General features: G+C 71.8%; 56 protein-coding genes and 1 riboswitch (1 of these 57 only partly in view). Of the genes, 20 read left to right on the plus strand and 36 right to left on the minus strand.

Annotated features, from left to right (window positions below; translation table 11 throughout):
- Positions 1 to 134: 134 nt before the first annotated feature.
- Positions 135 to 1,139, plus strand: a complete 1,005-nt coding sequence (locus AMK11_RS08460; RefSeq protein WP_073724789.1) for a sigma-70 family RNA polymerase sigma factor — start codon at positions 135 to 137, stop codon at positions 1,137 to 1,139.
- Here AMK11_RS08460 and AMK11_RS08465 read toward each other — a convergent pair.
- Complete coding sequence (locus tag AMK11_RS08465) at positions 1,032 to 1,418, minus strand: STAS domain-containing protein (RefSeq protein ID WP_073724790.1); 387 nt, start codon at positions 1,416 to 1,418, stop codon at positions 1,032 to 1,034. The genes AMK11_RS08460 and AMK11_RS08465 overlap by 108 nt on opposite strands.
- A 126-nt stretch (positions 1,419 to 1,544) precedes the next feature.
- On the opposite strand from AMK11_RS08465, the gene AMK11_RS08470 reads away from it, so the two are divergent.
- Positions 1,545 to 2,465, plus strand: a complete 921-nt coding sequence (locus AMK11_RS08470; RefSeq protein WP_073724791.1) for an AEC family transporter — start codon at positions 1,545 to 1,547, stop codon at positions 2,463 to 2,465.
- A 190-nt stretch (positions 2,466 to 2,655) separates the two neighbouring features.
- Here AMK11_RS08470 and AMK11_RS08475 read toward each other — a convergent pair whose 3' ends face one another.
- The 13 genes from AMK11_RS08475 to AMK11_RS08535 form a co-directional block, all read right to left on the minus strand.
- On the minus strand, positions 2,656 to 3,057 hold the full coding sequence (locus AMK11_RS08475; RefSeq protein WP_338012641.1) for a Uma2 family endonuclease: 402 nt from the start codon (positions 3,055 to 3,057) through the stop codon (positions 2,656 to 2,658).
- 74 nt (positions 3,058 to 3,131) lie between these two features.
- The gene (locus AMK11_RS08480) at positions 3,132 to 4,415 is read right to left on the minus strand and encodes a thymidine phosphorylase (protein ID WP_073724792.1); all 1,284 of its coding nucleotides are present in this window, start codon (positions 4,413 to 4,415) and stop codon (positions 3,132 to 3,134) included.
- A 14-nt stretch (positions 4,416 to 4,429) separates the two neighbouring features.
- Positions 4,430 to 4,822, minus strand: coding sequence for a cytidine deaminase (locus AMK11_RS08485; protein WP_073724793.1), 393 nt, complete (start codon positions 4,820 to 4,822; stop codon positions 4,430 to 4,432).
- A complete protein-coding gene (locus tag AMK11_RS08490; RefSeq protein ID WP_073724794.1) occupies positions 4,819 to 6,084 on the minus strand; it encodes an ABC transporter permease in 1,266 nt (421 codons plus the stop codon). The genes AMK11_RS08485 and AMK11_RS08490 overlap by 4 nt, the downstream gene beginning before the upstream one ends.
- Positions 6,081 to 7,205 carry an ABC transporter permease gene (locus AMK11_RS08495; RefSeq protein WP_073724795.1) on the minus strand — a complete coding sequence of 375 codons (1,125 nt, stop codon included), beginning with the start codon at positions 7,203 to 7,205 and terminating at the stop codon, positions 6,081 to 6,083. Before AMK11_RS08495 ends, AMK11_RS08490 begins: the two co-directional genes overlap by 4 nt.
- On the minus strand, positions 7,205 to 8,764 hold the full coding sequence (locus AMK11_RS08500) for an ABC transporter ATP-binding protein (RefSeq protein ID WP_073724796.1): 1,560 nt from the start codon (positions 8,762 to 8,764) through the stop codon (positions 7,205 to 7,207). Before AMK11_RS08500 ends, AMK11_RS08495 begins: the two co-directional genes overlap by 1 nt.
- Before the next feature lie 225 nt (positions 8,765 to 8,989).
- Positions 8,990 to 10,039: a BMP family lipoprotein gene (locus AMK11_RS08505; protein WP_073724797.1), complete on the minus strand. Its 1,050-nt coding sequence runs from the start codon at positions 10,037 to 10,039 to the stop codon at positions 8,990 to 8,992.
- A gap of 274 nt (positions 10,040 to 10,313) precedes the next feature.
- On the minus strand, positions 10,314 to 11,366 hold the full coding sequence (locus AMK11_RS08510) for a BMP family lipoprotein (protein WP_073724798.1): 1,053 nt from the start codon (positions 11,364 to 11,366) through the stop codon (positions 10,314 to 10,316).
- Positions 11,367 to 11,604: 238 nt separating this feature from the next.
- Entirely contained in the window at positions 11,605 to 12,849 is a 1,245-nt protein-coding gene (locus AMK11_RS08515) for a M20 family metallopeptidase (RefSeq protein ID WP_073724799.1), read from the minus strand.
- A 262-nt stretch (positions 12,850 to 13,111) separates the two neighbouring features.
- Positions 13,112 to 14,179: a hypothetical protein gene (locus AMK11_RS08520; RefSeq protein ID WP_073724800.1), complete on the minus strand. Its 1,068-nt coding sequence runs from the start codon at positions 14,177 to 14,179 to the stop codon at positions 13,112 to 13,114.
- Positions 14,180 to 14,222: 43 nt separating this feature from the next.
- On the minus strand, positions 14,223 to 15,161 hold the full coding sequence (locus tag AMK11_RS08525; RefSeq protein ID WP_073724801.1) for an N-acetylneuraminate synthase family protein: 939 nt from the start codon (positions 15,159 to 15,161) through the stop codon (positions 14,223 to 14,225).
- A gap of 13 nt (positions 15,162 to 15,174) precedes the next feature.
- Positions 15,175 to 16,449 carry an N-acylneuraminate cytidylyltransferase gene (locus AMK11_RS08530; RefSeq protein WP_073724802.1) on the minus strand — a complete coding sequence of 425 codons (1,275 nt, stop codon included), beginning with the start codon at positions 16,447 to 16,449 and terminating at the stop codon, positions 15,175 to 15,177.
- 32 nt (positions 16,450 to 16,481) lie between these two features.
- Positions 16,482 to 17,822 (minus strand): DUF6716 putative glycosyltransferase, encoded by a 1,341-nt coding sequence (locus AMK11_RS08535; RefSeq protein WP_073724803.1) that lies wholly within the window; start codon positions 17,820 to 17,822, stop codon positions 16,482 to 16,484.
- Positions 17,823 to 18,020: 198 nt separating this feature from the next.
- Between AMK11_RS08535 and AMK11_RS08540 the strand changes: the two genes are divergently transcribed.
- From AMK11_RS08540 to AMK11_RS08555, 4 genes are all read left to right on the plus strand, one after another.
- The gene (locus AMK11_RS08540) at positions 18,021 to 19,001 is read left to right on the plus strand and encodes a glycosyltransferase family 2 protein (protein WP_073724804.1); all 981 of its coding nucleotides are present in this window, start codon (positions 18,021 to 18,023) and stop codon (positions 18,999 to 19,001) included.
- A complete protein-coding gene (locus AMK11_RS08545) occupies positions 18,998 to 20,332 on the plus strand; it encodes a polysialyltransferase family glycosyltransferase (RefSeq protein ID WP_073724805.1) in 1,335 nt (444 codons plus the stop codon). The genes AMK11_RS08540 and AMK11_RS08545 overlap by 4 nt, the downstream gene beginning before the upstream one ends.
- Before the next feature lie 208 nt (positions 20,333 to 20,540).
- Complete coding sequence (locus AMK11_RS08550; RefSeq protein WP_073724806.1) at positions 20,541 to 21,491, plus strand: class I SAM-dependent methyltransferase; 951 nt, start codon at positions 20,541 to 20,543, stop codon at positions 21,489 to 21,491.
- Between the two features lie 44 nt (positions 21,492 to 21,535).
- Complete coding sequence (locus AMK11_RS08555) at positions 21,536 to 22,687, plus strand: acyltransferase family protein (protein WP_073724807.1); 1,152 nt, start codon at positions 21,536 to 21,538, stop codon at positions 22,685 to 22,687.
- Between the two features lie 70 nt (positions 22,688 to 22,757).
- On the opposite strand, the gene AMK11_RS08560 is transcribed toward AMK11_RS08555, so the two are convergent.
- Positions 22,758 to 23,987, minus strand: a complete 1,230-nt coding sequence (locus AMK11_RS08560; RefSeq protein ID WP_073724808.1) for a trypsin-like serine protease — start codon at positions 23,985 to 23,987, stop codon at positions 22,758 to 22,760.
- A 219-nt stretch (positions 23,988 to 24,206) separates the two neighbouring features.
- On the opposite strand from AMK11_RS08560, the gene AMK11_RS08565 reads away from it, so the two are divergent.
- Positions 24,207 to 25,187: a class I SAM-dependent methyltransferase gene (locus AMK11_RS08565; protein WP_073724809.1), complete on the plus strand. Its 981-nt coding sequence runs from the start codon at positions 24,207 to 24,209 to the stop codon at positions 25,185 to 25,187.
- 159 nt (positions 25,188 to 25,346) lie between these two features.
- On the opposite strand, the gene AMK11_RS08575 is transcribed toward AMK11_RS08565, so the two are convergent.
- Positions 25,347 to 26,927, minus strand: a complete 1,581-nt coding sequence (locus AMK11_RS08575; protein WP_073724811.1) for an acyl-CoA mutase large subunit family protein — start codon at positions 26,925 to 26,927, stop codon at positions 25,347 to 25,349.
- Positions 26,928 to 27,179: 252 nt separating this feature from the next.
- Here AMK11_RS08575 and AMK11_RS08580 point away from each other — a divergent pair, with 252 nt between their 5' ends.
- Entirely contained in the window at positions 27,180 to 28,079 is a 900-nt protein-coding gene (locus AMK11_RS08580; RefSeq protein WP_073725689.1) for a L,D-transpeptidase family protein, read from the plus strand.
- Between the two features lie 184 nt (positions 28,080 to 28,263).
- On the opposite strand, the gene AMK11_RS08585 is transcribed toward AMK11_RS08580, so the two are convergent.
- The 8 genes from AMK11_RS08585 to AMK11_RS08620 all read right to left on the minus strand — a co-directional run bounded on the left by AMK11_RS08585 (position 28,264) and on the right by AMK11_RS08620 (position 35,567).
- Positions 28,264 to 29,442 carry a hypothetical protein gene (locus AMK11_RS08585; RefSeq protein WP_073724813.1) on the minus strand — a complete coding sequence of 393 codons (1,179 nt, stop codon included), beginning with the start codon at positions 29,440 to 29,442 and terminating at the stop codon, positions 28,264 to 28,266.
- The gene (locus AMK11_RS08590; RefSeq protein ID WP_073724815.1) at positions 29,442 to 30,104 is read right to left on the minus strand and encodes an RNA polymerase sigma factor; all 663 of its coding nucleotides are present in this window, start codon (positions 30,102 to 30,104) and stop codon (positions 29,442 to 29,444) included. The genes AMK11_RS08585 and AMK11_RS08590 overlap by 1 nt, the downstream gene beginning before the upstream one ends.
- A gap of 330 nt (positions 30,105 to 30,434) precedes the next feature.
- Positions 30,435 to 31,346 (minus strand): hypothetical protein, encoded by a 912-nt coding sequence (locus AMK11_RS08595; protein ID WP_079187315.1) that lies wholly within the window; start codon positions 31,344 to 31,346, stop codon positions 30,435 to 30,437.
- On the minus strand, positions 31,343 to 31,960 hold the full coding sequence (locus AMK11_RS08600; protein WP_073724817.1) for an RNA polymerase sigma factor: 618 nt from the start codon (positions 31,958 to 31,960) through the stop codon (positions 31,343 to 31,345). The genes AMK11_RS08595 and AMK11_RS08600 overlap by 4 nt, the downstream gene beginning before the upstream one ends.
- Before the next feature lie 97 nt (positions 31,961 to 32,057).
- Positions 32,058 to 32,465 (minus strand): hypothetical protein, encoded by a 408-nt coding sequence (locus AMK11_RS08605; protein WP_198941319.1) that lies wholly within the window; start codon positions 32,463 to 32,465, stop codon positions 32,058 to 32,060.
- Between the two features lie 195 nt (positions 32,466 to 32,660).
- Positions 32,661 to 33,224, minus strand: a complete 564-nt coding sequence (locus AMK11_RS08610) for a hypothetical protein (protein ID WP_073724821.1) — start codon at positions 33,222 to 33,224, stop codon at positions 32,661 to 32,663.
- Between the two features lie 87 nt (positions 33,225 to 33,311).
- Positions 33,312 to 33,860, minus strand: coding sequence for a hypothetical protein (locus tag AMK11_RS08615; protein ID WP_073724823.1), 549 nt, complete (start codon positions 33,858 to 33,860; stop codon positions 33,312 to 33,314).
- Positions 33,861 to 33,956: 96 nt separating this feature from the next.
- Entirely contained in the window at positions 33,957 to 35,567 is a 1,611-nt protein-coding gene (locus AMK11_RS08620; protein WP_383585221.1) for a beta-N-acetylhexosaminidase, read from the minus strand.
- A gap of 218 nt (positions 35,568 to 35,785) precedes the next feature.
- Between AMK11_RS08620 and AMK11_RS08625 the strand changes: the two genes are divergently transcribed.
- From AMK11_RS08625 to AMK11_RS08645, 5 genes are all read left to right on the plus strand, one after another.
- Positions 35,786 to 36,373 (plus strand): 2-oxo-4-hydroxy-4-carboxy-5-ureidoimidazoline decarboxylase, encoded by a 588-nt coding sequence (locus AMK11_RS08625; RefSeq protein ID WP_073725692.1) that lies wholly within the window; start codon positions 35,786 to 35,788, stop codon positions 36,371 to 36,373.
- 180 nt (positions 36,374 to 36,553) lie between these two features.
- On the plus strand, positions 36,554 to 36,934 hold the full coding sequence (gene sdhC, locus AMK11_RS08630; RefSeq protein ID WP_073724827.1) for a succinate dehydrogenase, cytochrome b556 subunit: 381 nt from the start codon (positions 36,554 to 36,556) through the stop codon (positions 36,932 to 36,934).
- A 5-nt stretch (positions 36,935 to 36,939) separates the two neighbouring features.
- Entirely contained in the window at positions 36,940 to 37,428 is a 489-nt protein-coding gene (locus AMK11_RS08635) for a succinate dehydrogenase hydrophobic membrane anchor subunit (RefSeq protein ID WP_073724829.1), read from the plus strand.
- 19 nt (positions 37,429 to 37,447) lie between these two features.
- Positions 37,448 to 39,202: a succinate dehydrogenase flavoprotein subunit gene (sdhA, locus tag AMK11_RS08640; protein ID WP_073724831.1), complete on the plus strand. Its 1,755-nt coding sequence runs from the start codon at positions 37,448 to 37,450 to the stop codon at positions 39,200 to 39,202.
- Complete coding sequence (locus tag AMK11_RS08645; RefSeq protein WP_073724833.1) at positions 39,202 to 39,975, plus strand: succinate dehydrogenase iron-sulfur subunit; 774 nt, start codon at positions 39,202 to 39,204, stop codon at positions 39,973 to 39,975. Before sdhA ends, AMK11_RS08645 begins: the two co-directional genes overlap by 1 nt.
- 82 nt (positions 39,976 to 40,057) lie before the next feature.
- Here the strand turns inward: AMK11_RS08645 and AMK11_RS08650 are convergent, their stop codons facing one another.
- From AMK11_RS08650 to AMK11_RS08660, 3 genes are all read right to left on the minus strand, one after another.
- Positions 40,058 to 40,324, minus strand: coding sequence for a TM2 domain-containing protein (locus tag AMK11_RS08650; RefSeq protein WP_031018284.1), 267 nt, complete (start codon positions 40,322 to 40,324; stop codon positions 40,058 to 40,060).
- Positions 40,325 to 40,560: 236 nt separating this feature from the next.
- The gene (locus AMK11_RS08655) at positions 40,561 to 40,980 is read right to left on the minus strand and encodes a DUF2752 domain-containing protein (RefSeq protein ID WP_073724835.1); all 420 of its coding nucleotides are present in this window, start codon (positions 40,978 to 40,980) and stop codon (positions 40,561 to 40,563) included.
- Entirely contained in the window at positions 40,973 to 41,419 is a 447-nt protein-coding gene (locus tag AMK11_RS08660; RefSeq protein ID WP_073724837.1) for a TM2 domain-containing protein, read from the minus strand. Before AMK11_RS08660 ends, AMK11_RS08655 begins: the two co-directional genes overlap by 8 nt.
- A 167-nt stretch (positions 41,420 to 41,586) precedes the next feature.
- Between AMK11_RS08660 and AMK11_RS08665 the strand changes: the two genes are divergently transcribed.
- The 4 genes from AMK11_RS08665 (at position 41,587) to AMK11_RS08680 (ending at position 43,755) form a co-directional block, all read left to right on the plus strand.
- A complete protein-coding gene (locus AMK11_RS08665; RefSeq protein WP_073724839.1) occupies positions 41,587 to 41,997 on the plus strand; it encodes a VOC family protein in 411 nt (136 codons plus the stop codon).
- 94 nt (positions 41,998 to 42,091) lie between these two features.
- The gene (locus tag AMK11_RS08670; protein WP_073725694.1) at positions 42,092 to 42,499 is read left to right on the plus strand and encodes a hypothetical protein; all 408 of its coding nucleotides are present in this window, start codon (positions 42,092 to 42,094) and stop codon (positions 42,497 to 42,499) included.
- 4 nt (positions 42,500 to 42,503) lie between these two features.
- Entirely contained in the window at positions 42,504 to 42,989 is a 486-nt protein-coding gene (locus tag AMK11_RS08675; protein WP_073724841.1) for a thiol-disulfide oxidoreductase DCC family protein, read from the plus strand.
- 10 nt (positions 42,990 to 42,999) lie between these two features.
- Complete coding sequence (locus tag AMK11_RS08680) at positions 43,000 to 43,755, plus strand: TetR/AcrR family transcriptional regulator (RefSeq protein WP_073724843.1); 756 nt, start codon at positions 43,000 to 43,002, stop codon at positions 43,753 to 43,755.
- Here AMK11_RS08680 and AMK11_RS08685 read toward each other — a convergent pair.
- On the minus strand, positions 43,746 to 45,083 hold the full coding sequence (locus AMK11_RS08685) for a metallophosphoesterase (RefSeq protein ID WP_073724845.1): 1,338 nt from the start codon (positions 45,081 to 45,083) through the stop codon (positions 43,746 to 43,748). The genes AMK11_RS08680 and AMK11_RS08685 overlap by 10 nt on opposite strands.
- Before the next feature lie 36 nt (positions 45,084 to 45,119).
- Positions 45,120 to 45,359 carry an SCO4848 family membrane protein gene (locus AMK11_RS38390; RefSeq protein ID WP_029394383.1) on the minus strand — a complete coding sequence of 80 codons (240 nt, stop codon included), beginning with the start codon at positions 45,357 to 45,359 and terminating at the stop codon, positions 45,120 to 45,122.
- Positions 45,360 to 45,450: 91 nt separating this feature from the next.
- Between AMK11_RS38390 and AMK11_RS08690 the strand changes: the two genes are divergently transcribed.
- Positions 45,451 to 46,743, plus strand: a complete 1,293-nt coding sequence (locus AMK11_RS08690) for a D-alanyl-D-alanine carboxypeptidase family protein (protein ID WP_338012642.1) — start codon at positions 45,451 to 45,453, stop codon at positions 46,741 to 46,743.
- On the opposite strand, the gene AMK11_RS08695 is transcribed toward AMK11_RS08690, so the two are convergent.
- Genes AMK11_RS08695 through AMK11_RS08710 form a run of 4 tightly spaced genes read right to left on the minus strand, consistent with a single transcriptional unit; the run spans position 46,691 to position 49,546 of the window.
- Positions 46,691 to 47,626, minus strand: a complete 936-nt coding sequence (locus tag AMK11_RS08695; protein ID WP_241846921.1) for a YihY/virulence factor BrkB family protein — start codon at positions 47,624 to 47,626, stop codon at positions 46,691 to 46,693. The two genes, AMK11_RS08690 and AMK11_RS08695, sit on opposite strands and share 53 nt — an antisense overlap.
- The gene (locus AMK11_RS08700; protein ID WP_073724851.1) at positions 47,614 to 48,102 is read right to left on the minus strand and encodes a GtrA family protein; all 489 of its coding nucleotides are present in this window, start codon (positions 48,100 to 48,102) and stop codon (positions 47,614 to 47,616) included. The genes AMK11_RS08695 and AMK11_RS08700 overlap by 13 nt, the downstream gene beginning before the upstream one ends.
- Positions 48,096 to 49,046 carry a decaprenyl-phosphate phosphoribosyltransferase gene (locus AMK11_RS08705; protein WP_073724852.1) on the minus strand — a complete coding sequence of 317 codons (951 nt, stop codon included), beginning with the start codon at positions 49,044 to 49,046 and terminating at the stop codon, positions 48,096 to 48,098. Before AMK11_RS08705 ends, AMK11_RS08700 begins: the two co-directional genes overlap by 7 nt.
- Complete coding sequence (locus AMK11_RS08710; RefSeq protein ID WP_073724854.1) at positions 49,043 to 49,546, minus strand: phosphatase PAP2 family protein; 504 nt, start codon at positions 49,544 to 49,546, stop codon at positions 49,043 to 49,045. The genes AMK11_RS08705 and AMK11_RS08710 overlap by 4 nt, the downstream gene beginning before the upstream one ends.
- Positions 49,547 to 49,679: 133 nt before the next feature.
- On the opposite strand from AMK11_RS08710, the gene AMK11_RS08715 reads away from it, so the two are divergent.
- Complete coding sequence (locus tag AMK11_RS08715) at positions 49,680 to 51,071, plus strand: FAD-binding protein (RefSeq protein WP_073724856.1); 1,392 nt, start codon at positions 49,680 to 49,682, stop codon at positions 51,069 to 51,071.
- A 15-nt stretch (positions 51,072 to 51,086) separates the two neighbouring features.
- The gene (locus tag AMK11_RS08720) at positions 51,087 to 51,842 is read left to right on the plus strand and encodes a decaprenylphospho-beta-D-erythro-pentofuranosid-2-ulose 2-reductase (RefSeq protein WP_073724858.1); all 756 of its coding nucleotides are present in this window, start codon (positions 51,087 to 51,089) and stop codon (positions 51,840 to 51,842) included.
- 10 nt (positions 51,843 to 51,852) lie between these two features.
- On the opposite strand, the gene AMK11_RS08725 is transcribed toward AMK11_RS08720, so the two are convergent.
- The 3 genes from AMK11_RS08725 to AMK11_RS08735 all read right to left on the minus strand — a co-directional run bounded on the left by AMK11_RS08725 (position 51,853) and on the right by AMK11_RS08735 (position 55,129).
- The gene (locus AMK11_RS08725) at positions 51,853 to 52,431 is read right to left on the minus strand and encodes a 2'-5' RNA ligase family protein (RefSeq protein WP_073724860.1); all 579 of its coding nucleotides are present in this window, start codon (positions 52,429 to 52,431) and stop codon (positions 51,853 to 51,855) included.
- 186 nt (positions 52,432 to 52,617) lie between these two features.
- Positions 52,618 to 53,631 (minus strand): tryptophan--tRNA ligase, encoded by a 1,014-nt coding sequence (trpS, locus tag AMK11_RS08730; protein WP_079187368.1) that lies wholly within the window; start codon positions 53,629 to 53,631, stop codon positions 52,618 to 52,620.
- A 52-nt stretch (positions 53,632 to 53,683) separates the two neighbouring features.
- Entirely contained in the window at positions 53,684 to 55,129 is a 1,446-nt protein-coding gene (locus tag AMK11_RS08735) for a glycine hydroxymethyltransferase (RefSeq protein WP_073724864.1), read from the minus strand.
- Positions 55,130 to 55,158: 29 nt separating this feature from the next.
- Positions 55,159 to 55,208: riboswitch (ZMP/ZTP riboswitch) on the minus strand; it runs 37 nt beyond the window's last position.

The raw sequence follows: 55,208 nt of genomic DNA on the forward strand, positions 1-55,208 counted from the left end.
AGGTGCCGTCGGGCACATCTCTGTGACCTGCACGTTTCCCGACTGCACAGGCCATTGTCAGTCCCCTGCGGTAGCTTCCGAAGTGCGAGGCGCGAAGACGCGCACGACAGGAAAGCCACAGGGGTGGGTGGACGATGACCAACGGCACCGTGACGACGGAGTTGGATGCCGCGCTGGAGAAGCACCGGGTCGAGCTGACGGGGTACTGCTACCGGATGCTCGGCTCCTCCTTCGAGGCCGAGGACGCGGTCCAGGACACCCTGGTCCGCGCCTGGCGGAGCTACGACAAGTTCGAGGGCCGCTCCAGCCTCCGCTCCTGGCTCTACCGCATCGCGACCAACGTCTGCCTGGACATGCTGACCGCGGGCAACAAGCGGGCCCGCCCGATGGACCTGACCGACTCCACACCCCTCGCGCAGGCCGCCCTTTCCCCCCGCCCGGACAACACCTGGCTGGAGCCGATGCCGGACGTCCGGGTACTGCCCACGACCGCCGACCCGGCCGAGGCCGCGGTCGCCAAGGAGTCGGTGCGGCTCGCCTTCATGGCGGCGCTCCAGCAGTTGCCGCCCAAACAGCGGGCCGTGCTGATCCTGCGCGAGGTGCTGGCGTGGCGGGCGAGCGAGGTCGCCGAGCTGCTCGGCACGTCGGTCGCCTCCGTCAACAGCGCCCTCCAGCGCGCCCGAGCGACCCTCGCCGAGCGGGCGGAGCACAGTGACGGGGCGGCGGTCTCGGACCCGCTGGACGAGGAGCAGCAGAAGCTCCTGGAGCGCTATGTCGCGGCCTTCGAGGGCTACGACATGACGGCCCTGACGGCGCTGCTGCACGAGGACGCCATCATGACGATGCCGCCGTTCGACCTGTGGCTGTCCGGCTCGGCGGACATCACCGGTTTCATGACGACCCTCGGCGCCGCGTGCGCGAACTCTCGGCTGCTGCCGGTCAACGCCAACGGGCTGCCCGGGTTCGCGCACTACAAGCCGGACCCGGAGGCGGGCGGCTACGCGCCGTGGGCGGTGCAGGTGCTGGAGATCTCAGACGGCCGCATCACCGGGTTCCACTGCTTCCTGGACACCAAGCGGTGGTTCCCGCTGTTCGACCTGCCGCTCCGTCTCGAAGCGGAGGCCGACGAGGTCCAGTAGGGCGTGCAGCGCGGGGTCGGGATCGCGCAGCCGGATCCGGCCACCGGCCCGCCGGGCGGTGAGCTCCAGGCGGGCCAGCAGATCGACGACGGCGAGCCCTGGCGGTCCCAGCCCGCCGACGTCGCAGACGACCACCCCGGCCCGGGTGCTTTCCATCAGCGCGCGCACCTCGTCGCAGAGCCGGGGTGTCTCCCCTCGGGAGACGGGCCCCGGCAGCACGAGTACGGCGGGTGTCACGGCGTCCACGTGCGGTAGACCCGGGGCGGGCCGGGAATTCATCGGTGTCCGCCCGCCGAGATCACATTGACGTGCGCGTCCCCTCCGCCGGAGGGTTAGCTGCATGCCCCACGCATCCCCTCCCCGTGCCATGCCGTCCCAGGCCCGCCCACGCGGCGGGGAGGTGCCGTGCAGGGAGTACTGACCGGCTTCGCGGTCATCGCGGTCGTCATCGCCGTCGGCTATGTACTCGGCCTGCGGGGTCATCTCGGCCCCCAGGGACGCGAGGTCCTGACCAAGCTCGCCTTCCACGTGGCCTCCCCCGCCCTGCTGTTCACCACCCTCGCGACGGCCGACCTCTCGGTGGTCTTCTCCAGCCGGCTCCTGGTCACGGCTCTGTCCACGGTCGCGGTCGTCGGCGTCTTCGTCGCGGTGGGCGTCGTACGGCGCTGGGGCGTGGGCCGGACTACGGTCGGCGCGCTGTGCTCCGGCTACGTCAACTCCGGGAACCTCGGCATCCCGATCGCCGTGTACGTCCTGGGCGACGCCTCGCTGGTGGCGCCGGTGCTGCTGTTCCAGCTGGTGCTGGTGACGCCGATCGCGGTGACCGTCCTCGACCTGTCGGGAGACGGCGGGAAGGGCCCGCTGTGGCGGGTGCTGCTGACGCCGCTGCGCAATCCGATAGCGCTGGGCTCGCTGGCCGGGGTCGCGGTCGCCGCGAGTGGGCTGCGGGTGCCGGACGCGGTCATGGACCCGGTGACCCTGATCGGCAACATGTCGGTCCCGGCGGTCCTGCTGGCCTTCGGCATCGGCCTGTGCGGCTCCACGATGCCGCTGCGGGGCGTGGAACGGCGGCCGGTGCTGCTGGCGGTGGCGTTGAAGACGGTGGGTCAGCCGGCGGTGGCCTGGGCGCTGGCGTCCGGGGTGTTCGGTCTGCGGGGCGCCCAACTGCTCGACGTGGTGGTGACGTCGGCGCTCCCGGCGGCACAGAACCTGTACACGTACGCGTCGACGTACGGGGTGGGCGAGCGGCTGGCGCGGGACGCGATCCTGGTGTCGACGGTGGTTTCGGTGCCGGTGCTGGTGGGGGTGGCGGCGGTTCTGGGGTGAGTCAGCGTCCAGGGAACTCTGTGGTGGCCAGCGCGCATTGGAAGGGCGCCGGCAGCACGACGGGATCGCCGACTTTCCCTGCGTACAGAACCCGGTAGGTCTCGCCGTCGGGTTCGCCGTAGAGCGTGACGGTCGGGCCGCCCGGCGCCAGGCCGTCGATCAGGAGGTACAGCGGGGTGCCTGCCTGGGCCTAGCCCGCGAGCTTGTGGACGCGGTCGTTGGTCGCCGTGGCCGAGGAGACGATTTCCCCGACGAGTTCGGCCTCGGACGCGGGGATCAGGTGCTCGTCTCCCCTACGCAGCAACGCCTCCGGCACCACAGCCAGGTCCGGCTCGAAGAGACCGAGTCGACCGGGCACGGCGAGCGGGAGCCGCTGGTAGATGCCCCAGTGTTCCGGGATGACGTCGTAGAGGCGTCGTTGCACGCGTTCGGCGATGTCGTTGTGCGCGACGGAAGAGAGGGGCGTGACCGTGATGAGCCCTTCGACGATCTCCACTTTGCACCCTTTGGGCGCCTCCGTCTGACGCCAGACCCAGACGATCTCGTCCCACGCGTTGTCGGCCAGGATGTAGTCGCCCTCGAATTCCCGCATCCCGTCAGTCAACATGCCGAACGGGACCGGCGGACATCCACCGGTCCCGTTCACCCGATCGAGGAAACCCCTGGTCAGGCGATACGTTCCAGCACCACCGGCGATGCCTCGAAGTCCGTGCCCGCCGGGGCCACGTCGTAGGAGCCCTGCACCGCCGCGAGGGCGTACTCGAAGCGGTCCGGGGTGTCGGTGTGGAGGGTCAGGAGGGGCTGGCCCTCGGTGACCGTGTCGCCGGGCTTGGCGTGGAGTTCGACGCCCGCGGCGGCCTGCACCGGGTCCTCCTTGCGGGCACGGCCCGCGCCCAGGCGCCAGGCGGCGACGCCGATGTCGTAGGCGTCGAGGCGGGTCAGGACACCGGAGGCGCCCGCCTTCACCACGTGCTGTTCCTTCGACGTGGGCAGGGCCGCGTCCGGGTCGCCGCCCTGGGCCGCGATCATGCGGCGCCAGACGTCCATCGCGGAGCCGTCGGCGAGGGCCTTCGCCGGGTCGGCGTCGGGCAGGCCCGCCGCGTCGAGCATCTCGCGGGCCAGGGCGAGGGTCAGCTCGACCACGTCCGCCGGGCCGCCGCCCGCCAGGACCTCGACCGACTCGCGGACCTCCAGGGCGTTGCCCGCGGTGAGACCGAGGGGCGTCGCCATGTCCGTGAGGAGCGCGACGGTCTTCACGCCGTGGTCGGTGCCGAGGCCGACCATCGTCGACGCCAGCTCCCGCGCGTCCTCGATGGTCTTCATGAAGGCGCCGCTGCCCACCTTCACGTCCAGGACCAGGGAGCCGGTGCCCTCGGCGATCTTCTTGGACATGATGGAGGAGGCGATCAGCGGGATCGCCTCGACCGTGCCGGTGACGTCCCGGAGGGCGTAGAGCTTCTTGTCGGCGGGGGCCAGACCGTCACCGGCCGCGCAGATCACCGCGCCCACCCCGTCGAGGACGTCCATCATCTCCTCGTTGGAGAGCAGGGCGCGCCAGCCGGGGATGGACTCCAGCTTGTCCAGGGTGCCGCCGGTGTGGCCGAGGCCACGGCCGGAGAGCTGCGGGACGGCCGCGCCGCAGGCCGCGACCAGCGGGGCGAGCGGCAGGGTGATCTTGTCGCCGACGCCGCCCGTGGAGTGCTTGTCGGCGGTCGGGCGGGACAGGGACGAGAAGTCCATGCGCTCGCCGGAGGCGATCATCGCGGCGGTCCAGCGGGCGATCTCGCCCCGGTTCATGCCGTTGAGCAGGATCGCCATCGCGAGCGAGGACATCTGCTCGTCGGCCACCGCGCCGCGCGTGTAGGCGTCGATGACCCAGTCGATCTGCTCGTCGCTGAGTTCGCCGCGGTCCCGCTTGGTGCGGATGACGGAGATGACGTCCATGGCCATGGAGGCTCGCTTCCTTACTTGGTGAGGTGGTCGGGGCCGAAGGCCTGCGGGAGCATCCGGGACAGGGGGAGGATGCCCTCCGGCGTCTCCAGCAGCAGCTCCGGGCCGCCGAACTCGTACAGCAGCTGCCGGCAGCGGCCGCACGGGACGAGGATCTCGCCGTGGCCGTCGACGCAGGCGAAGTGCGTCAGCCGGCCGCCGCCGGTGAGCTGGAGCTGGGAGACGAGCCCGCACTCGGCGCACAGGCCGATGCCGTAGCTGGCGTTCTCGACGTTGCAGCCGGTGACGGTGCGGCCGTCGTCGACCAGGGCGGCGGCGCCGACGGCGTACCCGGAGTACGGGGCGTAGGCGTGGCCCATCGCCTCGCGGGCCGCCGTGCGCAGCGCGCCCCAGTCGACGTCGGTCATTTGCCCTGTCCCTTCCGGTACTGCATGCCGTTCGCCTTCGGCATCCGCAGCCGCTGCGCGGACAAAGCGAGGACGACGAGGGTGACGACGTACGGCGTGGCGGAGACGACCTGGTTGGGGACGTCGTCGGTGGTGGCGTACCAGGCGAAGACCAGGGCGCCGATGACCACGGTGATCGCGGCCTTGACGTACTTCTTGCGGATCACGAGCCAGATGGCGCCGGCGAGCAGCAGCAGCGCGCCGAGCAGCAGCAGGGCGTGGACGTTGGCGGAGCCGCCGCGCAGGTTGAGGCTGTCGGTGTAGCCGAAGAGGCCGGCGCCGATGGCGAGGCCGCCCGGCATCCAGTTGCCGAAGATCATCGCCGCGAGGCCGATGTAGCCGCGGCCGCTGGTCTGGCCCTCCAGGTAGAAGGGGTTGGCGACGATGGAGAGGAAGACGCCGCCGAGGCCGGCCAGGCCGCCGGAGATGATCACGGCGAGGTACTTGTACTTGTAGACGTTGACGCCGAGGGACTCGGCGGCGACCGGGTTCTCGCCGCAGGAGCGCAGGCGGAGGCCGAACGGGGTGCGCCACAGGACGTACCAGCTGCCCGGGATGAGCGCGACGGCGATCAGGGTGAGCCAGGAGACGTCGGTGACCAGGCCGCCGAGCAGGCCGGCGATGTCGGAGACGAAGAACCAGTGCTGGTCGTTGAGGCTCTCCAGGGCGCTGGAAAGGCCCGGCACCGAGAAGTGGCCGAGGTCGTCGACGGGCGGGGACTGCTTGGCGGAGCCGCCCTGGTGGCCCTCGAAGGCGAGGGGGGCCAGGTAGCGGGTGGCGCCGAGGGCGAGGATGTTGATGGCCACACCGGAGACGATGTGGTTGACCTTGAAGGTGATCGTCACGATGGCGTGCAGCAGGCCGCCGAGCGCGCCGCCGACGATGCCCATCAGGACGCCGGTCCACGGACCCCACTGGAAGCCGGCCCAGGCACCGAACCAGGTGCCGAGGATCAGCATGCCCTCGAGGCCGATGTTGATGACGCCCGCGCGTTCGGCCCACAGGCCGCCGAGACCGGCCAGGCCGATCGGCACGGCGAGCTGGAGCGCGGTGGACATCTGGCTGACGTTGGTGATGCCGTTGGCGCCGGTGATCAGGCGGACGATGGAGGTCAGTGCCAGGGCGCCGGCGATGATCAGCAGCAGGACGGGCAGCGAGATCCGGCGGCCGGCCGGGGCCCCGTGCTCCAGCGTGGGCTGGTTGAGGTCGGTTGCGGTGGTCATCGGCCAGCCACCTCCTTCTTGGTGTTGTCGGTGGCGCCGAGGACGTGACCGGCGGCCAGCTCCGCGCCGACGCGGCGCTGCTGGCGGCGCAGGCCCCACTCGCGGACGGCCTCGTAGGAGACGACGACCGAGAGCACGATCAGGCCCTGCATGATGACCGCGATCTCCTTGTCGTAGCCGTGGAAGTCCAGCTCGGGGCTGGCCTTGTCGAGCCAGGCCCACAGCAGGGCGGCGAAGGCGATACCGACGGGGCTGTTGCGGCCGAGCAGGGCGATGCCGATGCCGAGGAAGCCGATGCCGGTGGGGAAGTTGAGGCTGTAGGTGTGGGTGTCGCCGAGGAGGATCGGCAGGCCCGCGAGGCCGGCGAGGCCGCCGGAGAGCAGCATCGCGGTGAGCACCATGCGCTTCGGGTTGACGCCGCTGGCCGCGGCGGCGGACTCGGAGGCGCCGGAGGCGCGCAGGTCGAAGCCGAAGCGGGTGCGGTTGAGGACCACCCAGTAGCCGATGCCGAGGAGGACGGCGAGGATCACCAGGCCGTAGATCTCGCCGGCGGCGCCCATGTCGATGCCGGGGATCCAGCCGGACTCGTGCATCTCGCCGGTGGTGTTGTTGTTGCCGATCTTGACGCCGAAGACGTCGGGCAGCCACAGGTAGCCGATGACGGAGGTGGCGATCGCGTTCAGCATGATCGTCGCGACGACCTCGCTGACGCCCCGGGTCACCTTGAGGACACCGGCGATGCCGGACCAGAAGGCGCCGGTGAGGACGGCGGTCAGCAGGAGCAGCGGGATCTGGAGGAAGGCGGGCAGGTTGGCGTGGGCACCGACGATCGCGGCCATCATGGCGGCGAGCTGGTACTGGCCGTCGACGCCGATGTTGAACAGGTTCATCCGGAAGCCAATGGCCACCGCGAGGGCCGCGATGTAGTACATCGACGCCTGGTTGATGATCAGAACCTGGATGTCGGAGAATCCGGCCTGCTCGAACATCAGGGCGAACGGTTCGACCGGGTTCTTGCCCGAAGCGATCAGGACGATCGCGCTGAGCACGAAGGCCACGGCGAGCGCGATGACCGGTCCGGCCACCGCGAGGAGCACGCGCTCCTTGTCGAACTTCTTCATCAGCGGGCCTCGTCTTCCGCGCCCGGGCCGCCGTCGGCCGGGGTCTCTTCGTGTTCGAGGTGTCCGGAGGCGGCACCGGTCATGGCCGAGCCCAGCTCCTCGGGGGTGATGGTGGCCGGGTCGGCGTCGGCGACCAGCTTGCCGTCGTAGATCACCCGGAGGGTGTCGGACAGGCCGATCAGCTCGTCCAGGTCGGCGGAGATCAGCAGGACGGCCAGGCCCTCGCGGCGGGCCTCGCGGATGTGGTCCCAGATGGCGGCCTGCGCGCCGACGTCCACACCGCGGGTGGGGTGGGCCGCGATGAGGAAGCGCGGCTTGTGGCTCATCTCGCGGCCGACGATCAGCTTCTGCTGGTTGCCGCCGGACAGGGAGGCGGCGGTGACGTCGATGCCGGGGGTGCGGACGTCGTAGGTCTCGACGATGCGGCGGGTGTCGTCCTGGGCGCCCTTGAGGTCGAGCCAGACGCCCTTGCTGTTGGGCTTCTCGGTGACGTGGCCGAGGATGCGGTTCTCCCAGAGGGGGGCCTCCAGGAGCAGGCCGTGGCGGTGGCGGTCCTCGGGGATGTAGCCGACGCCCTGCTCGCGGCGCTTGCGGGTGGGCAGCGCCGTGATGTCCTCGTCGAGGAAGCGGATGGTGCCGGAGTCGGCGTGGCGCAGGCCGATGAGGGCGTCGACCAGTTCGGTCTGGCCGTTGCCCTCGACGCCGGCGATGCCCAGCACCTCGCCGGCGTGGATGGTGAAGGAGATGTCGTCGAGGAGGGCCTTGCCGCCGGGGGCCGCCAGGCGCAGCGTGTCGACGGCGAGGACCGGACGGTCGGTGACCGTGGACTCGGCGGTCTCGGGGGTGGGCAGCTCGCTGCCGACCATCAGCTCGGCGAGCTGGCGCGGGGTGGTCTCGGACGGGACGGCGGTGCCGACCGTCGTGCCGCGCCGGATGACGGTGATGTCGTCGGCGACGGACAGCACCTCGCCCAGCTTGTGCGAGATGAAGATGACGGACAGGCCCTCGGCCTTGAGCTCGCGCAGGTTGTCGAAGAGCGCGTCGACCTCCTGGGGCACGAGGACGGCGGTGGGCTCGTCGAGGATGAGGGTGCGGGCGCCGCGGTAGAGGACCTTGAGGATCTCCACGCGCTGGCGGGCGGCGACGCCGAGCTCCTCGACCAGGCGGTCGGGCTCCACGCCGAGGCCGTAGCGCTCGGAGATCTCCTTGATCTTGCGGCGGGCCCTGGCGCCGATGCCGTAGAGCTTCTCGCTGCCGAGGACCACGTTCTCGAGGACCGTGAGGTTGTCGGCGAGCATGAAGTGCTGGTGGACCATGCCGATGCCGCGGACGATGGCGTCGGCGGGCGAGGAGAAGCTCACCTTCTCGCCGTCGACCGTGATGGTGCCCTCGTCCGGCTTCTGCATGCCGTAGAGGATCTTCATCAGGGTGGACTTGCCGGCGCCGTTCTCGCCGACGAGGGCGTGGACGGTGCCCTTGCGGACGGTGAGGTGGATGTCGTGGTTGGCCACGACGCCGGGGAACCGCTTGGTGATCCCGGCGAGCTCGACGGCGGTCACCGATTCGTTGACCGCCGCTTTGGCCGGAGGGCTGCTGGACGCGTTGATGGCGCACTCTCCTGGGGACGGGGGCCGTCTACGCGCGTAGCGCCCCTACGGCATCTAAAAGCGGCGGCGGCACATCGACACGACGGGGTACGGGGAGGGACCCGGGGGCGTCCTCCCCGTACCCCGTCGAGCGGTGCGACCACCGCGGTTACACGCTGTTCGAGGTACTGCTGGTGATCAGCTGCTCTTGACCTTGATCTCGCCGCTGACGATCTTCTCCTTGGCCGTCTTGATGGCTGCCTGGAGTTCGGCATTGTCCGCGAACTTCGGGTTGGAGTTCGAGAGGCCGACCTCGCCGGACTTCAGATCGCCCCGAACGATACCGGTCTCGGGCTTGCCGTCCTCGACCGACTTCGCGAGGTTGTAGACCGCCTTGGCGACGTCCTTGGTGGCCGAAGTCAGGATCCAGTCCTTGTACTTCGCGAGGGCGTCCTGCTTGTACTGGTCGGAGTCGACGCCGATCGCCCACACCTTGTTGGCGGCGGCGGCCTCGATCACGCCCTGGCCGGAGAGACCGGCCGCCGCGAACACGACGTCGGCCTTCTTCTCGATCTGGCCCTCGGCGGCGGTCTGGCCCTTGTCGGGGCTGGAGAAGCCGCCCTCCTCCGCGGTCTGCGTCAGGTACTGCGAGATGACCTTGACCTTGGGGTTGGTGTCCTTGACACCCTGCTCGTAGCCCGCCTGGAACTTGTGGATCAGCGGGATGTCCACGCCGCCCACGAAGCCGACCGTGTTGGTCTTGGTGGTCTTGGCGGCGGCGACACCGGCGAGGTAGGAGGCCTGCTCCTCGTTGAAGACCAGGTCGGCCACGTTGTCGGCCTCGATCGTGGCGTCGTCCACGATGCCGAAGGTGGTGTCCGGGTACTTCTCGGCGGTGCTCTTCAGCGCGGCGGCGTACGCGTAGCCGACGCCGATGACCGGGTTGTAGCCCTGCTTGGCCAGCGAGGAGAGCCGCTGCTCCTTGTCGGCGTTGGTCTCGCCGTCGGTGGGCTCGATGGCGGCGGTCTTGTAGCCGAACTCCTTCTCCGCCTTCAGCAGGCCGGCGTGAGCGGCGTCGTTGAAGGACTGGTCGCCCTCGCCGCCGACGTCGTAGGCGATGGCGAGACCCTTGTCGCCCTTGGACTCCGACGACCCGGAGGAGGTCGAGGTGCCACCGCAGGCGGTCAGGGCGAGGGCCAGGGAGGCGGTCGCTGCGCCTGCGACCGTGATCCGGGAAATCCGGCGCATGTCTGGTGCTCCTGTCGTACAAGCGCCGGGGACGGTTCGGGTACGGCGCTGGCTTCGCCGCAGATTAACGCGCGTAGACCTGCCTGAAAACCCCTTCTGTCCTTCTTGTTATCCGCCCGTGAGCAAGGGGGCCGGGGCGGGCCCGCGGGGCTTGCCGGACGCAAACGGGGGACGGCGGAGAGTGACGCCGGGGCGGCGCGGACGGCCGGTCGCGGCATGCCGAAGCGGGCGGGCGCCCGGGGCGCCCGCCCGCTTCGTGTGGTGCTGTGCGGGGCTACTCCGTCTTCACCTTGATGGAGCCGGAGATAATGCCTTCCTTGGCCTTGGCCACGGCGTCCGTCAGGCCCGGGATCTCGGCGTACTTCGGGTTGGCGTCGGACAGGCCCACACCGTCCGACTCCAGGTCGAAGGTCTGCACGCCGGTCAGCGGCTTGCCGTCCTCGACCGACTTCGCCAGCGCGTACACCGCGCCGTCGATGTCCTTGAGCGCGGAGGTCAGGATGGAGTCCTTGTACGCCGCGAGGGCTTCCTGCTTGTACTGGTCGGAGTCGACGCCGATCGCCCAGACCTTCGCCTTCGCGGCGGCCTCGATCACGCCCTGGCCGGAGAGGCCGGCGGCCTGGTAGACGACGTCGGCCTTCTTCTCGATCTGGCCCTCGGCGGCGGCGCGGCCCTTGTCGGGGCTGGAGAAGCCGCCCTCCTCCGCGGTCTGCGTCAGGTACTGCGAGATGACCTTGACCTTGGGGTTGGTGTCCTTGACACCCTGCTCGTAGCCGGCCTCGAACTTGTGGATCAGCGGGACGTCGACACCGCCGACGAACCCGACGACGTTGGTCTTGGTGGCCTTGGCCGCGGCGACACCGGCGAGGTAGGAGGCCTCGTTCTCGGCGAAGACGAGGGAGGCGACGTTCTTGCCCTCGACCACGGAGTCCACGATGCCGAAGGTGGTGTCCGGGTACTTCTCGGCGACCGTCTTCATCGCCGGCGCGTAGGCGAAGCCGACGCCGATGACGGGGTTGTAGCCCTGCTTGGCCAGCGAGGAGAGCCGCTGCTCCTTGTCGGCGTTGGTCTCGCCGTCGGTGGGCTCGATGGCGGCGGTCTTGTAGCCGAACTCCTTCTCCGCCTTCTTGAGGCCCGCGTGGGCGGCGTCGTTGAAGGACTGGTCGCCCTCGCCGCCGATGTCGTACGCGATGGCGAGGCCCTTGTCGTCCTTGCCGCCCTCGTCGCCGCTGTTGCTTTCGCTGCTGGTGCCGCCGCAGGCCGTGGCGGCGAGTGCGAGCGACGCGACCCCCACCGCGGCGCGGGTCAGTCTCGATATCCGACGCATCTGAAGTTCCCCATTCTCCAAAGCCCCGCAGCGGGTGCTCGGTTCGGCGCAGATTAACGCGCGTAGAAACTCCTGGGAACGGGGTTCCGCGGCGCCGTTATCCATTCGTGCCGCGGAGTGCCAGGGGCGTGCTTCGCGCGCGCCAGGGGCGTGCGGCGCGGCCTCGTGCGCTTGTGCATCAGGCTGCCCCCGGCCCGCCGGGGCCGCAACCCCGGCGGACGGGTTCGCCGCTACGGGGTCACTGCACGGCGTCGATCAGCGCCGCCGCGGTGAACATCTCCACGCCGACGGTGATGGCCGCCTCGTCCACGTCGAAGTCGCCCTGGTGGAGGTCGCGGATCACGCGCTCGCCGGGCGGGCGGACGCCGAGGCGGGCCATGGCGCCGGGCACGTGCTCCAGGTACCAGGAGAAGTCCTCGCCGCCGAGGCTCTGCTCGGTGGGCTCGACGGAGTCCGTGCCGCGCCGGGCGACCATGGCCGCCTGGAGCAGTTCGGTGCTGGTGACCTCGTTGACGACCGGGGGCACGCCGCGGACGTAGGTGATCTCGGACTTGGCGCGGTAGAGGTTGGCGATCTCGTCGATGGCGCCGACCACCAGGTCGGGAGCCTGCCGCCAGGCGTCGAGGTCGAGGCAGCGCACGGTGCCGGCGAGTTCGGCGTGCTGCGGGATGACGTTCGGCGCGTGGCCGGACTCGATCCGTCCCCAGGTCAGGGCGAGGCCGCTGCGGCTGTCCACGCGCCGGGCGACGAGCGGGGGCACGTCGGTGACGACGCGGGCGGCGGCGGTGACCAGGTCGGTGGTGAGGTGCGGGCGGGCGGTGTGCCCGCCGGGGCCGTCGAGGGAGATCTCCAGCCGGTCGCAGGCGGAGGTGATGGGGCCGACCCTGAGGCCGATCCGCCCGGCGTCCACCCGGGGGTCGCAGTGCACGGCCAGGATGCGGCGCACCCCGTCGAGCGCGCCGCCCTCGATGGCGTCGGCGGCGCCGCCGGGCAGCACCTCCTCGGCCGGCTGGAAGACCAGCCGCACGGGCCGGGGCAGCAGGCCCTGCTCGTGCAGGGCGGCCAGGACGAGGCCGGTGCCGAGGACGACGGTGGTGTGCACGTCGTGCCCGCAGGCATGGGCGCGGTCGGGGACGCGCGAGCGGTACTCGCACTCGCTCTTGGTGTCCGGGATGGGAAGCGCGTCGATGTCGGCCCGCAGGGCGAGCATGCGGGGGCCGCCGGCCCACTGCCCCGAGTCGGTGCCGGTACCGATGTCGCAGACGAGCCCGGTCCCGACGGGGAGCACCCGCGGCTTGAGGCCGGCCCGCTCCAGCCGTTCCTTGATCGCGGCGGTGGTGCGGAACTCCTGGTTGCCCAGCTCGGGGTGCATGTGCAGGTCGCGGCGGAAGGCGACGAGCTCCGCGCGGAGCGCCTCCGGCAGGGTGCCGGGAAGCACCGTTTCCCCGGACGGGTCGGCCTCGGTCTCTCGGGACAGGGACATCAGTTGCTTCACCCTCTGAAGGGTAGGACGCCGGGGCGGTCAACTGTCCCGCGATCAACAAAAGTTCAGCCCGTTAGGGGAAGAAAAGTTGGCCGTGCGGCGCATGGGTGTCGCCGGAGGTGGGTAAAATCGCCGCCTTTCCCGCACCGCGACGATGTCCGTTCTCCGCCTTTCCTTGCTGTACTCACGCATACCACGCCACGCCCGCCCCACGCCCGGCGGTCACGAGGAGCGTCACCGCCGTGACGCACCGCACGAACGGCTACCCGGCGCCCGCCACCGCCGACAGCCGGTGCGCGCCCCGGGCCGACCCGGTCACGCCGTTCAGGAACCCCCGGGCCCGGGGGGACGCGTGCTGGGTGAGCCAGGCGGGGTCGATGTCGCAGACGGCGACGCGGACCTCGGTGCCGGCCAGGGCGAGGGGCAGGGTGTGGACGACCGTGGAGGGGAAGCTGAGGATGGTGCGGCCGATCGGGCCGCGGCGGGCGATCAGCTCCAGGGGGAGGTCGGGGCGGACGATCTCCAGGCCGGTCTCCACGGCCAGCCGGTGGAGTTTGTCCGTGCTCTCCCGGCGGTGGGCGAAGTAGCGGGCCGCGCCGTGGGTCCGTGCCAGGCCGCGTACGGCGTCCAGGTAGCGGTCGGCGTCCACGACACCGGTCTCCACCAGCGACGTGCCGACCATGTCGGCGCCCTGGGTGACGCGGGGCGGACCGAAGCGGGCGCGGGTCCAGGCGAAGTCGTTGGCGGTGACGGTGACGCCGTCGGGGACGTCCTCGATCGGCATGGAGGAGAAGACGGTGACCTGGCGGTCGGGGGTCGGGGTCAGGCGGTGGCGGGCGGAGCGGGAGACGGGGGCGAAGAGGAGGTCGCGGGGGCCGGGGCGGCTGCCCTTGCGGTGCCAGCGGACCAGGCGCTCGCCCTGCGCCAGCTGGGTGACGAACTCCATCGTGGCCGTGCCGTCGTCGACGACGACGAGGTCGTGGGCGCGGGTGATGGTCAGGAGCAGTTGTACGTAGCGGGAGAACGGGTCGCCCATGACGATCCGTTCGGCCTGGCGCAGCGCGCCGGCCAGGCCGCCCACCGTGCGGAAGGGTGCCGTGGCGCCGCCGCGGGCCTCCTCCCAGCGGATCTCGTGCCCTTCCTGCCGGGCCAGTTCCGCCATGCGGCGCAGCTGGCCCCGGGTCATCGGATCGACCGGGGACAGGACCACGAGGGTGAGCTCCGCGCCGGGTGCGCGGGTGTGCGCCCACTCCAGCACGTTCAGCAGTTGTACCGGGCTCTCGACGAAGGCGAGAGTGCGGGGGCCGGCGTTCCCGGCGCGGGGGCTCATCGGTGTGGGACCGTCCCGTGGTGGGTGACTCGGTGGGCGGTGGTCAGACGGTGACGGGCTCGCCCGCGGCGTCGGCGATCTCCGCCTCGGCGACGACGCCGGTGACGCGGCGCAGCTTCTTCATCGGGCCGAGCTCGGAGTCGTAGACCTTCTTGACGCCGTCACCGAGGGACGCCTCGATGGTGCGGATGTCGCGCACCAGGCGGGTCAGGCCCTGCGGCTCGACGGAGGCGGCCTGGTCGGAGCCCCACATGGCGCGGTCGAGGGTGATGTGGCGCTCGACGAAGGTGGCGCCGAGGGCGACCGCGGCGAGGGTGGTCTGCAGGCCGGTCTCGTGGCCGGAGTAGCCGATCGGGACGTTCGGGTACTCCTGCTGGAGGGTGTTGATGACGCGGAGGTTCAGCTCCTCGGCCTGCGCCGGGTACGTCGACGTGGCGTGGCACATGAGGATGTTGTCGGAGCCGAGGACCTCGACCGCGTGGCGGATCTGCTTCGGGGTGGACATGCCGGTCGAGAGGATGACCGTGCGGCCCGTCGCGCGCAGGGCGCGCAGCAGCTCGTCGTCGGTGAGGGAGGCGGAGGCGACCTTGTGGGCGGGGACGTCGAACTTCTCCAGGAAGGCGACGGCCTCGGTGTCCCACGGGGAGGCGAACCAGTCGATGTTCTTCGTCTTGCAGTACTCGTCGATCTGGCGGTACTCGTCCTCGCCGAACTCCACGCGGTGGCGGTAGTCGATGTACGTCATCCGGCCCCACGGGGTGTCGCGCTCGATGTCCCACTGGTCGCGCGGGGTGCAGATCTCCGGGGTGCGCTTCTGGAACTTGACGGCGTCGCAGCCGGCCTCGGCGGCGGCGTCGATCAGCTTGAACGCGTTCTCCAGCTCACCGTTGTGGTTGATGCCGATCTCGCCGGTGATGTAGACGGGGCGGCCGGGGCCGGCCTCGCGGGTGCCGAAGGTGCGGATGCGGGAGTTGGTGCTCATGGCGGGGATTTCCTTACCTGGACTGGGTGATCGTGGGGGATTCGAGGGAGTCGGGTACGCCGGGGAAGTCGGGTACGTCGAGTGAGGGGCCGAGGATCCAGCTCGCGATCTCCCGGATGGCGCCGTCACCGCCGGGGACGGTGGTGACCGCGCGGGCCGCGCCGCGTACGGCGTCGTGGGCGCTCGCGACCGCCACGGGCCAGCCGACGAGGGCGAAGCACGGGAGGTCGTTGACGTCGTTGCCGACGTAGAGCACGCGTTCGGGCGCGATGCCCTGCTCCTCGCACCACTGCTTGAGGGCGAGGTCCTTGCGGTCGATGCCGTGCAGCACCGGGAGCTTGAGCTTCCGGGCGCGGGCGGCGACGACCGGGTTCACTTCCGTGGACAGGATGAGCATCGTCAGGCCGCTGCGGCGCAGGGCGGCGATGCCGAGTCCGTCGCCGCGGTGCACGGAGACGAACTCCCGTCCGTCGGAGTCGATCAGCACCCGGTCGTCGGTCTGGGTGCCGTCGAAGTCGAGGACCACCGCGTCGATGTCGTCGGCGGTGGGAAGGGCGCCGGGCCGGGCGGCGTCGAAGAAGGGCGCCAGCGCGCGGGCGCGGGCCAGGTCGTGCGGGTCGTCGATCTCCAGGACGCGGGCCGGGTCGGTGCGGACCAGTTCGGTGCGGCCGAAGAAGCGGTGCCGGTGCTCGCGGAAGCCGCCGGCGGCCATGGCGTAGGCGGCGCCGGTCTCCAGCAGGTCCTGGGGGCGGTCCTGGCGGCGGGGGCGGTGGGACTTGTCGTGGTTGACGCCGTGACCGCCCTCCTCGCCGGCGCCGTCGCGCCAGACGAAGCCGTGGAACGGGGCGACGGTCACCGCGGTGTCGGCGCCGCTCTCGGCGACCGCGCCGGCCACCCCGTCGATGTCCTCGCGGACGATGAAGGGGCTGGTGCACTGCACGAGCAGCACCACGTCGACGACGGCGCCGTGCAGGGCCTCGTGGGCGTCCATGGCGTGCAGGACGGCGGCCTCGGAGGTGGCGGTGTCCCCGGCGATGGCGGCGGGCCGCAGCACGACCTCGGCACCGGCCTCGCGGGCCGCGGCGGCGATGGTCTGGTCGTCCGTGGAGACCACGACGTCCGTCACGAGACGGCTGGCCCGGCACTCGCGCACCGCGCGGGCCACCAGCGGTACGCCGCCGACGGGGGCGAGGTTCTTCGCGGGCACGCCCTTGGAGCCGCCGCGCGCGGGAATCACCGCGAGCACACGGCGCACCTCGGCGCCCCGGCCCGCTTCCGGTTGGGACATGGACGGAACTCCTTGGAGACGGTTCGGGGCGTTCACAGCTCCCCCATCCGCCGGATCACCGGGGCCACGCGCTGGACGCCGTGGCGGTAGGCCCCGCGGGCGGCCCGGCGGACGACCTGGCGCACCGGGCCGGGTGCCTTGTCGGCGGCGGGGGCGCCCGGCAGCGGGGTGCCGTCGGGGGCGAGGTGGTGGCGGGCGAGGATGCCCGGGAGGTAACCGGGGGCGGTGACGGTCGTGTAGTACGGGGCCAGCGGGGGCAGGCCGCCGGGGCGGGCGCGCAGGGCGGCGATGCGCTCCCTGGCCCGGTCGAAGGCGGTCTCGTAGGCGCCGCCGTCGGCCGCCACGCCCTGCCGGGCGATCCACTCGGCGTCGGGCACCGGGCGGTGCCCCTCGTCGAGCTGGTCCCAGGAGGCGAGGCACCCGGAGCCGACGAAGTGGTGGTTGCCGAGCGCCTCGCGCACCCCGAGGTCGGTCAGTACGGCCGTGGGGATGCGGCGGTGCAGGGACTCCAGGGCCGCCGTGGAGCTGACGGTGACCAGGAGGTCGGTGCGGTCGAGGACCTCGCCCATGTGGCCGTACACCAGGCGGAAGTTGGGCGGCGGGTCGGCCCGCTGCACCAGCTTCTGGTACGGCAGCTCCTCGATGTGGGTGGTGTGCTCGCCGGGCTTGGAGCGCAGCTTGAGCACGACCTCCCGCTCGGGATGCCGGCGAGCGTGCCGGATCAGCCGGTCGAGGAGGTACGTACGGTCCTTGCGGTTGTCCGGCACGGAGGGCTGGGCGGCGAAGACCACCGTGTGGGGGCGTTCACCGGCCCCGGGCTCCCCGGCGTAGGCGGCTCCGCCCAGGAAGGGCAGGGCGACCTCGGTCACCGCGGAGGCGTCGGCGCCGACCCCCTCGTACACGGCCCGGAAACGGTCCGCGTCCTGGCGGGAGTTGGCGAGGACGACGTCGGCTCCGTGCCGCAGCAGCAGGCCGTCGGCGAGCTTCTCGTAGACGACGCCGACGTATCCGGTGACGACCACGGGCCGCTCGGCGCGGTCCTGCCAGACCCGTCCCAGGCCGTGCAGCATCGCCTGGACGCCGCCGCCGACCAGGGCGAGGACGAGGACGTCGTAGGAGTCCTCGCCCCTCGCGTCGCCCATGGCACGCAGGAACTCGACGGCGGTCACCTCGCGGAGCGAGTCCGCGGTGACGCCGACTTCCCTCAGCTGGCGGGGGGTGGGGGTGGCTCGGCCGCGCAGCAGGTATCCGTCGAGGCTGATTTCCGTGTCGTCCGGTGTCATTCGGCTCGCGGTGAGCGCGCCCCATTTCCACCGGGTGTCGGAGTCCGCCAGGACGGCCACTCGCAGGGCCTTCGTTGCACTTGCTGGCACGCCGAAGAAGTTAGGAAGGCGTTTCTAGGAACCGCCCAACCGGAATCCAACAAACGGTGAACAGCACAACACCGAATGGCGAATCGGGTCGCCGGACGCCCGAAGAAGCGTCCGCTTCACGGCTTCGCCATGCCTCGTTCACCTCGCAGCAAGTTACGGGTAAAGCCGAATACCGGACCGCTCCCTAGCGTCTCTCACGTGCCAAAGCTCTCCGTCATCGTGCCGTTCTACAACGTGCGGCAATACGCACCCGACACCCTTCGGAGTCTGCGCGCGAACGCGCGGGACGACTTCGAATTCATTCTCGTCGACGACTGCTCGACCGACGGGACCGCGGACCTCCTCGCGCGCGCGGAGCACGACCTGCCCGGGGCGGTACTGGTCGCACACGAACGGAACGGCGGCCTGGCGACCGCCCGCAACACCGGCATCGACCGGGCGCGCGGCGAGTACCTCACCTTCCTGGACGGCGACGACTGGCTGGCGCCCGGCCACTACGACCGGCTGGTCGCCGCGATCGAGGGGCTGGGGTGCGACTTCGTGCGCACCGACCACGTCCAGTGCACGGCACGGGCCCGCACGGTGCACCGGGTGCCGCACGGCCGCCGCAACGTCGTCCTGCGGCCACGCGACGCGATACTGCCGGCCCACCGGTCCACCTCGGTCGACTACGCCTTCGCCTGGGCCGGGATCTACCACCGCCGGCTGGTCGAGCGGGGTCTGCTCCACTTCACCGACGGGCTGCGCACGGCCGAGGACCGGCCCTGGATCTGGAAGCTGCACCGGGAGGCGGAGTCCTTCGCGGTGACCGGACTGCTCGGGGTCTTCTACCGGCGCGGGGTGGCGTCCTCGCTCACCCAGATCGGGGACGTCCGCCAGCTCGACTTCATCCGCGCCTTCGACGAGGTCGTCGCGGGAGCGGCCGACGACCCCGACGCCGAGAACCTGCTCCCGAAGGCCGTACGTACCTACTGCGCGATCATTTCCCACCATCTCGGTTCCATCGAAAGGTTCGAGCCTGCCGTGGCCCGCAAACTGAAGGCGATGAGCGCCGCCGCACTGCGGCGGATGCCGCAGGACGCGCTCGACTCGGTGCTCGCCTCGATGGACACCGAGCGTGCCACCCTGCTGCGCCGGCTGCGCCGTCGTGCGGTTCCGGCCGGGGAGGTGGCCGCGTGAGCACGCAGATCTTCCTGGCATCGACCCTGTACGGCACCGCCACGCTCGCCGCGGCCCTGGACGCCGGCAGCTTCCCCCCGGCCGACCGGCGGATCCTGCTGGTCTCCAACAACGCGGCGACGCCCGAGACGACGCCCGCCCTGGACGCGATGCCCGGCTTCGAGCAACTGCGGTCGCGCTTCGACGACGTGGTGTCGTGGAACGAGACGATCTTCCCCTTCCATCCGGGTGGCTGGTCGCCGCGGGTGGACGACGCGCCCATATGGGAGAGGTATCTGCGGCTGGCCTGGGGGCTCGGCGACGACGACGTGGCGCTCGCCGTGGAGTCGATCCAGGTGCACCCGGCGCTGGGGGTGGCGCAGATCTTCACCGACGCTCCGCTCACCGTCTACGCGGACGGGCTGATGAGCTACGGCCCCACCCGCAACAAGCTCGACCCGTTGGTCGGTACGCGCGTGGAGCGGCTGCTCCACCTCGACCTGGTGCCGGGGCTGACGCCGCTGCTGCTCACCGAGTTCGGCGTCGCTCCCGAGGTCGTGCCGACCCAGGCGTTCACCAAGGTGCTGGCCGAACTGGCGGACACCGGCACCGGTCTGCCGGACCTCGAGGAACCGGCGCTGCTGCTCGGTCAGTACCTGTCGGCACTGGGCATCCTCTCCGCCGAGGAGGAGGAGGACCTGCATGTGCGCATGCTGACGGGCGCGGTCGGACTCGGCCACACCCGTGTGGTGTTCAAACCGCACCCCACGGCCCCGGCCCGCTTCACCCGCACCCTGGAGCAGGAGGCTCAGAGGCTCGGGGTCGACCTGACCGTGCTGGACACACCGGTCCTGGCGGAGGTGCTGTACCAGCGGATGCGTCCGGCACTGGTCGTGGGCTGCTTCTCCACGGCCCTGCTCACGGCGTCCGTCCTGTACCGGCTGCCGGTCGCCCGGGTCGGCACCGAGACTCTGCTGGACCGGCTGACGCCGTACGAGAACAGCAACCGCGTCCCCGTCACCGTCGTCGACGCGCTGCTGCCGGAGCCGGCCGACGCCGAGGCCGTCGCCGAGGGGCGGTGGGGACTGGACACCGACGCCCTGGCCGCGCTGGTGCGGGCCGTCGGGTTCGCGATGCAGCCCAAGATCCTGCCGGAGCTGCGGCCGGCGGCCGAGGAGTATCTGCGGAGCAGTCTGGACGAGAGCACCCGGCGCTACTTCAAGAAGCGGCGGCTCACGTCGCTGGGGCTGCCCGGCGGCCTTCCGGAGCGGCTGGCGTTCCTGCCCCGGAATTCCGCGGCACGCAAGGTCGTCAGACGGGCGCGGGCCATTCGACGGTCGATCAAACGGTGAGAGGGCCGCCGGTGTCGGGAACGTGAACGCGGAGTTCCCGCCGTCGGCTCTCTCCCACCGGACATCCGGAGTTCCGCGGAAGTTCTTCCAATGGCCCGCTCCGCCGCTCTTCTCCCGGTCGTGCCCGTGCTTAGCCTTTGCCTCATCCGCCCCACACGTGTTCTTCGTACTTACGTTCAACTCCGTGACGGACAGAGGCCCTTGACCTATGAACAGTCGTTCTCTCCTCCGCAGTTCGATCTCCCGGCGTCTGCTGCGTCCGGTCGCCGACCTGATCGACCAGCGCATCGAGCGGCAGCTCCGCTCGGCCACCACCCGTAACACCGTCACCCAGGGGGCGCAGGGCAGTCCGGAAGCCGAGCGGCTGGCCCGGGACGTCGAGCTGCTCAAGCACGGGCAGCTCACCTTCGAGCTGCTCTGCGGCCCGCGCGGCCGCGGCATCTCCCGCATGGTGGCCGAGGCTCCGCTGGAGCGTCTGTACGCCGAGGTCACCGAGTTGTCCGGCGACCGTGACGCGGCGGTGCGCAACGTCTCCGCCGCCTTCCGGCTGCTGGTCGCGCTGGAGTCGCTGGGTGTCGGCCGGATCGCGGGCGGCACCATGAACATCTGCGGCAAGCTCGGCGCGATCCCGCTGCTCGACCCGCCGAACGACGAGATCCTGGAGATCGGCACGCTGTACGGCATGTTCTCCGCCGGTCTGGTGCGGATGATGGAGCGCGACGGCCGCAGCCCGAACCTGACCATCGTCGACCCGTTCGCCGGCGTGCAGCTCCAGCCCGGCACCGACGAACGACCGGACCCCACCGGCACGCCGGTCGACGAACACGCCGTACGCACCAACCTGGGCCTCGCCGGCCCGGCGGGCGCGGCGGCGCGCATCCAGCAGGGGTTCTCCGAGGACCCCGAAACCCGGGCCGCCGTCTCGGACCGCCGTTACGGCGTGATCGTCGTGGACGGTGACCACTCGGCCAAGGGCGTCGCCCAGGACCTCGAATGGGCCGAGGAGATCGCCGCGCCGGGCGGGATCGTCGTCCTGGACGACTACGGCGACCCCAACTGGCCGGGCATCGGCGACGCCCTGGACGACCACCTGAAGGGCGAGACCCGCTTCACCTACCTGGGCAAGGCCGCGCGCTCGGCGTACCTGCGGGCGTCCTGAGCAACCGAACCGACCGGACAAGCGGTCAAAGGAGTAGTACGAGCGTGACCAAGACGGTCGTGACCACGTCGACCACCCGGCCGGTGACGGCCGTTCTCCCTCCGGCGCCCTCCGGCCCGGCACCGCAGCCGCGCAAGACCGCGCCAGGGCGATTGCGCGCCCTGGACGGGCTCCGGCTGGTGGCCGCGCTGATGGTGGCGGCGTACCACTACGGTGGCCGCGGCGGTGACGTGACCGCGGCCTGGGGGACGTCGCCCGAGTTCCAGTTCCCCACTCTCCACTCGCTGTTCGCGTACGGGTGCCTGGGCGTGCAGGTCTTCTTCGTGATCAGTGGTTTCGTCATCTGCATGAGCGGGTGGGGACGGTCGCTGCGTTCCTTCTTCGCCTCGCGTGCCTCCCGGCTGCTGCCCGCCTACTGGGTAGCGGTCGCCCTCGTGACGGCCGTGTTCGCCCTGCCGGCCGTCGCCTACGCGGCGGTTTCGCCGAGCGAGGGGCTGGTGAACCTGACACTGCTGCAACAGCCGCTCGGTGCCGACCGGGTCCTGGGCGTGGACTGGACACTGTGGGTGGAGATCCGCTTCTACGCCCTGTTCGCACTCTGCGTCGTCCTGCCGGGTGCCAGCCGGCAGCGGGTGATCCTCTTCTGCGCCTGCTGGACACTGGCGGCGGCGATCACGCAGGCAGCGGACGAACCGCTGCTCGACCTGGTCCTGATGCCCGAACACGCCCCGTTCTTCATCGGCGGAATCGGTCTGTACCTGGTGTACCGGAACCGTCGGGACGCGTACGCCTGGGGCATCGTCGCCGTGAGCTGGCTGACAGGCCAGCACGCCGCCGTCCAGAGTCTGTGGCATCCGCCTTCCCCGGACGCGTTCTCCAACCGCACGGCGTTCGGGATAGTCCTGGTCGTCACCCTCGGCTTCGCCCTGGTCGCCGTCATCGCCCTCGGCTGGCTCAACTGGGCCGACTGGCGCTGGCTGACGGTGGCGGGCGCGCTGACCTACCCGTTCTACCTCGTGCACGAGCACTTGGGCTGGGTCGTCATCGAGGTCCTGCACCAGGACCTGGGGATACCGTCGTACGCCACCTTCCTGCTGACCGTCGCGGCGATGCTCGTACTGGCCTGGCTACTGAACCGGTACGTGGAGAAGAAGTTCACCCCGCTCATGCGGACCGCGCTGTCCAGGTCCCGCTGACCCGGACTCCGGGGCCCGGGGCGGATCGCGCCCCGGGCCCCGGTCAGTGCGTGCCGTGTGGGCGGCGAGGTCAGCTCACGGGGAGCGGAGCCGGGCCGGCCGGGGCGACGCCCGTGACGCGGTAGTTGTCGGCGTGCTCCAGGGTGAAGCGCTCCCAGCCGGCGACGCTGGCGGAACGGGCCCGCAGCAGGTTGGCGTCGTCTCCGGTGGAGTTGGCCTCGGTGGCGACGTACTTGTCGTTCGCCGTCGACCGCAGCGCGTACTTCTGGCCGCCCTGCGGAACGAGCGTGAACCGCTCCCAGCCGCCGAGGGACTCGCTGCGGGCGCGCAGCATGCCCTCGTAGGCGCCGGTCTGGTTCAGTTCACTGGCGACGAAGAGGCCGTTGGCCGCGGAACGGAGCCCCACCGTGGTTCCGCCGTCCCGGGTGTGGAGCGAGAACTGCTCCCAGCCCGCCACCGTGTCGGCGCGTGCCTGCAGTTTGCCCTCGTGGGTGCCGGTGGCGCCGAGGGCGGTGCTCACGTACTTGCCGTTCGCCTCCGACTTCAGTGACCAGCGGGCGACCTGGACACCGATCCAGTCCGTGATGTCGTCGAGGCGGGTCTCGACGGCACCGCGACGGGTCTCCTCGGAGCCGAAGCACCCGCCCTGCCAGGAGCGGCTGCTGATCGCGACCAGCTCGTCGCCGGCGGCACCGGAACGGACCGCCGGGCCGCCCGCGTCGCCCTTGCAGACCGCGGCGCCGTCCTGTCCCTCGATGTCCAGCTCGGCTCCGCGGGTGCCGGTGACGGTGAAGGTCCCCACGTGCGACCGCAGGGGCGCCCACTCGTCCGCGGTGCGGCCGTAACCGGCGACGGTCAGCGCCTCGCCGCCGACGGGTGCCTCGGCGCTGAGGGCCACCGGGGTGACGCCGTACGCCGGCGCGGACAGCCGGGCCAGCACGAGGTCGCGGTCGGGGCGGGGGACGAGTTCCACGATGTCGCGGACCACGCCGGCCGTCGTGGTCAGGTCGGTGCGCCCCACGGTGACCTCGGCCGGCCGGGACGGCGGTCCCGCGGGGACCGTGGTCGGCTGTGCGGGGTCCTCGGCGAAGCAACTCGCCGCGGTGACGATCCAGCGGGCCTCGACGAGCGCGCCGGAACAGGCACGGCCCGTGTCACCTATCTCGATCCTCGCGACATAGGGCTTCTCCCCGTCGCCGACCGGTTCCCCCACGGTCGCCCGGGCGGGAGTCGCGGCCAGCGTTCCCGCCGCCACCAGTACCGCTGCGAGCCAGACGCCGGGTCTCGCACTCTTCATCATGTTTTTCATACTCCTGTCGTCATTCACGACACACCATCGTGAACACGTCATGTAATCGCCAGTTCTTTAAATCGGCCTGTACCGGAGGTGGCCACGAGAAGCGCGACACCGCGACCGGAAGGTATTCCTCCGGTCACATTGGGTCATTTGTGTGATGTTCCTTCGATGAGATCGCGCGTGCCGCTTACGTGGTGAGCGCCGAGAAGGCATCCTCGGGCCATGGCCACTGCGCAAGAGACGCACAAGTACCCCGGCGACCTGAACGACGTACCCGGCTGGTTCTGGCCGCTCGACCAGGTTCTGTTCTCCTGGTTCCTGGAGCGTCAGAAGCGGCAGGGCACCGAGGGCGACCTGCTCGAACTGGGCGCCTACATGGGCAAGAGCGCGATCCTGCTGGGGCACCACCTGCGGGAGGGCGAGACCCTCACGGTCTGCGACCTGTTCGGGACCGAGCCGCCGGACGCGGCCAACCGGGCGGAGGCGGCGCAGTCGTACTCCACGCTCACCCGGCAGGCCTTCGAGCGGAACTACCTCTCCTTCCACGACTCCCTGCCGACGATCGTCCAGGACGTCAGCTCCACGATCACCGACGAGGTCGCGCCCGGCACCTGCCGCTTCGCCCACATCGACGCCTCGCACCTGTACGAGCACGTGCACGGGGACATCGGCGCGGCCCGGGACCTGCTGCTGCCCGACGGCATCGTCGTCCTCGACGACTTCCGCAGCGAGCACACCCCGGGTGTCGCGGTCGCCGCCTGGGAGGCGGTGCTCAACCGTGGACTGCGGCCCGTCTGCCTGAGCAGCCAGAAGCTGTACGGCACCTGGGGCGATCCGGAGCCGCTCCAGGAGGAGCTGATGGCCGCCCTGCGCGACCGCGACGACGTCGCCGTGACCGTGGAGCAGGCCGCGGGGCACCGGCTGGTCCGGGCCCGCGCCAAGGTGAAGCGGATGCAGCCGCCGTCCCTGCCGGCCTCGCGGCACCCGGCGCCCGCGCCCGTGCCCACACCGGCGGCCCCGACGCCGGCGCCGCGAGCGCAGGCCCGGCCCGCGCAGACGCGTCCGCCCCGGCCGCGGACCCCGCGCGACCGCGCCCGCCGGCTCGCCCTGGACGTGCTGCCGCCGGTCGTGACGCGTGCGGTGCGCCGGTACCGGGCGGTTCAGCGGGCGAAGGCGGGCGGTACGGGTCAGTCGAGGCCGTAGGCCTCCCGGTCCCCGCGATCACCAAGGCCGGCTGCGCTCCGACGGCTGTTCTTGGTGACGTGGGCGTCGCGGAAGTCCTCGTCGACGACAGGGAAATCGGGGGTCGCGAAGTCGGCCGGCAACGTCGGGAGCGTCCGGTGACGGAGGTGACATCCCAGCTCAGAAGGCATCCGAAGGCACGTACGTCCCCCAAACCTCCCGCAACGCGTTGCACACCTCGCCCACCGTCGCCCGGGCCCGCAGCGCGTCCTTCATCGGGTAGAGGACGTTGTCCTCGCCCTCGGCCGCCTTCTTCAGGGCCGCCAGTGCCGTGTCCACCGTCTGCTGGTCGCGCTCCGCGCGGAGCCGTGCCAGGCGTTCGGCCTGCTGGGCCTCGATGGCCGGGTCGACGCGGAGCGGCTCGTACGGCTCCTCCTCGTCGAGCTGGAAGCGGTTGACGCCGACCACGACCCGCTGGCCGGAGTCGGTCTCCTGGGCGATGCGGTAGGCGGAGCGCTCGATCTCGCTCTTCTGGAAACCGTGCTCGATGGCGTTGACCGCGCCGCCCAGGTCCTCGACCTTGCCCATCAGCTCCAGCGCCGCCGCCTCGACGTCGTCGGTCATCTTCTCGACGACGTAGGAACCGGCGAAGGGGTCGACGGTCGCCGTCACGTCCGTCTCGTAGGCGAGGACCTGCTGCGTGCGCAGGGCGAGCCGGGCCGACTTGTCGGTGGGCAGCGCGATGGCCTCGTCGAAGGAGTTGGTGTGCAGGGACTGGGTGCCGCCCAGGACCGCGCCGAGGCCCTGCACGGCGACGCGGACCAGGTTCACCTCGGGCTGCTGGGCGGTCAGCTGCACGCCGGCCGTCTGGGTGTGGAAGCGCAGCATCAGCGACTTGGGGTTCTTCGCGCCGAACTCCTCCTTCATCACCCGCGCCCAGATCCGGCGGGCCGCCCGGAACTTGGCGACCTCCTCCAGGATCGTCGTACGGGACACGAAGAAGAAGGAGAGGCGGGGTGCGAAGTCGTCGACGTCCATGCCGGCCGCGACCGCCGTGCGCACGTACTCGATGCCGTCCGCGAGGGTGAACGCGATCTCCTGCGCGGGAGAGGCACCCGCCTCCGCCATGTGGTAACCCGAGATCGAGATGGTGTTCCACTTCGGGATCTCGGCCTTGCAGTACTTGAAGATGTCCGCGATCAGGCGCAGCGACGGCTTCGGCGGGAAGATGTACGTGCCCCGCGCGATGTACTCCTTCAGCACGTCGTTCTGGATCGTGCCGGTGAGCTGGTCGGCGCTGACGCCCTGCTCCTCGGCGACGAGTTGGTAGAGCAGGAGCAGGAGGGCGGCGGGGGCGTTGATCGTCATCGACGTGGAGACCTTGTCCAGCGGGATCCCGCCGAACAGCACCCTCATGTCGTCGATCGAGTCGATCGCCACGCCGACCTTGCCGACCTCGCCGCTCGCGATGGGCGCGTCGGAGTCGTGGCCCATCTGCGTCGGCAGGTCGAAGGCGACCGACAGACCCATCGTGCCGTTGGCGATCAGCTGCTTGTAGCGGGCGTTGGACTCCGTCGCGGTGCCGAAACCGGCGTACTGGCGCATCGTCCAGGGCCGGCCGGTGTACATCGACGGGTACACGCCCCGCGTGAACGGGTACTTCCCCGGCTCGCCCAGCTTCTCCGCCGCGTCCCAGCCCGAGAGGGCGTCGGGCCCGTAGACCGGTTCGATGGGCAGTCCGGACTCCGACTCGCGCGCCATGGTGTGTTGCCTCCCGCTGAGCACATGCTCGAACTGTTCGAACTACCCGTCAATTACTCGCCAGTACAGAACGACCCTGTCGACGGACTGTATCGGCGCACGCACCACCCGTGGAGGGGCGCACGCTGGGACCTTGCTCACAAGCTCGCTGCGGTCCCGGTCACAACGATGCCGCGCCGTTCGCGGCGCGTCATCCGCGGGGAACATCTCAGAGGACGCCCGTGCGGGGCGGTGAGACGGCGGGGGGTCGTGATGCGTATGACGGGCATGGGGAGCGTGGGCGGTACCGGGAGGGCGGTCGCGGTCGCGCTGGGGGTCGTGCTGGCGGTCGGCGGCTGCACCGTGCAGGGCACGGGGCCGGACGGCAAGGGGCGCGCGCCGGTGCGCATAGATGTCACCAGCGCCCCGCCGGCGGGGCAGGAGGGACAGGAGACGCCGCAGGGCGCGGAGGGGGCGGACGGGCCGAAGCGCACACCGGCCGGTGACCGGCCGTCGAGCGCGCCGCCCACCCGGACCGTGGCCCCGGTGCTGTGGCGGCCCGGCGACAGCGGCCGGGACGTGCGCGAACTCCAGGCCCGGCTGCGCCAGGTCGAGTGGCTGGTCGACGGCCCGACCGGGACGTACGACGACCTGACCGAGGAGGCGGTGAGCGGCTTCCAGGGCAAGCGCGGTCTGCCGAGGACCGGCAGGACGGACACCGTCACCTGGCAGCGGCTGCTGGACATGACGCGCGAGCCGGGCAAGTGGGACCTGTATCTGATGGGCGGGCAGCCGGCCGACCCGCCCGACCCGCGCTGCCTGAGCGGCCGGGTGCTGTGCGTGAGCAAGACGAGCCGGACGCTGCGCTGGATGGTCGACGGGCGGACCGTGTCGACGATGCCGGTTCGGTTCGGCTCGCAGTACACGCCGACCCGCGAGGGCGTGTTCCACGTCTACTGGAAGTCACGCCACCACGTCTCGACGCTCTACGACTCGCCCATGCCGTACGCGATGTTCTTCAGCGGCGGCCAGGCCGTGCACTACTCGTACGACTTCGCCGTCCGCGGCTACGCGGGCGCCTCGCACGGCTGCGTCAACGTGCGGGACGAGGCGGCCATCGCCGATCTGTACGCGCAGGTGCGCGACGGCGACAAGGTCGTCGTGTACCGGTGAGGCGCGAGGAGCGGAATGGGCGCGGGCGGGACCGGGGGAACGTGTCCCGCCCGCGCCGAGGTGCACGAGCCGTAGGTACGGGGGGAACCCCGGCTCGGTGCGAAAGCCGATGACCAGTCGGCTCACTCATTACTGCGCCCGGGCGCCCGAAAGTGTCACACCCTCGCTAGAAAAATCTGTCTGCCTAGGAAACGCGCAGGTCAGAAAGGGTGTCGCCGATGGCGGGCCGGTGGTGCGGCAGATGGGTGGGGCCCTGCCGGTGGAGGCGCGGGAGGGCCGGGAGGGCGTGCGGGCCGTGGTGCCCGACGGGCGGGGCTATGTGGCCGCCGTCGTCGTCATCGCCCTTGCCGTCCTTGTCGCCGCCGCCTTTTCCACCGCCCTTGCCGCCCGTGGAGCCTTTGCCGCCCTCGCCGCCGTGGTCGCCCTTGCCGCCCTTGTTCCCCCGGCCTTCGTTGTCGCCCTTGCCGCCCGCGTCCTTGTGCGGCTTCCGTTCCCGCGCCGCCTCGCCGTTGTCCCCGGCGTCCCGTCCGGTGTCGCGGTCCCGGGCGTCGGCGCCGGAACCGGAAAGGAGGTTCCGGCAGTACTTGCCGATCTTCGAGGTACTCCCGGCGGCCTCCTTCAGGGCGCGCCTGCGGGCGTCGTCGAGTTCGCGGCCGGCCCGCGCGTCGCGGCAGGCCGCGACGAGGGTCTGCCGTCCTCCCCCAGGGTGGTCGCCGGTCCCCCGGTCCCCGGAGTCGGTGCCGGTGCCGGTGCCGGTGTCGCGGTCCTCGTCCTCGCCGTCCGCCCGCTCGTCGCGGCCGGGTTCGCCGGTCGTGGAACCGCCGGGCACCGAACCGCCCCGTACACCGGCCGGCGGCGAGGGCGAGGTGAGCGGGCGGTCGGGGGACGCGGCTGCGGAGACGGTGGCGGCGGGGTCCGGTCCGGCGTCGCCGAACGGCTGCGGCAGGACTCCGGTTCCGGCCGCCACCGCGACCCCGCCGACCATGCCGACGGTCAGTGCGGCGACCAGCCCGAGGCGCAGCGGACGGAACCGCCCGGGGCGCCGGGTGCCATCGCCGCGCGGGCCGATGCGGATCAGCCCGGCGTCGGCGGGCGGAGCCGAGGCGCCGCGTCCGTGCCCGGCCGGCGCCCCCGCCGCCTCGTCGGCCCGCTCGGCGCGCACCTTGCGGAAGGCGGCCAGCGCGGCGGCCTCGCCGGGGAGTTCCTCGCTGGTCGGCACGGGTGGGGCGGCGAGCGCGCCCAAGGCCTCGGCGAGCCGTTCGGCCCGGTCGCGGGCCGCGGGGTCGACAGCCTCCAGTGACTCTCCGCGCAGCAAGATCTCCGCCGTTTCGCGGTCCAGCCACCTGTCCTGCTCGTCGGCCATCACATGTCCTTCTGCGTCCGCGCACGCGTATGCGTCACACTCGCGGACGTCACCGCACGACGGTGCGGTTCTCGCTGGGGCGGCAGTGCGCCGAGCCCGCCACCCGATTCCGGATCGCCGCCGAGGAGTTCGGCCAGCCGCTTCAGGCCGCGGTGCGCCGCCGTACGGACGGCACCGGGCCGCTTGCCCAGCGTCTCGGCGGCGCTCTTGGCGTCGAGGCCCACCACCACGCGCAGGACCACCGCCTCGGCCTGGTCCTGGGGCAGCCGGGCGATGAGGGAGAGGGTGCTGTCGGTGGCCAGGGCTTCCAGGGCCTCGCCCGCGGTGTCGGACTCGGCGGGCTTGCCGGTCAGTTCGGTCTCGTCGCCGCCGACCGCGGGCCGGCGACCGCGCATGCGGATGTGGTCCAGCGCCCGGTTGCGGGCGATACGGGCGGCCCAGCCGCGGAACCGGTCGGCGTCGCCGTCGAACCGCTCCAGGTCACGGGCGATCTGCAGCCAGGCCTCGGACGCCACGTCCTCCGCGTCCGGATCGCCCACCAGCGTCCGCACGTATCCCAGCAGTCGCGGATGCACGGCGCGGTACACGGTCCGGAACGCGGTCTCGTCCCCGTCCTGCGCCGCCCGCACCGCGGCGGTCAGCTCCGCGTCGTCCCCCAGCACCGAGAAGGCCTTTCTGCGCCTGAACCGGCGCCGCTCTCGCGGACGTGGTCCTCGCCGTCGTGGTTCCTCGATCGATGGTCGCGGTGGTCTCCCGCGACCCCCCGGCGCGAATGGCACGTTACGTCTTGAAACCACCGCTCGTCCATGTCCCCATCGCATTGCCGTACAAGATGCAACTAAGCCGTGACGCGGTGGGGTGTGACAGAAAACGCAGTCGCGGCGCTGTAGGGAGTACGGGCCGCCGCGCGGCCCGTGCCGCGCGGCGGCCGGGGCCTCTCCTGTGGGGGGTGGCGGCCCCGGTCGTCCCCGGCGCCCCGACCCGGCCGAGGGCTATCCGTCCGTCCCCGGAGCCGGACCGGCCCGCCCGGCGACGGAGCCGCCCGCCGTGCCGTCGCCTGCTCTCCGGCCGATCCCGCCGCCCTGGTCATTGCCGTCGGCCTGGCCGTTCCCGCGGGCCGCGCCCGCTCCGTTCGCAGGGACCCCTGTCGGTTCCGGGGTGACCGGGACGGCCGAGGGGACACGCCCGTCCACGGCGTTCCTCCGGGCGTCCGCGGCACCCACCTCGGCACAGTGGCCGGCGACTTCCTCCTCGCCACCCGCCGCCGCGACGAGCCTTTCCCAGACCGCGGCGTCCAGCGCCTTGCCGCGACCGTCCAGCCGCTGGAGGGCACGGCAGGCCGCCTCGCTCCCCGATGCGGAAGCCGGGGGGCCGGACCGGGCGGAGGCGTCCGGGGCGGTGCTCGGGGGACGCGGGGTGGGGACCGGCCGGACCTCGGGGCCGGTCACGGCGCCCGTGCCCTCGCCACCCCCGCCGTCCCCGGCCTCCGTGGTGGCGGACGGACGCGGGCGGTCCGGCCGGGCGACGTCGGCGGCGGAGCCGCCCGCACCGATCGCCGCGTAGGCCACGCCGCCCAGGGTGAGGCTCGCCAGCAGCACCGACAGGGCGGTCTTCAGCGGGCGTCCGGCCCGCCGCCGCTCGCGCGGGCGCCAGTCGTCCCGCCGGCGGGTGCGGGCCGCCCGGCCCGGTTCCGTTTCGCGGCTGGTGCGGAACGCGGCCACGGCCCGCCGTTCGCCCTCGTCGTCGATGTGGTCCCGCCGCAGGGCGGCGGCGAGCAGGGCCTCCGTCTGCGGGGTGCCGTGGTGGCCGGGGCGGTGGCCGGTGCCGCCGTCGCCGTGCTGCGCGCCCATGTCCGCCTCCGTTCCCGCTCGGTCCGGCGGGCCGGCGCCGCCCGTGCCCGTCATGTCGACTCCCCCAGCGTCCCGGGCACGTCATCCGTCACACCGTCGGCGCCCAGTTGCCGTGCCAGCCGCTTCAGGCCCCGGTACGTCGCCGTGCGCACCGCGCCCGGCCGCTTGCCGAGGACACGCGCGGCGGCGGGCCCGTCGAGGCCGACGACGACCCGCAGCAGCACGGCCTCGGCCTGGTCGCGGGGCAGTCCCGAGATCAGGGTGAGGGCGGCCTCCGTGGACAGCGTCTCCAGCGCCTGGTCGTGCGTCGAATGCGGGCCGGGCAGGTCCAGGACGCCCTGTTCCAGCGTGGCCGGCCGGGGCCGTACCTTCTGGCGGCGCAGGTGGTCCAGCGCCCGGTGCCGGGCGATCGTCGCCGTCCAGCCCCGGAAGCCGGCCCCGTCACCCCGGAAACGGCGCAGGTCGCGGGCTATCTCCAGCCACGCGTCCGACGCGACGTCCTCGGCGTCGTCCCCGACCAGCCCGCGCAGGTAGCCCAGCAGGCCCGGCTGCACGAGCCGGTAGGCGACCGCGAAGGCCGCCTCGTCACCGTCCTGGGCCCGCGCGACGGCCGCGCCCAGTTCCCCGTCGTACGTCTGTACGCGCCGGGGTTCCCCTCGCTGGCCCAAGAACCGTCCTAGTCCGTACCGAGTCCTCGCGTGCTCGGCTGAGCCCGCCCCCACGGTCATCAGCGTCGGCGCGCACGGAAGTGTCACAGCCGGCGGCTCAGCCGTCCGCCGCCGCGTCCCAGCACAGCAGCCGCAGCGAACCGTCGCCGGCGAAGCAGCGGCGGGCCTCGTCGATCGGGTCCCACAGGCGGCCGTCGGGGGTGCGGACCCAGTGGTCGCCGCCGGTCGCCCACCACTCGCCGCCCGCCTCACGCACGATCACCTCACCGGCGTAGGCGCCGAGTCCGCGCAGCACGGGCTCCACGGCGGCGTACGGCGTTCCCTCGCGCCGGATGCCGTCGATGACGCGGTCGACGCGCCACAGGCTCTGCGCGGAGTGGTCCAGGCGCAGCCGGGCGCCCTCGCGCAGGGCGGCCACCGCGTCGGCCGCCCACCGCACCGGCTTGGCGGCGGCCGGCGGCCGGGTCTCCTGCCGGGTCGTCGGTCCGCTGGTCACAGTCGTCACACGGGCTGTCGTCACATGGGCTAGAGCGCCGCCGGCCGGTGTTTCGTCACACGCGTACGCCGCCCGCCCCGCAACCGGCGCAGGACCACCCCGCCTCCCCCACGACCACCGCACCACCGTCGCGCGTCCCGCGCATGACGGTCACAGGCGGGCCCGCCCGCAGCACGCCGACCGCGCCGGCGGCGGGACCTGTGGTCAGCCCCGCCCGCGAGCCCGGCGGGAGACCACGGCCCGCAGTACCCGGCGGCCCTCCGTGGAGATCTCCAGGGCGCGGCGCAGCCCGGCCGGGCCGTGGCCGGTGAGGGCGTCCAGGACGGTGAGCTGGCGGCGCAGTTCGGCGGCGACGAGCGGGGACTGCGACTCCGCGCCGCCCGTGACGCGGACGTCGTCCCCGAGGGCGGCGTCCGTCGCGGGGTCGAGGAGCCGGTGGACGCGGAGCGAGGCGACGGAACAGGCGTCGGCCCACGTCCGCAGTCCGGCCCCGGAGCACTCGGCGGGCGCCGCGTCCAGCATCCGGCGGGCCAGCAGCACGCACTCGTCCTCGCCGCTCGCGCCGGGCCCGGCGAGCGCGTCGCGCACCCGCTCCAGTTCCCGCGCCCAGCCGGCCCCGGCGGGGACGTCGGCGGCGAGGGTGGCCCACAGGGGTCGCAGGACCTCGTCACCGCCGTCCAGCAGAGGCAGGCAGCGATCCAAACAAGCCAGTCCGCTCCCGGCGAGTCCGCGTGCGTCGGCCCGCGCGATCAGTTCCACCAGGCTCATCCGGTGCCTCCCTGTTTCTGCCGTTCCGCCCCGCTCACGACCACGGAGCCCGCACTTTCCCCTACTGCGTGCGACGGCCCGGGAGTGTCACAGCGGCACCACGCCCAGCCGGTCGAGGAACCGGAAGAAGAGGTTTTCGGCCACCGGGTCACCGGCGACGCCGTCAGCGGCTCCGCCCTCGGCACCGGCGGTGCCCGGGTCGGCCGCCAGCACGTCCGTCAGCTCCCCCGCGCTCGCGGCGCGCCCCGCCTCGGCCGCCCAGGCGACGGCGCGCTCGGCGGCGTCGCGGGGCTCGAGGAAGTAGTCCTCCAGGGTGAGCCCCTCCTTCTCCGCGCCGAGGTACCCGGCCATCGCGGACCGCGCCAGGCAGGTCGTCCACGCCCCGCTCTCGGGCGCCGCCGCCTCCACGACCACGCAGTCGCTGTCCATGACGTACCCGAACAGCGCGGGCGCGCCGGTCTGCCCGGCCAGGTCGTTCATGTTCCCGACGTCGCCGTCGCCGCCCGGGAACTCCCACACCTGCCAGCCGTCCGGCGCCGACCGGCGCAGCGTCATGTCCGCGGCGCCCGACAGCGCGTCCAGCTCCGTGAGCGGCCGCTCGGCCCGGCCCACGACGAAATAGCCCCAGTAGCCCATGTCCCGGCTCCCCCCGCGTGTCCGTTCGGCTCGCCAAAAGACCACCACAGCCGTACGGAAGTTCGCAGCCGTATCCGACAATCTCGTGCCGGGCGGTCAGTCGAGCCGGTTCGCCAGCGCCTTGAAGTCGGCCCAGGACAGCTCCGGCTTCTCCGGGTCCCACAGCTTCTGGACCGTCGCCGCCAGCGGCAGCCGGATGCCCTCGGCGACCTGCGCCTGCGTCTGGGCGTCCGGGATGTCGCCCCAGACCGCGAAGCTGCCGCCGAGTATCTGGTCGTCGTACTTGGCGTCGACCGCCTCCGTGCCCCGGATCACGCGCGGGGTCCACTGCTCGTAGATGCGCTCGCCGGTCGGGTAGACGAAGGTCAGCGGCTCGCCGAGGACGTAGTAGAGGAACTCGTCGTTGTAGTTGATGACCTTCCGGCCCGCGCTCAGGTACTCGGCGGGCTGCCGGGCGCCTATCTCCTTACCGGTCCAGTAGGCGACCTGGATCTCCTTCAGCGGCTCGACGGACGTGTCCTTGAAGAAGCCGTCGTTCCAGGCGCGCGGGGTGCGGTCGTGGGCCATGACCGTCTTGGCGCGGGCGTTGAGCCAGGCGGTGGTGAGGTCGGCGACGGTGCCGCCGGGGCCGTACGCCTCGCGGGCGGCGGCGGCCAGGTCCGGGTAGGACGCCTCGGGGTCGGGCACGACGAGCGCCTGGTACTCGTCGGCACCCAGGTGCCACTGCGAGCTGGGGAAGAGGTCGGCGTACTCGTTCAGCAGGTCGTCGACGATCTCGCCGGCCTCCGGCTTCGAGATGTCGATCGCGCCGCGCGTGGGCGTGCCCTGCGCGTTGCGCAGCTGGAGGCCGGGGTGGGCGGCGATCACGGCGCCGAGGTGTCCGGGCGAGTCGATCTCGGGGACGACGGTGATGTGGTGGGCGGCGGCGAGGTCGACGATCTCCTTGACCTGCGCCTTGGTCAGGTGGTCGTCGGAGACGATCTCGGGGTGCGAGTCGGACTCGATACGGAAGGCCTGGTCGTCGGAGAAGTGGAGGCCCAGCTCGTTGAACTTGAGGTCGCCGAGCTCGCGTATCCGGTCCTTGATCCAGTCGGCGTCGTAGTGCTTGCGGGCGATGTCGAGCATGAACCCGCGCCGCTCCTTGGCCGGCTCGTCCTTCACCTCGCCCTCCGGCGCGGTGCCGCCGCCGTCCACGGCCTGCTTCAGGGTCCGGGTGCCGTAGTAGACGCCCGCCTCGGCCGGCCCGGTGACGGTGACCCGGCCGTCGCGCACGGTCATGGTGTACGACTCCGGGTCGGCGCCCTTGTCCTGCTTGACGTCCAGCAGCAGGTCCCCGGCGCGTTCGTCGTCCTTCTCCCCCGCGTACGCCATGCCCAGCTCGCCGGCGATCAGCCGCCCCTCGTCGGCGAGGGAGGCGTCGGCGACGACCACGCGGTGGTCCTTCTCCGGCTGCCAGCCGGGGCCGCGGGCCGGGGTGTGCTCACGCACCGCCGGTATGGTGCGCGGCTCCTCGGAGAGCGGGTACGAGCGGCTGGGGCTGGGGGCCGCGGCCTCCTCCGAGGTGCGGGCGGCCGGCGCTCCCGGTCCGCCGTCCCCGTCGGTGGCCCAGAGGCCGACTCCCACGCCGAGGGCGGCGACCACCGTGCCGGCGATCACGGCCCGCTGCCTCACCTTGTGCGCCGGTATCCGGCGTCCGTGCTGGCTCACAGCGCCAACCTAGGGCCGCGAGCTCCACCATGCGTCCACCACATGTTCTGAAACTCTCCCGTTCAGGTGAAATTCGGGCATCGGTCGGACACGCCATGCCGTCACTCGATAACGTGACGCCACTTCCTTCGCACAATCCCCTGCCGACACACACGTGACGCCCACGAGGACCCACGCTGCCTGCGCACCGTCTCCCAGACTTCCCCGGCCGAGTGGCCATACCGGTACAAGCGCAAACCCGCGCCACACCGGTAACACCCTCTTCGCTGGAGCGCTTCAACACAGCGCCCTCCGACGAGGCCGCCCGGACCCTTCTGACCTGCCTGAACAGCCGCCACTGGGCCCACCGCCTCACCTCCCACCGCCCCTACCCCGACCTCCCGTCCCTCCTGGCGGCCGCGGACGAGGCGGCGTACGACCTCTCCCCCGACGACCTGACAGAGGCCCTGGCCGCGGAAACCCTCCCACCCCTCCCCCAGGACACCTACGCGGCAGCCCACACGGCCCTGAACGCGGCGTACGCCGCGTACGAGGCGCGTTTCGGGCATGTGTTCGTCATGTGCCTGGACGGCATGGACGCGGACGAGGCCCTGGACCACGTACTGGCAGGCATCCGGTCACGATTGGCAAACGATCCGGACGAAGAGCGCCTCGTCGCCTCCGAGGAACTGCGCCGCTTGGCAAGGGGCCGACTGGTCCAACTTTCAGGGGCGCGGGACCGTGACATCAGCGGCTCCGCCGCGCGGGCGCGACCAGCCACCGACGATCCGCACCCGGCAAACCACCCAAACCCCCCACCCCGGTAGCCGCCCCGCACTCACCCCACTGCTCCTTTGAGTGCAACTTTGATCACACAAGCAGGCCCCCCGTAAGCGCCGCAGGCAACCGTCGCTACGATGCTGGGGGCCGGTGGACCGTACCCGGCCGGGCCCGACCGACAAGGAAAGCCGGCGCGGCCCCAATCCCCGCTCCCGGAGGAAACTTCCGTGCCGGCTGGAACGCTGTACCGCGGCCGGGAAGGAATGTGGTCCTGGGTGGCTCACCGAGTCACCGGCGTCCTCATTTTCTTCTTCCTGTTCGTCCACGTGCTGGACACCGCTCTCGTCCGTGTGTCCCCTGAGGCCTACGACACCGTCGTGGCCACGTACAAGACGCCGATCGTCGCGCTTCTGGAGTACGGCCTGGTGGCCGCCATCCTGTTCCACGCGCTCAACGGCCTGCGTGTCATCGCCGTCGACTTCTGGGTCAAGGGCGCCCGCTACCAGAAGCAGATGCTCTGGACCGTCGTCGGTCTGTGGGTCGTGCTGATGCTCGGGGCGATCTACCCCGTCCTCGGCCACGCCGCTCGTGAACTGTTCGGGAGCTGACGCGCATGTCGACCACTGAAACCACCGCCTCCGGCATCGGCCCCGTCGAGGGCGCCGGCGCCTCCGTCTACGACGTGGACAATCCCGCGCCGCTGATCGAGCCGCCCCGCAAGCGGACCAAGAAGTCCCCGAAGTCCACGCGCGGCAACTTCGAGATGGCCGCCTGGCTCTTCATGCGCCTGTCCGGCGTCGTGCTGGTCGTCCTGGTCATCGGCCACCTGCTCATCCAGCTGGTGCTGGACGGCGGCGTGTCCAAGATCGGCTTCGCCTTCGTGGCCGGCCGCTGGGCCTCGCCGTTCTGGCAGGTCTGGGACCTGCTGATGCTGTGGCTGGCGATGCTGCACGGCGCGAACGGCCTGCGCACGGTCATCAACGACTACGCGGAGCGCCCGAACACCCGCCTGTGGCTCAAGGGCCTGCTCTACACCGCCACGGTGTTCACCATCCTGCTGGGCACGCTGGTGATCTTCACCTTCGACCCGAACATCCGCTAGGCACGGGGCTGCGAAAATCATGAAGGTACACAAGTACGACACCGTCATCGTCGGCGCCGGTGGCGCCGGCATGCGCGCGGCCATCGAGTCGACGAAGCGCAGCCGCACCGCCGTCCTGACGAAGCTCTACCCCACCCGGTCCCACACGGGCGCCGCGCAGGGCGGCATGGCCGCCGCGCTGGCCAACGTGGAGGAGGACAACTGGGAGTGGCACACCTTCGACACGGTCAAGGGCGGTGACTACCTGGTCGACCAGGACGCCGCCGAGATCCTGGCGAAGGAGGCCATCGACTCGGTCCTCGACCTGGAGAAGATGGGCCTGCCGTTCAACCGGACGCCGAACGGGACGATCGACCAGCGCCGTTTCGGCGGTCACTCCCGCAACCACGGCGAGGCGCCGGTCCGCCGCTCCTGCTACGCGGCCGACCGCACCGGTCACATGATCCTCCAGACGCTGTACCAGAACTGTGTCAAGGAGGGCGTGGAGTTCTTCAACGAGTTCTACGTCCTGGACCAGCTGATCACCGAGGTCGACGGCGTCAAGAAGTCCGCCGGCGTGGTGGCCTACGAGCTGGCGACCGGCGAGATCCACGTCTTCCAGGCGAAGTCCGTGATCTACGCGTCCGGCGGCACCGGCAAGTTCTTCAAGGTGACGTCCAACGCGCACACGCTGACCGGCGACGGCCAGGCGGCCGTGTACCGGCGCGGGCTGCCGCTGGAGGACATGGAGTTCTTCCAGTTCCACCCGACCGGCATCTGGCGCATGGGCATCCTGCTGACGGAGGGCGCCCGCGGTGAGGGCGGCATCCTCCGCAACAAGGACGGCGAGCGCTTCATGGAGAAGTACGCGCCGGTCATGAAGGACCTCGCGTCCCGTGACGTCGTCTCCCGGTCCATCTACACCGAGATCCGCGAGGGCCGCGGCTGCGGTCCCGAGGGCGACCACGTCTACCTGGACCTCACCCACCTGCCGCCAGAGCAGCTGGACGCCAAGCTGCCCGACATCACGGAGTTCGCGCGGACCTACCTCGGCATCGAGCCCTACACGGACCCGATTCCGATCCAGCCGACGGCGCACTACGCGATGGGCGGCATCCCGACCAACGTCGAGGGTGAGGTCCTGGCGGACAACACCACCGTCGTGCCGGGCCTGTACGCGGCCGGCGAGGTCGCCTGCGTGTCGGTGCACGGCGCCAACCGCCTGGGCACCAACTCGCTGCTGGACATCAACGTCTTCGGCAAGCGGGCCGGCATCGCGGCCGCGGAGTACGCGCAGAAGGCGGACTTCGTCGAGCTGCCCGAGGACCCGGAGTCCCTGGTCGTCGAGCAGATCGAGCGGCTGCGCTCCTCCACCGGCACCGAGCGGGTGGCGACGCTCCGTCGCGAGCTGCAGGAGACCATGGACGCCAACGTCATGGTGTTCCGCACCGAGCAGACGATCAAGACGGCCGTGGAGAAGATCGGCGAGCTGCGCGCCCGCTACAAGAACGTGGCGATCCAGGACAAGGGCCGGCGCTTCAACACCGACCTGCTGGAGGCCGTCGAGCTGGGCAACCTGCTCGACCTGGCCGAGGTCATGGCGGTGTCCGCGCTCGCCCGCAAGGAGTCGCGCGGCGGTCACTACCGCGAGGACTTCCCCAACCGCGACGACGTCAACTTCATGCGCCACACCATGGCGTACCGCGAGGTGGGCGACGACGGCGCCGAGTCCATCCGGCTCGACTACAAGCCGGTCGTCCAGACCCGCTACCAGCCGATGGAGCGTAAGTACTGATGGCTACCCCTGTCATGGAGAAGAACGACTCGGCCCCCGAGCCCGGGTTCGCCGACTCCCCGTACATCACGGTCACCTTCCGCGTCCGCCGGTTCAACCCGGAGGTCTCGGCGGAGGCGACCTGGGAAGACTTCCAGCTGGAGATCGACCCGAAGGAGCGTGTCCTCGACGCGCTGCACAAGATCAAGTGGGACCTGGACGGAAGCCTGACCTTCCGCCGTTCCTGCGCGCACGGCATCTGCGGGTCGGACGCCATGCGGATCAACGGCAAGAACCGCCTCGCCTGCAAGACGCTGATCAAGGACGTCAGCCCCGAGAAGCCGATCACGGTCGAGGCCATCAAGGGCCTGACGGTCCTCAAGGACCTGGTCGTCGACATGGAGCCGTTCTTCCAGGCGTACCGGGACGTGATGCCCTTCCTGATCACGAAGGACACCAACGAGCCGACGCGCGAGCGCCTGCAGTCCGCCGAGGACCGCGAGCGCTTCGACGACACGACCAAGTGCATCCTGTGCGCCGCGTGCACGTCCTCGTGCCCGGTGTTCTGGAACGACGGGCAGTACTTCGGCCCGGCCGCGATCGTGAACGCCCACCGCTTCATCTTCGACTCGCGTGACGAGGCCGGCGAGCAGCGGCTGGAGATCCTCAACGACCGCGACGGCGTCTGGCGCTGCCGCACGACCTTCAACTGCACGGACGCCTGCCCGCGCGGTATCGAGGTCACCAAGGCGATCGCGGAGGTGAAGCGGGCGCTGATCACGCGCCGCTTCTGACCCGCACGCGCCGAGCACACGGCCGAGGGCCCCGATCGTGACGATCGGGGCCCTCGGCCGTGCTACGGGGCCGTACGCGGCGTCAGCCGCGCAGCACGCGGCCCTCCTTGTCGGTGCGGTCCTTGCTGGTCAGGAAGAGGATGCCGTCGATCAGCGCCCAGAAGCCCAGGCCGCCGCAGGTGAGGAGCTGGGCGACGCCGACCCCGACGGAGCCCACGTAGAACCGGCCGATGCCCAGGCCGCCCAGGAATATCTGGAGCAGACCGGCGACGATCTTCGACTTGTCGGAGTACGGGCGGCCCTGCGGGTCGAAGCCGTAGGGCGCGGCGGGGTTCGGAGGGACGGTCATGGTGGTGCTCCTGGGGAGAGGTGGGAACGGGCCGGGACGGAACGGCCGCCCGGGGGCCCAGGAAGGAACACCGCTGATCGCGCACGGAATTGCACGGCGGTCCACGTAGCGCCGTGGACGTCCCCCCTGTGCGAGGAGAGCTTAGAGAGACTGATGGGACTGACGGGAGTGGATTCGAGCGAACGTTCCCATTCCGTGATCATACGATCGTCAACCCGCGCCGTGCTCCCGGCGTCTCAGACGAGGTTGCGCGCCACCGTCCACGCCACCGCCGTCAGCAGGATCAGCGCCTGGACCCACGGAGCGATCCGGGGCCGGTAGAAGCGCCCGCGCAGGCCCTCCACCGTCCAGCGGCCCCACAGCGCCAGCGCGAACGGCGCGGCGAGCAGCAGGACGCGGTTGTCCAGCCAGGCCGCCGCGAAGTGACCGTGCATCAGGTCGTACGTCATGCGGGTGCCGCCGCAGGCCGGACAGAGCAGCCCGGTGACGTACCGGAACGGGCACTGGGGCAGGAGGTGCCCGGACTCGTGCGGGTCGGTGAACCACAGGTACCCGGCCCCCGCGGCGCCCGCGACGAGCACCGCGAGGGGCGCCGCCGCGGGATGCCACGACGGGCGCCGCCTCGCAGACGGTGCGGTGCGGGCCGCGTCAGCCACGCAGGATCCGCCCCTGGGCGTCCGTACGGTCGTTGCTGACCAGGTACATGATGCCGTCGATCAGCGCCCAGAAGCCGAGCCCGCCACAGGTGAGGAGCTGGGCTATGCCCATGCCGACGTTGCCGACGTAGAACCGGCCGATGCCGAAGCTGCCGAGGAAGAGCTGGAGCACGCCGGCGACGATCTTCGACTTGTCGGAGACCGGGCGCCCGTAGGGGTCGTAGCCGTAGGGCGCGTTGGGGTCCGCGGCGTAGTAGCCGGGCGCCTGCTGGTAGGGGGTCTGGTAGCCGCCGGCGGGCTGCTGGTAGCCGCCGGGAGGCTGCTGCTGGTAGCCACCCTGCGGGTAGCCGTAGGGACCGGCCTGATCGGTCGGGCCGGAGGCCTGGTTCGGGTAACCGTAACCGGGCGGCTGGTTCGGCTGCTGCGGCTGCTCGCTCACAGTGGTGTCACTCCTGGACGTTGCGGAAAACTGCCGGTCATATTGCAGGACTGTACGAACAAAGAGAAGTCGGGGCCCTGGAGTACCGGTCCGCCCGACGAGTGACCCCGGCGCCGTCGTGTCGCCGGTTGCGCTCTCTTCGCTCCGCGCACACCTAATGTGACGTCATGTCAGATCATGAGTCGTACGAACTGCTCGGGTTCGACAACGTGCTGCTGCCCGTCGGGGACCTCGGCGTGGCCGTCGACTTCTACGAGCGGGCCGGCTTCCCGGTCGCCTACCGGCTCGACGAGGCCGGGATCGCCCTGCTGAAGGTGGGGGTCGAGACACCGGGCCTCCTGCTGCGCCACGAGGAGGAGTTCGGGCGCCAGCCGCCGATGTGGCCCTCCGCGCGCGTGTGGCTGGAGGTGACGGACGCCCGCAGGGCCGCCCGCGAACTGCGCGACGCCGGGGTGCCGCCGCTCGACGAGCCGTTCCCCGTCGCCACCGGCTGGACCGTCGAGTTCGCCGACCCGTGGGGGAACGTCATCGGCCTCACGGACTACAGCAAGCGGCCGGAGCTGGGCCGGCGACCGTGACGCGGACCACTCCGCCGCCGAGTTGAACGCGTTCAAAAGGAGGTCTACAGTCACCTCTGTCAGCGTTTTGAACGCGTTCAAGAAGGGGTGGGGCATGGACCGCACCGTCATCGCCTACGTCATCTACCTGGTCGTCAGCATCGGTCTGACCGTCTGGGTGGCCCGCACGCTCAGCCGCAACGGCCGGATCTTCCTCGCCGATGTGCTGCACGGCAACGAGAAGCTCGCCGACGCGGTCAACCACCTCCTGGTGGTGGGCTTCTACCTGGTGAACCTCGGCTTCGTCGCCCTCTACCTGAGCGGCGACGACACCATCGCCGACACCCGCGGCATCTTCGAGGCCCTGTCGACCAAGCTGGGCGTCGTACTGCTGGTGCTCGGCGTGATGCACCTGGGCAACGTCTGGGTGCTCAACAAGATCCGGCGGCGCGGGATGATGGAGCGGGAGCAGGTGCCGCCGGTCCCGCCGCAGGGCTGGGTGGCTCCGACGGCCGGGGCCTGAGCCGATGGCACACGCCCCCGGGACGGCCGGCGCCCCCGTGCGCCGGCTCACCGTCCTCTACGACGCCGAGTGCTCGCTGTGCACCCACGTACGGGACTGGCTGCTGCGGCAGCCGCGGCTGGTGCCGCTGGACCTGGTTCCGGCCGGGTCGGACGAGGCACGGCGGCGCTTCCCCGGCCTCGACCACGCGGCCACCTTCGACGAGGTCACCGCCGTCGGCGACGCCGGCCAGGTATACCGGGGCGCCGCCGCCTGGGTCGTCGTCCTGTGGGCGCTGCGCGGGTACCGCAGGCTCGCCCACCGGCTCAGCACGCCCACCGGTGCGGTGCTGGCCCGGGGAGCCGTGCTCGCCGCCGCCAAGTGGCGGGGCGGACAGCAGCGGTGGGGCGGCGCCGGGTACCGCCGATCCGATGGGTGGGCCTACGAGCCGCGGCTCGGGTGGGTCTACACCGGACCCGGCTGTGCCGACGGCTCCTGCGCGACTCGCTAGGCTCGGTGCCGTGCCCGCGAAGAACGACGGCCCCGACGACGGCGCCCACCTCAGCAAGTCCGAGCAGACCCGCGCGCTGATCCTGGAGACGGCCATGCGGCTGTTCCAGGAACGCGGCTACGACCGGACGACGATGCGGGCCATCGCCCAGGAGGCCGGGGTCTCCGTCGGCAACGCGTACTACTACTTCGCCGGCAAGGAGCACCTGATCCAGGGGTTCTACGACCGGATCGCCGCCGAGCACCAGGCGGCGGTCCGGGAGGTGCTGGCCCGCGAGAGCGACCTGGAGGCGCGGCTGGCGGGCGTGCTGAAGGTCTGGCTGGACATCGCCACGCCGTACCACGAGTTCGCGGTGCAGTTCTTCAAGAACGCCGCCGACCCGGACAGCCCGCTCAGCCCCTTCTCCCCGGAGTCGGAGCACGCCCGCGCGGAGGCCATCAGCATCCACCGCGCGGTGCTCGCCGGGGCGAAGACCAAGGTCCCCGACGACCTGCGGGAAATCCTGCCCGAGCTGATGTGGCTCTCGCAGATGGGCCTGGTCCTGTACTGGATCTTCGACCGCACGGAGGGGCGCGAGCGCAGCTACCGGCTCGCCGAGCGCGGCGCCCGGCTCACCGCGCGGGGCGTCGTGCTGGCCCGTTTCCGGGTGCTGCGCCCGCTGGTGCGCGAGGTGCACGAACTGTTCACGGACTTCCTGCCGGGGATGACGAAGGCGCTGCCGGACCCCGCGAAGAAGCCGGCGGGGGGTTCCGGCCCTCAGGCCTGACGGGACGCCAGCTCGACCACCGTGATGTCCGACTCGGCCCCCACCCGCGTGGGCGGTCCCCAGGCACCCGCGCCCCGGCTGACGTACAGCTGGGTGTCGCCGTAGCGCTCCAGGCCCGCCAGGGTCGGGTTGGCGGCGCCCGCGATGAGGTTGCCGGGCCACAGCTGGCCGCCGTGGGTGTGGCCGGAGAGCTGGAGGTCGACGCCGTGGTCGACGGCGTCGTGGATCATCACCGGCTGGTGGGCGAGGAGCACGCAGGCCCGCGCCCGGTCCCGGTCGCCGAGGGCCTTGGCGTAGTCGGGGCCCTGGCCCTCGTCCTCGCCGGCCACGTCGTTGACGCCGGCCAGGTCGAAGTGGGGCAGCTCGGTGCGGGCGTTCTCCAGCGGGATCAGGCCGAGGCGGCGCACCTCGGCGACCCACTGCTCGGCGCCGGAGAAGTACTCGTGGTTGCCGGTGACGAAGTACGCGCCGTGCCGCGCCTTGAGCTGGGCCAGCGGGGCCGCGGCCGGGCCGAGGTCCTTCACACTGCCGTCGACCAGGTCGCCGACGACGGCGATCAGGTCGGGCTGCGTGGAGTTGATGGTGTCGACGACCTTCTGCGCGAAGCCCCGGCCGAGCACCGGGCCGAGGTGGATGTCGCTGACCACGGCGATGCGGAAGCCGTGCGCCGCGCGCGGGAGCTTGGCCAGCGGCACGGTGACCCGCTTCACGCTCGGGCCATTCAGCACGCCGTACGTGCCGTAGCCGACCGTCCCGACGGCCGCCGCGGCGGCGGCACCCGCGACGACGCGGGAGACGAAGAGGCGGCGGGAAGGGAGGGCGAGGGGGCTCTCGGGCGGGGTGGCCGGGGTGCCGGTGCCCGCGTCGGCGTCGGCGTCGGCGTCGGCGTCAGGAGTGCCGGTGTCCGGGGCCTCGGGGGTCTTGGGCGGGGCCGTCCCGGCCGGTATGCGCCTGGTGTCCGCGGCCGGGGTGCGGGGTTCCGGCTCCGCCTGCCGCCGCCCGGCCGCCCGCCGCTCCAGGAACCGCCGCAGCAGCGGCCGTACGATTTCGCCCGCCAGCACGGCGAGCAGCAGGTAGATCGACAGTGCCAGCCACAGGAAGCCCGGCCAGGCCAGGACACGCTGGAGCCAGAAGGGTGCGCCCGCGCGCTCGGCGACCAGCGCGCCGACCGCCAGCACCCAGCCTCCGGCGATCACCACCGCGCCGATGCGGCGTACGGGGCCGGGACCGCGGGTCGTGTCGCGGAACAGGCGCCGCCACACGTACCAGTTGGCCGTCGCGATGACGCCCACCACGGCCAGCGCGACGAGCGCGAAGACGACCACCATGCCGTCGATTCCCCTCAGTTGCGGCGTCCGTGACGCCTATGACGTTCGGCGCAGCGCGCGCACCCCGCGCAACCCGATGACCCCCACGACCGTCCCCAATACGAAGGAGACGACCGCGAGCAGCAGGTGCACCCAGAAGTACGCCGTCGGGTCGCCGTCCTCGAACGCGAGCCCACTGCTGTCCTTGATCAGATTTTTGACGAAAGTGATCCAGATGATCCAGCTCCACACCCCGAAAGCGAGCAGGAACCAGGAGACGGGGCGGCTGAGCTTCATGCCTTCAGTATCGCCGCCGCGTGTCCGGAACCGTGCGCGGGGTGGGGAGCGGGGTGGGAAGGCGTCGCACGCGGGCGGTACGTTCTCGCTCGTGCCCGCACCCACGAAGACCGCCAGGCGCTCCCTGACGGTCACCGCCGCCGCCCTGACCGCGCTCGGTCTCCTCTCCCCCGCCGCGCTCGCCGCCCCCAGCCCCTCGGCGAGCCCGTCGGCCAGTCCCTCCGTCACTCCGCCCGCGTCCATGTCGATCATGGGCGGCGCGCGGCTGGGCAAGCCCGGGACGCAGGTCGACCTGGCGGGCGGGGCGCCCGTGCTGCCGAAGGACCTCACCGCCCGCTCGTGGATCGTGGCCGACGCCGAGTCCGGCGACGTGCTCGCCGCGCACAACGCGCACTGGCGGCTGGCCCCGGCGAGCACGCTGAAGATGCTCTTCGCCGACACGCTGCTGCCGAAGTGGCCGAAGACCACCAAGCACAAGGTCGTTCCCTCCGACCTGGCGGGCCTCGGGGCGGGCTCCAGCATGGTCGGCGTCAAGGAGGACGAGACCTACACCGTCCACGACCTGTGGCTCGGGGTCTTCCTGCGCTCGGGCAACGACGCCGTGCACGTGCTGTCCGCGATGAACGGCGGCGTGAAGAAGACGGTCGAGGAGATGAACGCGCACGCCCAGGAGCTCCAGGCCCTCGACACGACCGTGGTCAGCCCGGACGGCTACGACGCGCCGGGCCAGGTCTCCTCCGCGTACGACCTGACGCTCATCGCCCGCTCCGGGCTCCAGAAGAAGGACTTCCGCGAGTACGCCTCGACGGTCCGCTCGCAGTTCCCCGGCGAGACGAAGAAGGACAAGAAGGGCAAGACGTCCCGCGAGTCCTTCGAGATCCAGAACACCAACCGCCTGCTGGCCGGCGACTCCGACGTGGAGGTCTACCCGGGCATCGCGGGCGTGAAGAACGGCTACACCACCAACGCGGGCTACACCTTCACGGGCGTCGCCGAGCAGGGCGGCAAGGTGCTGCTCGTCACCGTGATGAACCCGCAGAAGGACGAGCACAACGAGGTCTACAAGGAGACCGCCCGCCTCTTCGACTGGGGCTTCAAGGCGGTCGGCAAGGTGAAGCCGGTGGGTGAGCTGGTCCCGCCGAGGAGCGCCGCGCAGGCGAGCCCCCGGCCGGACGCGTCGTCCTCCGGGCAGGCCGGGGGCACCGGGAAGGGCGCGGCGGGCGCGCAGCCGGTGGCCGGAGCCCCGGCCGGGGAGGGTTCCGGCGGCGTCGGGGTCGCGGCCGGCATCACCGCCGGGGTGCTCGTGCTGCTCGCGGGCGGGGCGTGGCTGATCAACCGGCGGTGGCCGCTGCCGGACCTGGTCCGTCGCCGGACGCGCCCCTGACGCCCTGCTCGCCGCCGTCCTCGTCCCCGAGTTCCTGCTCCTTGCTGCCCGTCGCCGTCCATGCGGCGCAGAACAGCACCAGCTTCGAGGTGAAGTTGATCCACAGCAGCAGGGCGACGGGGACGCCGAAGGCGCCGTACATGCTCTTCGCGGCGACGCCCTGCATGTAGCCGCTCAGCAGCAGCTTCAGCAGCTCGAAGCCGACCGCGCCGATCAGCGCGGCCACCACCAGCCGGCGGCGCGCGGGCTGTACGCCGGGGAGCAGGGCCAGGACGTACAGCAGGAGCAGGAAGTCGGCGAGTACGGCGACGGCGAACGCGGCGACGTACAGGAGCACGCTGCCGACGCCGCCGTCGAGGCCCAGTTGCCGGACGATCCAGCCGACCAGCGCCGAGGCCACGGCGGAGATGGCGACGGTGACCAGGAGGGCGCCGCCGAGACCGACGAGGACGCCGGCGTCCTTGGCCCGGTGCAGGACGGGGTTCTCCTCCTCGTCCGGCAGCTCCCAGACGGCGCGCAGGCAGCCCCGGGTGGCGTCGACCCAGCCGATGCCGGTGAACAGCAGCAGGGCACCGGCGATGAGGCCGACGGTGCCGGCGTTGTCGATCAGGCTCTGGATGTTGAGCTGGTCGGAGATGCCGGGGATCTGCTCGGCGATCTTGTCCTGGAGCTGGTCCTGCTGGTCCTTGCTGAGGGTGGCGGCGGCGATGGCGGCGGCCAGGCTGAGGAGCGGGAAGAGGGCGACGAAGCTGGTGAAGGTCATGGCGGCGGCCAGCCGCGTCCACTTCACCCGGTCGAGTCGTTCGTAGGAGCGCCACGCGTGCGTGGTCATCAGCCGTGCCAGCCACGGCCCCACCACGGGGAGCTTCTTCAGCCAGTCCATGATCCGACCCTGCCCCCGCTCGTCCCGGTCCATGATCCCGTCGTGCCACCGGTTCCGTCCCCGGTGCGGAAGACCAGTGTTCTTGTGCCCCAGAAACGCAGGATGGTGGCCAGCACCATGCCGATTCCGGCTCCGGAGACCGTGTCGGCGCGCTGCGAGGTGAGGCCGAGGCCGTAGTGGCTGACGGCCAGGCACAGCAGCTGTACGGCGGCTCCGGCGGCGTTCACCGCGAAGAAGACGGCGTACGGGCGCAGGCCCCGGGGCCGGGTGTGGCGGTAGGTGCCCAGCGCGTTTCCCGCGTAGGCGACGGAGCAGCCGGCGACGAAGGAGAGGGCCTTGGCGGTGAGCGGGTCGAGGCCCGCCGGGCCGCGCAGGAGCGTGAAGAGGGCGAGGTCGACGGCGTAGGCGAGGAGGCCGGCGGCGGCGAAGCCGGTCAGTTCGCGCCGCCGGGCATCCTTGGTGGTGCCGTCTACCAATTGGCCACCGCCAGGGCGTACATCGCCACCCACACCACGCCGATCAGCGCGAGCGCCCGGTCGCGCAGGACGACGTCCTCGGGTTCGCCGGCGGTGCCGCGGTCGGCGAAGACGGCGTAGCGCAGGACGGCGAGGATGAAGGCGACCATGGAAAGCTGGCGCCAGGGCAGCACGCTGGTGTGCGGGACGCCGCCCTCCTCCATGGCCCACAGGCAGTAGCCGAGGACGGCGACACCGGCCGCGAGCTGCCAGACGAAGCGGAGGTAGCCGGTGGTGTACTCGGTGAGCAGGGCGCGGGTGGCGCCCGCCTTCCCGGCCATCTGGACGGCTTCGCTGTAGCGCTTGGCGGAGACCATGAACAGCGCGCCGAAGCCGGTCGTGATGAGGAACCAGCGCGACAGCGGGATGCCGAGCGCGAGTCCGCCGATCATCGCCCGCATCAGGAAGCCGGTGGTGACGACGGCGAGGTCGACGACCAGGACGTGCTTGAGGCTGATGCAGTACGCCAGTTGCATGGCGAGGTAGGCGGTGAGCAGGGCGGGGACGGCGGGCGGGCACAGCCAGGCGGCGGCGAGGGGCGCGAGGACGCCCAGGGCGCCCCCGACGGCGTACGCGACGGGCACCGGGACCTGTCCGGCGGCCACGGGGCGGTGGCGCTTGACCGGGTGGGCGCGGTCGGCCTCGGCGTCGCGGGCGTCGTTGACGAGGTAGACGGCGGCGGCGCAGGCGGTGAACAGGACGAAGACCAGGGCGAGCCGGCTCAGGACGTTCGGGGCGAACAGTTCGCCGGCGGCGGCCGGGGCGGCGACGACCAGGACGTTCTTGACCCACTGGCGGGGGCGGGCGGTCCTGACCAGACCGGCCAGGAGCCCCTTGCGGCGGGGCGGCGCGGAGTCGGGCCGCTGCTGCGGGGCGCGTTGCCGCAGGACGGTCGTGTCGGTCACGGCCGGCCTCCGCGCATCCAGTCGGCGCCGAGCCGGGCCGTGAGCGCGCCCAGGGCAGCGCCCGCGGCGACGTCGGAGGGGTAGTGGACGCCGACGACCAGCCGGGAGGCGCACACCGCGGCGGCCAGCGGCCAGACCGCGTGCACGCCGAGCGCGCCGAAGGCGACGGCGGCCGCGGCGGCGGAGGTGGCGTGGGAGCTGGGGAAGGAGTGCCGGCCGGCGGTGCGCACCAGGGGCACGACGTGCGCGGGGCGCGGACGGCGCACGACCCGCTTCACGCCCATGCTGACGACGTGGGCGCCCGCGGTGAGGGCGGTGCCGCGCAGCCAGGCCCGGCGCCGCGGGCCGTCCACGGCGGCTCCGGCGAGGCCCGCCGCCAGCCACAGCGCTCCGTGCTCCCCGGCCCAGGACAGGGCACGCGCGGCACCGGCCACGCGCGGGTCCGTGCCGCAGGCTCTGAGCGCCGTCACGATCCGGTGGTCCATGTCGAGGTCGTCCATGTGGACTCACTGTTCACGCCCCGCGGCGCGGAAGTCCGGCACGATCGGGCGACATACCATTAATCACCCGTTTCGGGGATGTGGGGGATGTTTCTGGACCAATCGCCTGTATAGGGGCGATACGGTCGCCCGCATGTCCGCCGACACCGTTCCCGCCGCCGAAGGAGACCCCGGTACGACCTGGGGGCCCGTCACCGGCTGGGGCCGCACCGCGCCCACCACCGCCCGGCTGATCCGCCCCCGCACCTACCAGGAGGCCGCCGACGCCGTCCGGGAGTGCGGGGCCCGCGGGGGCATCGCGCGGGGGCTGGGGCGGGCGTACGGGGACGCGGCTCAGAACGCGGGCGGCGCGGTGCTCGACATGACGGGCCTGGACCGCGTCCACGCCATCGACGCCGACGGCGGCACGGTGCTCTGCGACGCGGGTGTCTCCCTGCACCGGCTTATGGAGGTGCTGCTGCCGCTCGGCTGGTTCGTGCCGGTGACGCCCGGCACCCGCTATGTGACGGTCGGCGGGGCGATCGGCGCCGACATCCACGGCAAGAACCACCACGTGTCGGGTTCGTTCTCCCGGCACGTGCTGTCGTTCGAGCTGCTCACCGCCGACGGGCGGGTCCGCACCGTGGACCGGGGCACGCCGCTGTTCGACGCGACCGCCGGGGGCATGGGCCTGACCGGCGTGATCCTCACCGCGACCGTGCGGCTCCAGCCGGTCGAGACGGCGCTGATGTCGGTCGACACCGAGCGCGCCACCGACCTCGACGACCTGATGGCCCGCCTCACGGCCACCGACCACCGCTACCGCTACTCGGTCGCCTGGATCGACCTCCTCGCACGCGGCGCGCAAACCGGCCGGGCGGTCCTCACCCGCGGCGACCACGCCCCGCTGGACGCCCTCCCCGAGCGCTCGCGGGCCCGGCGCGACCCGCTGGCCTTCCGCACCTCCCGCCTGCCGGCCGCCCCCGACCTGGTCCCGGACGGCCTGCTGAGCCGGACGACGGTGGGCCTGTTCAACGAGGTCTGGTACCGCAAGGCGCCCCGCCTCAGCCGGGGCCGGCTCCAGCGGATCTCCACCTTCTTCCACCCGCTGGACGGCGTCCCGCACTGGAACCGCGTCTACGGCCGGGGCGGCTTCGTGCAGTACCAGTTCGTCGTCGGCCACGACCGGGCGGACGACCTGCGCCGGATCGTGCGGCGCATCTCCGAGCACCGCTGCCCGTCCTTCCTGGCCGTCCTCAAACGCTTCGGCGAGGCCGACCCGGGCTGGCTCTCCTTCCCCGTGCCCGGCTGGACCCTCGCCCTGGACGTCCCGGCCGGCCTGCCGGGCCTCGGGGCCTTCCTCGACGGCCTCGACGAGGAGGTCGCGCGGGCGGGCGGGCGGGTCTACCTCGCCAAGGACTCCCGGCTGCGGCCGGAACTGCTCGACGCGATGTACCCGCGCCTCACCGACTTCCGCGCGCTGCGCGCGGAGCTGGATCCGCGCGGGGTGTTCGTGTCCGACCTGGCCCGTCGCCTCGCCCTCTGACCCCCTGGAGCTGTCGTGAAGGACGCCTTCGGCATCCCCCAGTCCCTCCTCGTCCTCGGCGGTACGTCCGAGATCGCGCTCGCCACCGCGCGGCGCCTCGTCACCCGCCGCACCCGCACCGTGTGGCTGGCCGGCCGCCCTTCCCCCGCCCTGGACCGGTCGGCGGAGCGGCTGCGCGACCTCGGCGCCGAGGTCCGTACCGTCGCCTTCGACGCGCTCGACCCCGAGTCCCACGAGGCGGCACTCGGCAAGGTCTTCGCCGAGGGCGACATCGACATGGTGCTGCTCGCCTTCGGCGTCCTGGGCGACCAGGCGCACGACGAGCGGGAACCGCTGAACGCGGTGCGGGTGGCGCAGACCAACTACACCGGCGCGGTCTCGACGTGCCTGATCAGCGCCCGCGCGCTCCAGGCCCAGGGCCACGGCTCACTGGTGGTGCTCTCCTCCGTGGCCGGCGAGCGGGCCCGCCGCGCCAACTTCATCTACGGCTCCAGCAAGGCCGGCCTGGACGCCTTCGCGCAGGGCCTCGGCGACGCGCTGCACGGCACCGGCGTCCACGTCATGGTCGTACGCCCCGGCTTCGTGCGGTCGCGGATGACCGAGGGTCTGGAGGAGGCGCCGCTCGCGACGACGCCGGAGGCGGTCGCCACGGCGATCGAGCTGGGGCTGCGGCGGCGCTCGGAGACGGTGTGGGTGCCGGGCGCGCTGCGCGTGGTGATGTCGGCGCTGCGGCACCTGCCGCGGGGGGTGTTCCGGCGGCTGCCGGTGTGAAGGCCCCGGACTAGCGGGTGGGCAGGGAGTCGCGTTCGACGCGGTCCGCCTGCGGGGGCACGGTGGCGCTGCCGAACGGGAACTCCCGCAGCTTGCGCCACACCCCGTCGGCGCCCTGCTCGTACAGCGCGAAGCCGGTGCAGGGCCACTGGGCCCCGTAGTCGGACAGCTCCTCGTAGGCGCGGTCCATCGCCGCCTCGTCGATGCCGTGCGCCACGGTGACGTGCGGGTGGTACGGGAACTGCAGTTCGCGTGGGACCGGGCCGGAGGCGTCGCGGACCCGCTTCTGCAGCCAGGAGCAGGCCGCGCCGCCCTCGACCACCTGGACGTAGACCACGGGCGACAGCGGGCGGAAGGTGCCGGTGCCGGACAGGCGCATCGGGAAGGGGCGGCCGCGGGCCGCGACCTCCGCCAGGTGCGCCTCGATCGCGGGCAGCGCGCCGCCGTCGACCTCGGTCGGCGGCAGCAGGGTGACGTGCGTGGGGATGCCGTGAGCCGCGGCGTCGCCGAAGCCCGCGCGCAGCTGCTGGAGCTTGCTGCCGTGTGGCTCCGGGACCGCGATCGACACGCCGATCGTTACGGTCCCCACGTCGTCTCCTGTCGTTACGTGTCACTCGGTGGGTGCCGCTGAGTCGGACACCCGGTTATCGACTGTACGGCCACGACCGTGCCCGGGGCAGGCGCAACCGGAGTGATGTGCAGCGCTACGGCGGCGTGCCGGGGCGCACGGGCGGGGCGGCGGGTGCCGTGAGCAGCACCGGGGGTGGCGCGGCGCTCAGTGCTTGGCGGGGAGGAAGCCCACCATGTCGTACGCCCGGGAGAGGGTCTCGGCGGCGACGGCACGGGCCTTCTCCGCGCCCTTGGCGAGGATCCCGTCCAGGGTCTCCGGGTCGTCCAGGTACTGCTGGGTGCGGTCCCGGAAGGGGGTCACGAACTCGACCATGACGTCGGCCACATCGGTCTTGAGCGCGCCGTAGCCCTTGCCCGCGTACTTCTCCTCCAGCTCGGTGATGTCGGCTCCGGTGAGCACCGAATAGATGGAGAGGAGGTTGCTGACGCCCGGCTTGTTCTCCCGGTCGAAGCGGATCACGGTGTCGGTGTCGGTGACCGCGCTCTTGACCTTCTTGGCGGTGGCCTTGGGCTCGTCCAGGAGGTTGATGAGGCCCTTCGGCGTGGACGCCGACTTGCTCATCTTGACCGTCGGGTCCTGGAGGTCGTAGATCTTCGCCGTCTCCTTGAGGATGTAGGCGGAGGGGACGGTGAAGGTGTCGCCGAAGCGGCCGTTGAAGCGCTCGGCCAGGTCACGGGTCAGCTCGATGTGCTGGCGCTGGTCCTCGCCCACGGGGACCTCGTTGGCCTGGTAGAGCAGGATGTCCGCGACCTGGAGGACCGGGTACGTGAACAGGCCGACGGAGGCGCGGTCGGCGCCCTGCTTGGCGGACTTGTCCTTGAACTGGGTCATGCGGGACGCCTCGCCGAAGCCGGTGAGGCAGTTCATGACCCAGGCGAGCTGCGCGTGCTCGGGGACGTGGCTCTGGACGAAGAGCGTGCAGCGGTCCGGCTCCAGTCCGGCGGCCAGCAGCTGGGCGACGGCCAGGCGGGTGTTGGCGCGCAGCTCCGCCGGGTCCTGCGGGACCGTGATCGCGTGCAGGTCCACGACCATGTAGAAGGCGTCGTGGGACTCCTGGAGCGACACCCACTGGCGCACGGCGCCGAGGTAGTTGCCGAGGTGGAACGAGCCGGCGGTGGGCTGGATACCGGAGAGCACGCGGGGTCGGTCATTCGCCATGCCCGACATTCTCTCAGGTTCCACCGGCGGCTCGTCCCCCGGTCGGCAGCGGTCAGCCGAGGTCGATCTCCGGGTACAGCGGGAAGCCCGCCACCAGGTCCGTCGCCCGGCGGGAGATCTCGTCCGCGGTCTTCGCGTCGAGGACGTGGGAGGCCTTCGACGGGGCGCCCGACTTCGTGGTGCCCGGCTCCGTGGCGGTCAGCACGCGGTCGATCAGGCCGGCCACCTCGTCCATCTCCGCCGTGCCCAGGCCGCGCGTGGTGAGCGCCGGGGTGCCGACGCGGATGCCGGAGGTGTACCAGGCCCCGTTCGGGTCGGCGGGGATGGCGTTGCGGTTGGTGACGATGCCGGAGTCGAGGAGGGCGGCCTCGGCCTGGCGGCCGGTGAGGCCGTAGGAGGAGGCCACGTCGATCAGGTTCAGGTGGTTGTCGGTGCCGCCGGTGACCAGGGTGGCGCCGCGCTTCATCAGGCCCTCGGCGAGGGCGCGGGCGTTGTCGACGATGCGCTGGGCGTAGTCCTGGAACGCCGGCTGCCGGGCCTCGGCGAGGGCGACGGCCTTGGCGGCCATGACGTGCGGGAGCGGGCCGCCGAGGACCATCGGGCAGCCGCGGTCGACCTGGTCCTTGAGGGAGTCGTCGCACAGCACCATGCCGCCGCGCGGGCCGCGCAGGGACTTGTGGGTGGTGGTCGTCACGATCTGGGCGTGCGGGACCGGGTCGAAGTCGCCGGTGAGGACCTTGCCCGCGACGAGGCCCGCGAAGTGCGCCATGTCGACCATGAGGGTCGCGCCGACCTCGTCGGCGATCTCGCGCATGATCCGGAAGTTCACCAGGCGCGGGTACGCGGAGTAGCCGGCGACGATGATCAGCGGCTTGAACTCGCGGGCCTGGGCGCGCAGGGCCTCGTAGTCGATGAGGCCGGTGGCCGGGTCGGTGCCGTAGGAGCGCTGGTCGAACATCTTGCCGGAGATGTTCGGGCGGAAGCCGTGGGTGAGGTGGCCGCCCGCGTCCAGGGACATGCCGAGCATCCGCTGGTTGCCGAAGGCCTGCCGCAGCTCGGCCCAGTCGGCCTCGGTCAGGTCGTTGATCTGGCGGACGCCGGTCTTCTGGAGGAAGGGCGCCTCGACGCGGTCGGCGAGCACGGCCCAGAAGGCGACGAGGTTGGCGTCGATGCCGGAGTGGGGCTGGACGTAGGCGTGGCGGGCGCCGAAGAGCTCGCGGGCGTGCTCGGCGGCCAGGGACTCGACGGTGTCGACGTTGCGGCAGCCGGCGTAGAAGCGGCGGCCGACGGTGCCCTCGGCGTACTTGTCGCTGAACCAGTTGCCCATGGTCAGCAGCGTGGCCGGGGAGGCGTAGTTCTCCGAGGCGATCAGCTTGAGCATCTCGCGCTGGTCGGCGACCTCCTGGCCGATCGCGTCGGCGACGCGGGGCTCGACACCGCGGATGACGTCGAGCGCGGCGCGGTAGGCGGTGGACTCGGGGGTGAGCTCTGCGGGCATGAGGACCTCCGGACGGTGTGGTCGGCGTTCGGGTCGGCCCAGGCGCACGGCACTCGTCGTTCGAGCCGCTCCCCGATGG

This window comes from Streptomyces sp. CB02414, assembly GCF_001905385.1.
In the GTDB taxonomy this organism is placed as follows: domain Bacteria; phylum Actinomycetota; class Actinomycetes; order Streptomycetales; family Streptomycetaceae; genus Streptomyces.

Coding starts and splice junctions, on each gene's coding strand:
- AMK11_RS08460 (WP_073724789.1), top strand. CDS start 135: ATGACCAACGGCACCGTGACGACGGAGTTGGATGCCGCGCTGGAGAAG.
- AMK11_RS08465 (WP_073724790.1), bottom strand. CDS start 1,418: ATGAATTCCCGGCCCGCCCCGGGTCTACCGCACGTGGACGCCGTGACA.
- AMK11_RS08475 (WP_338012641.1), bottom strand. CDS start 3,057: ATGCGGGAATTCGAGGGCGACTACATCCTGGCCGACAACGCGTGGGAC.
- AMK11_RS08480 (WP_073724792.1), bottom strand. CDS start 4,415: ATGGCCATGGACGTCATCTCCGTCATCCGCACCAAGCGGGACCGCGGC.
- AMK11_RS08485 (WP_073724793.1), bottom strand. CDS start 4,822: ATGACCGACGTCGACTGGGGCGCGCTGCGCACGGCGGCCCGCGAGGCG.
- AMK11_RS08490 (WP_073724794.1), bottom strand. CDS start 6,084: ATGACCACCGCAACCGACCTCAACCAGCCCACGCTGGAGCACGGGGCC.
- AMK11_RS08495 (WP_073724795.1), bottom strand. CDS start 7,205: ATGAAGAAGTTCGACAAGGAGCGCGTGCTCCTCGCGGTGGCCGGACCG.
- AMK11_RS08505 (WP_073724797.1), bottom strand. CDS start 10,039: ATGCGCCGGATTTCCCGGATCACGGTCGCAGGCGCAGCGACCGCCTCC.
- AMK11_RS08510 (WP_073724798.1), bottom strand. CDS start 11,366: ATGCGTCGGATATCGAGACTGACCCGCGCCGCGGTGGGGGTCGCGTCG.
- AMK11_RS08515 (WP_073724799.1), bottom strand. CDS start 12,849: ATGTCCCTGTCCCGAGAGACCGAGGCCGACCCGTCCGGGGAAACGGTG.
- AMK11_RS08520 (WP_073724800.1), bottom strand. CDS start 14,179: ATGAGCCCCCGCGCCGGGAACGCCGGCCCCCGCACTCTCGCCTTCGTC.
- AMK11_RS08525 (WP_073724801.1), bottom strand. CDS start 15,161: ATGAGCACCAACTCCCGCATCCGCACCTTCGGCACCCGCGAGGCCGGC.
- AMK11_RS08530 (WP_073724802.1), bottom strand. CDS start 16,449: ATGTCCCAACCGGAAGCGGGCCGGGGCGCCGAGGTGCGCCGTGTGCTC.
- AMK11_RS08550 (WP_073724806.1), top strand. CDS start 20,541: ATGAACAGTCGTTCTCTCCTCCGCAGTTCGATCTCCCGGCGTCTGCTG.
- AMK11_RS08560 (WP_073724808.1), bottom strand. CDS start 23,987: ATGATGAAGAGTGCGAGACCCGGCGTCTGGCTCGCAGCGGTACTGGTG.
- AMK11_RS08565 (WP_073724809.1), top strand. CDS start 24,207: ATGGCCACTGCGCAAGAGACGCACAAGTACCCCGGCGACCTGAACGAC.
- AMK11_RS08575 (WP_073724811.1), bottom strand. CDS start 26,927: ATGGCGCGCGAGTCGGAGTCCGGACTGCCCATCGAACCGGTCTACGGG.
- AMK11_RS08580 (WP_073725689.1), top strand. CDS start 27,180: ATGCGTATGACGGGCATGGGGAGCGTGGGCGGTACCGGGAGGGCGGTC.
- AMK11_RS08585 (WP_073724813.1), bottom strand. CDS start 29,442: ATGGCCGACGAGCAGGACAGGTGGCTGGACCGCGAAACGGCGGAGATC.
- AMK11_RS08595 (WP_079187315.1), bottom strand. CDS start 31,346: ATGACGGGCACGGGCGGCGCCGGCCCGCCGGACCGAGCGGGAACGGAG.
- AMK11_RS08610 (WP_073724821.1), bottom strand. CDS start 33,224: ATGAGCCTGGTGGAACTGATCGCGCGGGCCGACGCACGCGGACTCGCC.
- AMK11_RS08615 (WP_073724823.1), bottom strand. CDS start 33,860: ATGGGCTACTGGGGCTATTTCGTCGTGGGCCGGGCCGAGCGGCCGCTC.
- AMK11_RS08635 (WP_073724829.1), top strand. CDS start 36,940: ATGTCGACCACTGAAACCACCGCCTCCGGCATCGGCCCCGTCGAGGGC.
- sdhA (WP_073724831.1), top strand. CDS start 37,448: ATGAAGGTACACAAGTACGACACCGTCATCGTCGGCGCCGGTGGCGCC.
- AMK11_RS08645 (WP_073724833.1), top strand. CDS start 39,202: ATGGCTACCCCTGTCATGGAGAAGAACGACTCGGCCCCCGAGCCCGGG.
- AMK11_RS08650 (WP_031018284.1), bottom strand. CDS start 40,324: ATGACCGTCCCTCCGAACCCCGCCGCGCCCTACGGCTTCGACCCGCAG.
- AMK11_RS08665 (WP_073724839.1), top strand. CDS start 41,587: ATGTCAGATCATGAGTCGTACGAACTGCTCGGGTTCGACAACGTGCTG.
- AMK11_RS08670 (WP_073725694.1), top strand. CDS start 42,092: ATGGACCGCACCGTCATCGCCTACGTCATCTACCTGGTCGTCAGCATC.
- AMK11_RS08675 (WP_073724841.1), top strand. CDS start 42,504: ATGGCACACGCCCCCGGGACGGCCGGCGCCCCCGTGCGCCGGCTCACC.
- AMK11_RS08685 (WP_073724845.1), bottom strand. CDS start 45,083: ATGGTGGTCGTCTTCGCGCTCGTCGCGCTGGCCGTGGTGGGCGTCATC.
- AMK11_RS38390 (WP_029394383.1), bottom strand. CDS start 45,359: ATGAAGCTCAGCCGCCCCGTCTCCTGGTTCCTGCTCGCTTTCGGGGTG.
- AMK11_RS08695 (WP_241846921.1), bottom strand. CDS start 47,626: ATGGACTGGCTGAAGAAGCTCCCCGTGGTGGGGCCGTGGCTGGCACGG.
- AMK11_RS08710 (WP_073724854.1), bottom strand. CDS start 49,546: ATGGACGACCTCGACATGGACCACCGGATCGTGACGGCGCTCAGAGCC.
- AMK11_RS08715 (WP_073724856.1), top strand. CDS start 49,680: ATGTCCGCCGACACCGTTCCCGCCGCCGAAGGAGACCCCGGTACGACC.
- trpS (WP_079187368.1), bottom strand. CDS start 53,631: ATGGCGAATGACCGACCCCGCGTGCTCTCCGGTATCCAGCCCACCGCC.
- AMK11_RS08735 (WP_073724864.1), bottom strand. CDS start 55,129: ATGCCCGCAGAGCTCACCCCCGAGTCCACCGCCTACCGCGCCGCGCTC.